At 61.4% G+C, this 56,586-nt stretch carries 54 protein-coding genes, 5 tRNA genes and 1 pseudogene (2 of these 60 running past the window's edge); 19 read left to right on the top strand and 41 right to left on the bottom strand.

The window, feature by feature from the left end:
* The 9 genes from mltG to NPS58_RS01075 form a co-directional block, all read right to left on the bottom strand.
* Positions 1-762, bottom strand: partial view of an endolytic transglycosylase MltG gene (mltG, locus tag NPS58_RS01115; RefSeq protein ID WP_274112878.1) — the 5' portion only. Its footprint begins 384 nt before the window's first position; the window shows 762 of its 1,146 coding nt (coding positions 1-762); the start codon lies at positions 760-762; the stop codon falls past the left edge of the window.
* A 3-nt stretch (positions 763-765) separates the two neighbouring features.
* The gene (gene pabC, locus NPS58_RS01110; RefSeq protein WP_274112876.1) at positions 766-1,581 is read right to left on the bottom strand and encodes an aminodeoxychorismate lyase; all 816 of its coding nucleotides are present in this window, start codon (positions 1,579-1,581) and stop codon (positions 766-768) included.
* On the bottom strand, positions 1,581-2,825 hold the full coding sequence (fabF, locus tag NPS58_RS01105; protein WP_274112874.1) for a beta-ketoacyl-ACP synthase II: 1,245 nt from the start codon (positions 2,823-2,825) through the stop codon (positions 1,581-1,583). The genes pabC and fabF overlap by 1 nt, the downstream gene beginning before the upstream one ends.
* 105 nt (positions 2,826-2,930) lie before the next feature.
* Entirely contained in the window at positions 2,931-3,167 is a 237-nt protein-coding gene (gene acpP / locus NPS58_RS01100) for an acyl carrier protein (RefSeq protein ID WP_025261008.1), read from the bottom strand.
* 195 nt (positions 3,168-3,362) lie between these two features.
* Positions 3,363-4,103 (bottom strand): 3-oxoacyl-ACP reductase FabG, encoded by a 741-nt coding sequence (fabG, locus tag NPS58_RS01095; RefSeq protein WP_274112872.1) that lies wholly within the window; start codon positions 4,101-4,103, stop codon positions 3,363-3,365.
* Positions 4,104-4,119: 16 nt separating this feature from the next.
* Complete coding sequence (gene fabD / locus NPS58_RS01090) at positions 4,120-5,058, bottom strand: ACP S-malonyltransferase (RefSeq protein WP_274112870.1); 939 nt, start codon at positions 5,056-5,058, stop codon at positions 4,120-4,122.
* A 129-nt stretch (positions 5,059-5,187) separates the two neighbouring features.
* Positions 5,188-6,198: a phosphate acyltransferase PlsX gene (plsX, locus tag NPS58_RS01085; RefSeq protein ID WP_274112868.1), complete on the bottom strand. Its 1,011-nt coding sequence runs from the start codon at positions 6,196-6,198 to the stop codon at positions 5,188-5,190.
* A gap of 3 nt (positions 6,199-6,201) precedes the next feature.
* Positions 6,202-6,384 carry a 50S ribosomal protein L32 gene (rpmF, locus tag NPS58_RS01080; RefSeq protein WP_010223221.1) on the bottom strand — a complete coding sequence of 61 codons (183 nt, stop codon included), beginning with the start codon at positions 6,382-6,384 and terminating at the stop codon, positions 6,202-6,204.
* Positions 6,385-6,397: 13 nt separating this feature from the next.
* Positions 6,398-6,925: a YceD family protein gene (locus NPS58_RS01075; protein WP_274112866.1), complete on the bottom strand. Its 528-nt coding sequence runs from the start codon at positions 6,923-6,925 to the stop codon at positions 6,398-6,400.
* A 95-nt stretch (positions 6,926-7,020) separates the two neighbouring features.
* Between NPS58_RS01075 and NPS58_RS01070 the strand changes: the two genes are divergently transcribed.
* Complete coding sequence (locus tag NPS58_RS01070) at positions 7,021-7,596, top strand: Maf family protein (RefSeq protein ID WP_274112864.1); 576 nt, start codon at positions 7,021-7,023, stop codon at positions 7,594-7,596.
* 50 nt (positions 7,597-7,646) lie between these two features.
* On the opposite strand, the gene NPS58_RS01065 is transcribed toward NPS58_RS01070, so the two are convergent.
* From NPS58_RS01065 to rluC, 3 genes are read right to left on the bottom strand one after another with little or no spacing between them, the layout of a single operon-like run.
* Positions 7,647-8,630: a S49 family peptidase gene (locus tag NPS58_RS01065; RefSeq protein ID WP_274112862.1), complete on the bottom strand. Its 984-nt coding sequence runs from the start codon at positions 8,628-8,630 to the stop codon at positions 7,647-7,649.
* Positions 8,631-8,636: 6 nt separating this feature from the next.
* A complete protein-coding gene (locus NPS58_RS01060) occupies positions 8,637-9,314 on the bottom strand; it encodes an HAD-IA family hydrolase (RefSeq protein ID WP_274112860.1) in 678 nt (225 codons plus the stop codon).
* Positions 9,304-10,260: a 23S rRNA pseudouridine(955/2504/2580) synthase RluC gene (gene rluC / locus NPS58_RS01055; protein WP_274112858.1), complete on the bottom strand. Its 957-nt coding sequence runs from the start codon at positions 10,258-10,260 to the stop codon at positions 9,304-9,306. The genes NPS58_RS01060 and rluC overlap by 11 nt, the downstream gene beginning before the upstream one ends.
* A gap of 746 nt (positions 10,261-11,006) precedes the next feature.
* On the opposite strand from rluC, the gene rne reads away from it, so the two are divergent.
* Positions 11,007-14,141, top strand: a complete 3,135-nt coding sequence (rne, locus tag NPS58_RS01050; protein WP_274112856.1) for a ribonuclease E — start codon at positions 11,007-11,009, stop codon at positions 14,139-14,141.
* A gap of 281 nt (positions 14,142-14,422) precedes the next feature.
* On the opposite strand, the gene murB is transcribed toward rne, so the two are convergent.
* From murB to NPS58_RS01010, 8 genes are all read right to left on the bottom strand, one after another.
* A complete protein-coding gene (gene murB, locus NPS58_RS01045) occupies positions 14,423-15,442 on the bottom strand; it encodes a UDP-N-acetylmuramate dehydrogenase (RefSeq protein ID WP_274112854.1) in 1,020 nt (339 codons plus the stop codon).
* Positions 15,439-15,903 carry a low molecular weight protein-tyrosine-phosphatase gene (locus tag NPS58_RS01040; protein WP_274112852.1) on the bottom strand — a complete coding sequence of 155 codons (465 nt, stop codon included), beginning with the start codon at positions 15,901-15,903 and terminating at the stop codon, positions 15,439-15,441. Before NPS58_RS01040 ends, murB begins: the two co-directional genes overlap by 4 nt.
* Positions 15,903-16,667, bottom strand: coding sequence for a 3-deoxy-manno-octulosonate cytidylyltransferase (gene kdsB / locus NPS58_RS01035; RefSeq protein ID WP_274112850.1), 765 nt, complete (start codon positions 16,665-16,667; stop codon positions 15,903-15,905). Before kdsB ends, NPS58_RS01040 begins: the two co-directional genes overlap by 1 nt.
* The gene (locus NPS58_RS01030; RefSeq protein ID WP_011532874.1) at positions 16,664-16,849 is read right to left on the bottom strand and encodes a Trm112 family protein; all 186 of its coding nucleotides are present in this window, start codon (positions 16,847-16,849) and stop codon (positions 16,664-16,666) included. Before NPS58_RS01030 ends, kdsB begins: the two co-directional genes overlap by 4 nt.
* A 38-nt stretch (positions 16,850-16,887) precedes the next feature.
* Positions 16,888-17,898 carry a tetraacyldisaccharide 4'-kinase gene (gene lpxK, locus NPS58_RS01025; protein ID WP_274112848.1) on the bottom strand — a complete coding sequence of 337 codons (1,011 nt, stop codon included), beginning with the start codon at positions 17,896-17,898 and terminating at the stop codon, positions 16,888-16,890.
* Complete coding sequence (locus tag NPS58_RS01020; protein ID WP_274112846.1) at positions 17,898-18,329, bottom strand: ExbD/TolR family protein; 432 nt, start codon at positions 18,327-18,329, stop codon at positions 17,898-17,900. Before NPS58_RS01020 ends, lpxK begins: the two co-directional genes overlap by 1 nt.
* Positions 18,326-18,961 carry a MotA/TolQ/ExbB proton channel family protein gene (locus tag NPS58_RS01015; RefSeq protein ID WP_045187134.1) on the bottom strand — a complete coding sequence of 212 codons (636 nt, stop codon included), beginning with the start codon at positions 18,959-18,961 and terminating at the stop codon, positions 18,326-18,328. Before NPS58_RS01015 ends, NPS58_RS01020 begins: the two co-directional genes overlap by 4 nt.
* Positions 18,962-19,031: 70 nt before the next feature.
* A complete protein-coding gene (locus NPS58_RS01010; RefSeq protein ID WP_274112845.1) occupies positions 19,032-21,254 on the bottom strand; it encodes a DNA internalization-related competence protein ComEC/Rec2 in 2,223 nt (740 codons plus the stop codon).
* A gap of 143 nt (positions 21,255-21,397) precedes the next feature.
* Between NPS58_RS01010 and NPS58_RS01005 the strand changes: the two genes are divergently transcribed.
* Entirely contained in the window at positions 21,398-21,940 is a 543-nt protein-coding gene (locus tag NPS58_RS01005) for a DUF2062 domain-containing protein (RefSeq protein WP_274112842.1), read from the top strand.
* Here NPS58_RS01005 and NPS58_RS01000 read toward each other — a convergent pair.
* The 3 genes from NPS58_RS01000 to NPS58_RS00990 all read right to left on the bottom strand — a co-directional run bounded on the left by NPS58_RS01000 (position 21,908) and on the right by NPS58_RS00990 (position 24,377).
* Positions 21,908-22,687: an ABC transporter permease gene (locus tag NPS58_RS01000; RefSeq protein WP_274112840.1), complete on the bottom strand. Its 780-nt coding sequence runs from the start codon at positions 22,685-22,687 to the stop codon at positions 21,908-21,910. The genes NPS58_RS01005 and NPS58_RS01000 overlap by 33 nt on opposite strands.
* Positions 22,684-23,616 carry an ABC transporter ATP-binding protein gene (locus NPS58_RS00995; protein ID WP_274112838.1) on the bottom strand — a complete coding sequence of 311 codons (933 nt, stop codon included), beginning with the start codon at positions 23,614-23,616 and terminating at the stop codon, positions 22,684-22,686. Before NPS58_RS00995 ends, NPS58_RS01000 begins: the two co-directional genes overlap by 4 nt.
* Positions 23,617-23,753: 137 nt before the next feature.
* Positions 23,754-24,377, bottom strand: a complete 624-nt coding sequence (locus tag NPS58_RS00990; RefSeq protein ID WP_274112836.1) for a glutathione S-transferase — start codon at positions 24,375-24,377, stop codon at positions 23,754-23,756.
* A 183-nt stretch (positions 24,378-24,560) separates the two neighbouring features.
* Between NPS58_RS00990 and NPS58_RS00985 the strand changes: the two genes are divergently transcribed.
* The 3 genes from NPS58_RS00985 (at position 24,561) to NPS58_RS00975 (ending at position 32,257) form a co-directional block, all read left to right on the top strand.
* A complete protein-coding gene (locus NPS58_RS00985) occupies positions 24,561-27,008 on the top strand; it encodes an acyl-CoA dehydrogenase (protein WP_274112834.1) in 2,448 nt (815 codons plus the stop codon).
* A 69-nt stretch (positions 27,009-27,077) separates the two neighbouring features.
* Positions 27,078-27,485 carry a PA2817 family protein gene (locus NPS58_RS00980; RefSeq protein WP_274112832.1) on the top strand — a complete coding sequence of 136 codons (408 nt, stop codon included), beginning with the start codon at positions 27,078-27,080 and terminating at the stop codon, positions 27,483-27,485.
* A 167-nt stretch (positions 27,486-27,652) separates the two neighbouring features.
* On the top strand, positions 27,653-32,257 hold the full coding sequence (locus tag NPS58_RS00975; protein ID WP_274112830.1) for a hypothetical protein: 4,605 nt from the start codon (positions 27,653-27,655) through the stop codon (positions 32,255-32,257).
* A gap of 60 nt (positions 32,258-32,317) precedes the next feature.
* Here NPS58_RS00975 and NPS58_RS00970 read toward each other — a convergent pair.
* From NPS58_RS00970 to NPS58_RS00950, 5 genes are all read right to left on the bottom strand, one after another.
* Positions 32,318-32,393 (bottom strand) — tRNA-Gly (locus NPS58_RS00970).
* A 91-nt stretch (positions 32,394-32,484) separates the two neighbouring features.
* A tRNA-Gly gene (locus tag NPS58_RS00965) sits at positions 32,485-32,560 on the bottom strand.
* Between the two features lie 4 nt (positions 32,561-32,564).
* Positions 32,565-32,640: transfer RNA gene (locus NPS58_RS00960), tRNA-Glu, on the bottom strand.
* A gap of 104 nt (positions 32,641-32,744) precedes the next feature.
* Positions 32,745-32,820: transfer RNA gene (locus tag NPS58_RS00955), tRNA-Gly, on the bottom strand.
* A 2-nt stretch (positions 32,821-32,822) separates the two neighbouring features.
* Positions 32,823-32,898 (bottom strand) — tRNA-Glu (locus NPS58_RS00950).
* 335 nt (positions 32,899-33,233) lie between these two features.
* On the opposite strand from NPS58_RS00950, the gene NPS58_RS00945 reads away from it, so the two are divergent.
* Positions 33,234-34,001, top strand: a complete 768-nt coding sequence (locus tag NPS58_RS00945) for a hypothetical protein (RefSeq protein ID WP_274112828.1) — start codon at positions 33,234-33,236, stop codon at positions 33,999-34,001.
* A gap of 81 nt (positions 34,002-34,082) precedes the next feature.
* On the opposite strand, the gene NPS58_RS00940 is transcribed toward NPS58_RS00945, so the two are convergent.
* Together NPS58_RS00940 and NPS58_RS00935 are read right to left on the bottom strand one after the other, a co-directional pair.
* The gene (locus NPS58_RS00940) at positions 34,083-34,565 is read right to left on the bottom strand and encodes a GAF domain-containing protein (protein ID WP_274112826.1); all 483 of its coding nucleotides are present in this window, start codon (positions 34,563-34,565) and stop codon (positions 34,083-34,085) included.
* Positions 34,562-35,452: an ATP-binding protein gene (locus tag NPS58_RS00935; protein ID WP_274112824.1), complete on the bottom strand. Its 891-nt coding sequence runs from the start codon at positions 35,450-35,452 to the stop codon at positions 34,562-34,564. Before NPS58_RS00935 ends, NPS58_RS00940 begins: the two co-directional genes overlap by 4 nt.
* Before the next feature lie 82 nt (positions 35,453-35,534).
* On the opposite strand from NPS58_RS00935, the gene NPS58_RS00930 reads away from it, so the two are divergent.
* Entirely contained in the window at positions 35,535-37,895 is a 2,361-nt protein-coding gene (locus NPS58_RS00930; protein ID WP_274112822.1) for a response regulator, read from the top strand.
* On the opposite strand, the gene NPS58_RS00925 is transcribed toward NPS58_RS00930, so the two are convergent.
* Together NPS58_RS00925 and msrB are read right to left on the bottom strand one after the other, a co-directional pair.
* Positions 37,888-38,373: a glutathione peroxidase gene (locus NPS58_RS00925; RefSeq protein WP_274112820.1), complete on the bottom strand. Its 486-nt coding sequence runs from the start codon at positions 38,371-38,373 to the stop codon at positions 37,888-37,890. The two genes, NPS58_RS00930 and NPS58_RS00925, sit on opposite strands and share 8 nt — an antisense overlap.
* A gap of 16 nt (positions 38,374-38,389) precedes the next feature.
* Positions 38,390-38,782, bottom strand: coding sequence for a peptide-methionine (R)-S-oxide reductase MsrB (gene msrB, locus NPS58_RS00920; protein ID WP_274112818.1), 393 nt, complete (start codon positions 38,780-38,782; stop codon positions 38,390-38,392).
* Between the two features lie 167 nt (positions 38,783-38,949).
* Between msrB and NPS58_RS00915 the strand changes: the two genes are divergently transcribed.
* The gene (locus NPS58_RS00915) at positions 38,950-40,161 is read left to right on the top strand and encodes a pyridoxal phosphate-dependent aminotransferase (RefSeq protein WP_274112816.1); all 1,212 of its coding nucleotides are present in this window, start codon (positions 38,950-38,952) and stop codon (positions 40,159-40,161) included.
* Between the two features lie 223 nt (positions 40,162-40,384).
* The gene (gene htpX, locus NPS58_RS00910; RefSeq protein ID WP_274112814.1) at positions 40,385-41,272 is read left to right on the top strand and encodes a protease HtpX; all 888 of its coding nucleotides are present in this window, start codon (positions 40,385-40,387) and stop codon (positions 41,270-41,272) included.
* Positions 41,273-41,316: 44 nt separating this feature from the next.
* Here the strand turns inward: htpX and NPS58_RS00905 are convergent, their stop codons facing one another.
* A complete protein-coding gene (locus tag NPS58_RS00905; RefSeq protein ID WP_274112812.1) occupies positions 41,317-41,967 on the bottom strand; it encodes a thiopurine S-methyltransferase in 651 nt (216 codons plus the stop codon).
* A 105-nt stretch (positions 41,968-42,072) separates the two neighbouring features.
* On the opposite strand from NPS58_RS00905, the gene NPS58_RS00900 reads away from it, so the two are divergent.
* On the top strand, positions 42,073-42,840 hold the full coding sequence (locus tag NPS58_RS00900) for a DODA-type extradiol aromatic ring-opening family dioxygenase (RefSeq protein WP_274112810.1): 768 nt from the start codon (positions 42,073-42,075) through the stop codon (positions 42,838-42,840).
* A gap of 62 nt (positions 42,841-42,902) precedes the next feature.
* Here NPS58_RS00900 and NPS58_RS00895 read toward each other — a convergent pair.
* Positions 42,903-44,598 (bottom strand): annotated as a pseudogene (locus NPS58_RS00895) (DEAD/DEAH box helicase).
* Between the two features lie 323 nt (positions 44,599-44,921).
* Entirely contained in the window at positions 44,922-45,677 is a 756-nt protein-coding gene (locus NPS58_RS00890) for a spermidine synthase (RefSeq protein ID WP_274112808.1), read from the bottom strand.
* A 129-nt stretch (positions 45,678-45,806) separates the two neighbouring features.
* Between NPS58_RS00890 and NPS58_RS00885 the strand changes: the two genes are divergently transcribed.
* A complete protein-coding gene (locus tag NPS58_RS00885; RefSeq protein ID WP_274112806.1) occupies positions 45,807-47,153 on the top strand; it encodes a class II 3-deoxy-7-phosphoheptulonate synthase in 1,347 nt (448 codons plus the stop codon).
* Here NPS58_RS00885 and NPS58_RS00880 read toward each other — a convergent pair.
* Positions 47,134-48,375: a winged helix-turn-helix domain-containing protein gene (locus tag NPS58_RS00880; RefSeq protein WP_274112804.1), complete on the bottom strand. Its 1,242-nt coding sequence runs from the start codon at positions 48,373-48,375 to the stop codon at positions 47,134-47,136. The two genes, NPS58_RS00885 and NPS58_RS00880, sit on opposite strands and share 20 nt — an antisense overlap.
* 58 nt (positions 48,376-48,433) lie before the next feature.
* The gene (locus NPS58_RS00875; RefSeq protein ID WP_425313006.1) at positions 48,434-48,664 is read right to left on the bottom strand and encodes a DUF1127 domain-containing protein; all 231 of its coding nucleotides are present in this window, start codon (positions 48,662-48,664) and stop codon (positions 48,434-48,436) included.
* 98 nt (positions 48,665-48,762) lie between these two features.
* Between NPS58_RS00875 and NPS58_RS00870 the strand changes: the two genes are divergently transcribed.
* A complete protein-coding gene (locus NPS58_RS00870) occupies positions 48,763-49,617 on the top strand; it encodes a LysR substrate-binding domain-containing protein (RefSeq protein ID WP_028943743.1) in 855 nt (284 codons plus the stop codon).
* Here NPS58_RS00870 and NPS58_RS00865 read toward each other — a convergent pair.
* Positions 49,607-50,356, bottom strand: coding sequence for a sulfite exporter TauE/SafE family protein (locus tag NPS58_RS00865; protein WP_274112802.1), 750 nt, complete (start codon positions 50,354-50,356; stop codon positions 49,607-49,609). The genes NPS58_RS00870 and NPS58_RS00865 overlap by 11 nt on opposite strands.
* A 111-nt stretch (positions 50,357-50,467) precedes the next feature.
* On the opposite strand from NPS58_RS00865, the gene NPS58_RS00860 reads away from it, so the two are divergent.
* The 3 genes from NPS58_RS00860 (at position 50,468) to NPS58_RS00850 (ending at position 52,494) form a co-directional block, all read left to right on the top strand.
* Positions 50,468-51,421 carry a LysR family transcriptional regulator gene (locus NPS58_RS00860; RefSeq protein ID WP_274112800.1) on the top strand — a complete coding sequence of 318 codons (954 nt, stop codon included), beginning with the start codon at positions 50,468-50,470 and terminating at the stop codon, positions 51,419-51,421.
* Between the two features lie 58 nt (positions 51,422-51,479).
* Positions 51,480-51,941 carry a MarR family winged helix-turn-helix transcriptional regulator gene (locus NPS58_RS00855; RefSeq protein ID WP_274112798.1) on the top strand — a complete coding sequence of 154 codons (462 nt, stop codon included), beginning with the start codon at positions 51,480-51,482 and terminating at the stop codon, positions 51,939-51,941.
* Positions 51,942-52,065: 124 nt separating this feature from the next.
* Positions 52,066-52,494: an organic hydroperoxide resistance protein gene (locus tag NPS58_RS00850; protein WP_274112796.1), complete on the top strand. Its 429-nt coding sequence runs from the start codon at positions 52,066-52,068 to the stop codon at positions 52,492-52,494.
* A 59-nt stretch (positions 52,495-52,553) separates the two neighbouring features.
* Here the strand turns inward: NPS58_RS00850 and efp are convergent, their stop codons facing one another.
* Together efp and earP are read right to left on the bottom strand one after the other, a co-directional pair.
* Positions 52,554-53,123, bottom strand: coding sequence for an elongation factor P (efp, locus tag NPS58_RS00845; RefSeq protein WP_274112794.1), 570 nt, complete (start codon positions 53,121-53,123; stop codon positions 52,554-52,556).
* 48 nt (positions 53,124-53,171) lie between these two features.
* The gene (gene earP, locus NPS58_RS00840; protein WP_274112792.1) at positions 53,172-54,305 is read right to left on the bottom strand and encodes an elongation factor P maturation arginine rhamnosyltransferase EarP; all 1,134 of its coding nucleotides are present in this window, start codon (positions 54,303-54,305) and stop codon (positions 53,172-53,174) included.
* Positions 54,306-54,427: 122 nt separating this feature from the next.
* On the opposite strand from earP, the gene NPS58_RS00835 reads away from it, so the two are divergent.
* On the top strand, positions 54,428-54,817 hold the full coding sequence (locus tag NPS58_RS00835) for a hypothetical protein (protein ID WP_274112790.1): 390 nt from the start codon (positions 54,428-54,430) through the stop codon (positions 54,815-54,817).
* Between the two features lie 7 nt (positions 54,818-54,824).
* Positions 54,825-55,307, top strand: coding sequence for a GreA/GreB family elongation factor (locus tag NPS58_RS00830; RefSeq protein ID WP_274112789.1), 483 nt, complete (start codon positions 54,825-54,827; stop codon positions 55,305-55,307).
* Between the two features lie 19 nt (positions 55,308-55,326).
* Here NPS58_RS00830 and NPS58_RS00825 read toward each other — a convergent pair whose 3' ends face one another.
* A complete protein-coding gene (locus NPS58_RS00825; RefSeq protein ID WP_274112787.1) occupies positions 55,327-56,259 on the bottom strand; it encodes a LysR family transcriptional regulator in 933 nt (310 codons plus the stop codon).
* Positions 56,260-56,382: 123 nt separating this feature from the next.
* On the opposite strand from NPS58_RS00825, the gene NPS58_RS00820 reads away from it, so the two are divergent.
* Positions 56,383-56,586, top strand: the 5' portion of a protein-coding gene (locus NPS58_RS00820; RefSeq protein ID WP_274112785.1) for a 3-oxoacyl-ACP reductase family protein. It continues 546 nt past the right edge of the window; the window shows 204 of its 750 coding nt (coding positions 1-204); the start codon lies at positions 56,383-56,385; the stop codon falls past the right edge of the window.

Below are 56,586 nucleotides of genomic sequence, written 5' to 3'. Positions count from 1 at the left end.
CTCGCCCATGCCGTAGATGACGGTCGGGTCGGTCTGCAACAGCATGCCTATACGCATGCGCCTCACGAATACGCCAGCAATCTCGCCACGCTCCTGGGGCACCCCCGTCTCTTTCTCGACCAGCGAGGCCATGATCAGCGCCTGGTACGGATCGCGGTACGGCAGGTCGGCGGGACGCGTCGCCCACTCCTTGGCCAGGACCTCCTCGAGACGAGCGTATGCCTGCTGGAGGAATTCCACATCGGTCATGCCACGAACAAAACGATAGGTATCCGGGAAGAATCGCCCTTCAGGGAACACACCAGGATGGCCAAGCTTGTCCATCACCTCGGCATCACTTAGGCCGTCGATGGTCTGCTTGATCTTTTCATGCTTGGCCAGCGCCGAGCGCACCTGGCGGAAGTTCCAGCCCTCGACCAGCGTCAGGCTGTATTGCACGACATCACCCCGACGCCAGACTTCGAACAGGTCGCGCACGGTCATGCCGGGCGTCATGCGGTACTCGCCCGTGTGCAAAGGCACGCCGGCCATATTGAAACGCCAGTACAGGCGCAACCAGAACGCATCGTCCAGCAGGCCTTCTTTTTCCATGCGGTAGAACATGCGATTGGGGTTGGTGCCGGTCGGCACGTCAAGCAGTTGCTCCTGGCTAACATGCAGGGTCTGCTCGAGTGCGGAGTTCACTTTCCAGGCCGAAAAACCCAGCATCAGGCCTGCCAGGATCAATCCAGCCTCCAGCAGCACCAAGAATTTACGTCTCACAAATCAGGTATCCAGTAACGTACGGGCAATGGCCTGCAGTTTACGGGTGAGTGGTCCCGGCGACCAGTTCAGCGATGCAAATGCTCGCACGGGCCAAATACCGTAAACACTGTTGCAGACGAAGACTTCATCGGCCTGCTCCAGGTCCTGCAGGGACAGATCGGCGACCCCCACCGGGATACCCGCGACACCAGCCTGGGCAATGAGCGCGGCACGCATGACCCCCGCCACGCCACAACGACTCAGGTCAGCCGTGAGCAACCGGCCCTTACTGACCAGGAACAGGTTGCTATAAACCCCTTCGACTACCCTGCCCGACGTGTCGCGCATCAAGCCCTCGGCGTGCTCGGTATCCTGCCACTCGGAGCGTGCCAGGACCTGCTCGAGCCGATTGAGATGTTTGAGCCCTGCCAGCAAGGGTTGTTCCGCAAGACGCGTGGCACAGGGGAACAGACGAACACCGTGCTCGGCATTCTGCGAGGGATAGGCGGGCAAAGGACTGCCCTGCAGGATACGTCGTGGTGCAGCACCAGCGGCGGGCGCATAGCCGCGCTGACTGTCGCCACGTACCAGAATCAGCTTGAGTACGCCGTCACCCAGCGCAGCGGCGTAACGGCACAGCTCGTCGCGGATCAGGCCATGATCGGCATCGATCGCCAGGCGCTGGCATCCCAGCGCCAGGCGATCGAGATGATACTCGAGCAACGATGGCCGCCCGGACCGCACAGCGATGGTCTCGAACAGACCATCGCCATAGGCCAGGCCGCGGCTTTGCAGGTTGACTGCATCTGCCGGCAGGCCATCGAGCCAACTGTGCATCAGCCGGCGAACCGGCGGAACACCAGCGAGCCATTGGTACCGCCAAACCCGAAGGAGTTGGACAGCACAACGTCGATCGACATGTTGCGCGCCTCGTGCGGCACGAAGTCCAGGTCGCAACCTTCGTCCGGCTCATCGAGGTTGATGGTCGGCGGCGCCACCTGGCTGTTGATCGACAGCACACTGAAGATCGCCTCTACGGCGCCGGCAGCGCCGAGCAGGTGCCCGGTCATCGACTTGGTCGAACTGACCGCCAGCTTGTAGGCATGCTCGCCAAACACCGACTTGATCGCCGACGCTTCGGCCAGGTCGCCTGCCGGCGTCGAGGTACCGTGGGCGTTGATGTAGCTTACCTGGTCGGCATCAAGACCGGCATCACGCAATGCGTTGACCATGCAACGCGCAGCGCCGCTACCGTCTTCTGGCGGAGAGGTCATGTGGTAGGCGTCGCCGCTCATGCCAAAACCAACCAGCTCGGCATAGATGGTCGCGCCACGGGCCTTCGCATGCTCGAGCTCTTCAAGCACCAGGGCGCCGGCGCCATCGGAGAGGACGAAACCGTCTCGACCCTTGTCCCAAGGGCGACTGGCTCGGGTAGGGTCGTCATTGCGGGTCGACAGCGCGCGCGAGGCACCAAAGCCACCCATGCCCAAGCCGCAGGCCGCCATTTCCGCACCACCGGCGATCATCACGTCGGCCTCGCCGAAGGCGATGTTGCGCGCAGCCATGCCGATACAGTGAGTACCGGTGGTGCAGGCGGTGGCGATGGCGTAGTTAGGTCCCTGTACACCCAGGTGGATCGACAGGAAACCGGAAATCATGTTGATGATCGAACCAGGCACGAAGAACGGCGAGATGCGTCGCGGGCCTTGATCATGCAGCGTGCGACTGGTTTCTTCGATATTGGTCAGGCCACCGATACCCGAGCCCATGGCCACGCCAATGCGCTCGCGGTTGGCATCGGTAACTTCCAGGCCGGCGTTGCGCACCGCTTGAAAACCGGCTGCCAGGCCGTACTGAATGAACAGATCGAGCTTGCGGGCTTCCTTGACCGACAGGTACTGCTCAACCTCGAAGCCCTTTACCGAGCCGCCAAAACGGGTGGAGTAGGCAGACAGGTCCGTATGTTCAATCAGACCTATGCCACTGCGGCCAGCCAGAATGCCCTGCCAACTGCTCGGCACATCCGTACCCAGTGGCGACAGCATACCCATACCGGTGACCACGACGCGTCTACGCGACACAGCACTCTCCTTATTCACATTGACTACATGTCTTGTAAAGAAAAAACCGCACGCCGGCGAAGGCAGTGCGGTTTTTCCATGACAAGAAGCGACGACTACAACGTCTTAGCCCTGGTGGCTGTTGACGTAGTCGATAGCAGCTTGAACAGTAGTGATCTTCTCAGCTTCTTCGTCAGGGATTTCGGTCTCGAATTCCTCTTCCAGAGCCATCACCAGCTCAACGGTGTCAAGGGAATCGGCACCCAGATCTTCGACGAAGGAAGCAGTGTTCACTACTTCTTCTTCTTTAACGCCCAGTTGCTCGGCGACGATTTTCTTGACGCGTTCTTCGATGGTGCTCATACCTTGTTTTCACTCCTAATGGACATATGTCAGGCAGCTGGCCGGTGTGTAAGTGTATAGAAAGACGTCTGCTTTTCAAGCGCAACTCGCCTCGCCAGACCACACCTGCCAACCGACTAGAATCTGGTTGCAGCTTTATAACGGATTTTAGACAGCTCGTATGACATTTTTTTGAAGCAATCCGTCACATTGAATTTACATATACATGCCGCCGTTGACCGGAATCGTAGCGCCAGTCACATAACCTGCACCTTCGGACGCCAGGAAAGCCACCACATTGGCGATTTCCTGAGCCTGGCCCAGACGCCCCAGCGGGATCTGGGTCTGCAGCGCTTCACGCTGTGCTTCCGGCAGTTCGCGGGTCATGTCGGTGTCGATAAAGCCCGGGGTCACCGAGTTGACGGTGATGGCACGGGAGCCGACTTCACGGGCCAGGGCACGGCTGAAACCTTCCAGACCGGCCTTGGCGGCAGCGTAGTTGACCTGGCCGACGTTACCCATCGCACCTACCACCGAACCGATGCTGATGATACGACCCCAGCGAGCCTTGGTCATGCCGCGCAACACGCCCTTGGACAGACGGTAGAGGCTGTTCAGGTTGGTGTCGATGACGTCGAACCACTCATCGTCCTTCATGCGCAGCATGAGGTTGTCGCGAGTAATGCCGGCGTTGTTGACCAGAATGGTCGGTGCACCGAACTGCTCCTGGATCGCGGCGAGCGTGGCGGTGACGGACTCGTCGCTGGTCACGTTCAGCTCCATGCCGGTACCGGTGATGCCGTGTTCCTTGAGGGTGGCGGCAATGCGCTCGGCACCCGAAGCGGAGGTCGCGGTACCGATCACGGTCGCGCCCAGACGGCCCAGCTCCAGGGCGATGGCCTGGCCAATACCGCGGCTGGCGCCGGTTACCAGTGCAACTTTACCTTGCAGGCTCATGCAAGCTTCTCCTAATTCAGGCCAGCGCCGCACGGGTGGCGGCGAAAGCATCCGGGGTATTGAGGTTAAAGGTGTTCACGCCGTCGGCACAGCGCTTGTTCAGGCCGGCCAGGACCTTGCCCGGGCCGCACTCGACCAGCTGCACCGCACCATTGGCGGCCAGGGTCTGTACGCACTCGACCCAACGAACCGGCTTGAACAGCTGCTCGAGCAAGTCGCGCTTGAGGGTATCCAGGTCGGCCGCCACGGCAGCGCTGACATTCTGGACCAGTGGAATCTGCGGAGCCTTCCAGTCGATGGCATTGACCGACTCGGCAAAGCGCTCGGCAGCAGGACGCATCAGCTCGCAGTGCGACGGCACGCTCACCGGCAACGGCAGCGCGCGCTTGGCGCCCTTGGCCTTGCAGGCCTCCATGGCACGCTCGACAGCTGCCTTGGCGCCGGCGATTACCACCTGGCCAGGCGAATTGAAGTTCACTGCGCTGACCACCTCACCCTGGGCGGCGTCGGCACACACGGCCACCACGTCGGCGTCGTCCAGGCCCAGGATGGCTGCCATGGCGCCCTGCCCGGCCGGAACGGCTTCCTGCATGAGCTGGCCACGACGCTCCACCAACTTGACCGCGTCGGCCAGGCTCAGGCTGCCGGCGGCGACCAGCGCGCTGTATTCGCCCAGGCTATGGCCGGAGACGAATGCAGGGCGTGCGCCCCCTTCCGCCAGCCACAGGCGCCACAGGGCGATGGAGGCAGTAAGGATGGCCGGCTGGGTTTTGTCGGTTTGATTGAGTTGCTCTTCCGGGCCGTTCTGGATCAGCGCCCAGAGGTCATAGCCCAGAGCCTCGGAGGCCTCGCGGAAGGTATCAATAACCAACGGATACTGAGCGCCCAGCTCGGCGAGCATGCCGAGGGACTGCGAACCTTGACCGGGAAAGACGAATGCGAGGGATGCAGACATTGAACAAGCCCCTAATGATCTTGTCGTCGGAAATGAAGCGCCCAGCACGCGACTGAGCACAAGAAACTGAAGACTTGGATGTTAACGCAGACCAAGCGGTCACATTTAACCACTTCCTGACGGATATGCCTAAAGCAACAGGTCTTCCAGCCGCCCGTGCAAACGCTGGGGCAGGTTCTCCTGAATTTCGATCAGGGCACGCTGGATGGCGCTCTGGAAGCCCTGCACGCCAGCAGAACCATGGCTCTTGATGACGATACCCTGGAGGCCGAGAAAGCTTGCACCGTTATGGCGTGCCGGCGCGAGATCGGCCTGCAGGCGCTTGAGCAGCGGCATGGCCACCGCTCCCGCCAGGCGCGCGCCGAAGCCACCCTTGAACAGGGCCTCAATGCGCGAGCCGATCATGGTCGCCAGGCCTTCGCTGGACTTGAGCAGGATGTTGCCAACGAAACCGTCGCACACCACCACATCCGCCTCGCCACGGTACAAGCCGTCGCCTTCGACGAAGCCAATGTAGTTGAGGCCGCGAGCGTTCTGCAGCAGGCTGGCCGCGAGCTTGACCTGCTGGTTACCCTTGATGTCTTCGGTGCCGACATTGAGCAGCGCTACCCGAGGCCGGGAGATACCCAGCGCCTGGGCGGCGACGGAGCCCATGACGGCGAACTGGAACAGGTTTTCGGCACTGCAATCGACATTTGCGCCCAGGTCAAGCAGCTGGCAGTAGCCGGTCTGGGTGGGAATAGCCGCGACCATGGCGGGCCGATCGATGCCCGGCAGCGTCTTGAGCACATAGCGCGACAGCGCCATGAGTGCGCCTGTATTGCCAGCACTCACACAGGCCTGGACCTTGCCATCGCGCAATAACTCCAGGGCTACGCGCATAGACGAATCGGGTTTGCCACGCAACGCCTGGGAGGGCCGCTCGTCCATGCCGATCACTTCGCTGGCAGCGACAATCTGCAGGCGAGCGCGATCTGCTGCCGACTGGCCAGCGATCAAATCTTCAAGGAGGGAGGGTTGACCGACGAGGGTCAGGTGCAGCGAGGGTGTAGCCGACAGGCAAGCAATACTCGCCTGAACAATGCTGCGGGGACCGAAGTCCCCGCCCATTGCGTCAATCGCGATGATCTGAGCGGACAAGGATTACTCGTCAGCGCCCTTGTCGATCACTTTACGACCACGGTATACGCCTTCTGGCGATACGTGGTGACGCAGGTGCACTTCACCAGTGGTTTTCTCTACGGACAGAGCGTTTTCCGAGAGGGCGTCGTGCGAACGGCGCATGTCACGGGCAGAGCGGGATTTTTTGTTCTGCTGAACAGCCATAATTGATTAACTCCTAAACGTTTGGGTCACGCTTTAACTGCGCCAATACACTGAACGGGTTGGACCGTGTTACCTCGTCCTTGCTCGGTTCGGGCTCATCGGCGCCCGCCGGCTGCTGGCATTCTTCCGGATGATGAGCAGGCACGATGGGCAAGGCGAGCAGAAGCTCTTCCTCGACCAAGGCCTGCAGATCCAAAGGATCTTCGCCCAGTTCCAGCACGTCATAACCTTTCGGTAACGACTGGGTATTCGCACCCTCCTTCACCACGGCGTAGGTACACTCGCTGTGGATCGGCAGGGTGACCAGCTCAAGACAACGCTGGCAAACCATTTTGACCTCGACGTCGAGTGCGGTGTGGACAACCACGGCCTTCTGCTCGTCTCGCTCAAAATCGAATTTAGCCTGCACCGTACCGACATTATCGGAAAGCGGGTCGCAGAGTCTCTCCAAATCGGCGAGCTGCAGCGTTCCTTCAATAGAAACACCACGATCGGCCAATTTGCGCGGGTCAACGTGAGGTGGAATCGGGTCATTCAACATAGGCGCAGCATTCTAGGGACGACCCCCGCCCCTGTCAAAGGAAATTCGGCTCCGTTCAGCATGTTAGAATCGTTTCACCTGCCCAGGAGTTCATCATGCTGCCTTTGTTACTGGCTTCCAGCTCACCGTATCGCCGCGAATTACTCGCCCGCCTGCACCTGCCGTTCAGCTGGGCAAGCCCCGACATAGACGAACAACGACACCCCGAAGAGCCAGCCCTGGACCTGGTAAAGCGCCTGGCCCGTGAAAAAGCCCAGGCACTTGCGGCAAGCCACCCCGCGCACCTGATCATCGGCTCCGACCAGGTCGCCGTACTTGGCGAACAGATCCTCGGCAAGCCGCACTCCTTCGAGCGCGCCTGCGAGCAACTGCTCGCCGCAAGCGGCAATCATGTCACCTTCCTCACCGGCCTTGCGCTGCTCAACACCCAGACCGGCCACTGCCAGGTCGATTGCGTGCCGTTCACGGTCAACATGCGGGAACTGGACCTGCCGCGCATCGAGCGCTACCTGCGCCTGGAGCAACCTTACGACTGCGCCGGCAGTTTCAAGGCCGAAGGCCTGGGTGTGAGCCTGTTCCAGAGCACCCACGGCGTCGACGCCACCAGCCTGATCGGCCTGCCACTGATCAGCCTGGTAGACATGCTCCAGCACGAAGGCATCAACCTGTAGCGCACGAAAAAGCCGGCCTCAACGAGCCGGCTTTTTATACCTCGGGACTACTAGCGCAACGAAGGCCCCTGAAAGCCCATCCACATCGCCAGACGCTCCGCAATACTGGTACCCAGGCGCTTGGAGAAGCGATCAAACGGCGACTCTTCGATGGTGAAGTCCACCAGTTCTTTCTCGCCGACCACCTCACGCGCCACGTAGCCGGCACTACCCAGGCCATCCACCAGACCAAGGGCCAGCGCCTGCTCGCCAGACCAGATCAGCCCACTGAACAGCTCAGGGTGCTCCTTGTCCTTCAGGCGCTCGCCACGACCCTGCTTGACACTTGCGATGAACTGCTTGTGGGTGGTTTCCAGCACACCTTGCCAGAACGCCGTCTCTTCAGGCTTTTGCGGCTGGAACGGATCGAGGAAGGCCTTGTGCTCGCCAGCGGTATAGGTGCGACGCTCGACACCAAGCTTCTCCATCGTGCCGACGAACCCATACCCTGCCGCCGTGACACCGATAGACCCAACCAGGCTGGCCTTGTCGGCATAGATTTCATCGGCGGCACTGGCAATGTAGTAGGCACCGGAGGCACCCAGGTCGCTGATCACCGCATACAGCTTGATCGCCGGATACTCCGCGCGCAGCCGGCGAATTTCATCGTAGATGTAGCCCGACTGTACAGGACTGCCACCCGGACTATTGATCCGCAGGATCACCGCCTTGGTTTTCGAGTCCTTGAAGGCCTCGCGAAGGCCCCCGACGATATTGTCGGCGCTGGCCGGCTCCTGGTCGGCAATCATCCCGCGCACTTCGACCAGTGCGGTATGCGTGACACTGCGCGATGCGGCCTTATCCATATTCATCAACGGCGAAAACAGGGCAAGGATGCCGAACAGGTACACAAAGGTCAGCAACTTGAAGAAAATCCCCCAGCGCCGGGCTCGACGCTGCTCCTGCACGCCCGCCAGGAGGGTTTTCTCCAACAACTTCCAGCTCTTTTGCTCTTCGTTGCCTTCGGCGCTTGGCGCCTTCCACTCGTCAGCCATGCTCACCTACCCTGGAAGTACTTCAGCAGGCGACCGGCTCAACCAGGCCTGCAAATGTGAAAAATGCTCAAGACAGACCTGAGGCCTGAAGGCGCCTAGCGCCTCGAGCGACATCGCCCCATAACCGACTGCCGCCGAATGCATGCCGGCATTGCTGGCCATCAGCAGGTCGAATGACGAGTCACCGACCATCAATGCACGCGATGGCTCGACCTGGCAATGGGCGAGAATCTCTTCAAGCATCTGCGGATGCGGCTTGCCACGGCTTTCGTCGGCAGCGCGGGTGATATCGAAGTAATCCTGCCAGCCATTGGCGTGCAGCACTCGATCCAGGCCACGACGCGCCTTGCCGGTAGCCACTGCCAGACGATAACCCTCGGCACGGAACGCCTCAAGCGACTCGACCACACCCTCGAACAATGGCGAGGGCTGCACATCCAGCGCCATGTAGACATCGGCATAGTGCTGGCGGAACGCCGCCACCTGCTCGACCCCCAAGTGCGGGTACAACGTCGAAATGGCTTCGGGTAGCGCCAGGCCAATAATGCCCTTGACCGCCGCATCATCGCAGGTCGACTCCCCCGCCCGATCCGCAGCCAGGTGCATGGCCTCGACGATACGCCCTATGGAATCAGCCAGGGTGCCGTCCCAATCGAAAATCAGCAGATCGTAATCACGACGCACTCAAGCGCTCCACCGTCTTGGCCCACATGTCGTCGACCGGCGCCTCGAGCTTGAGCTCGCCGCCATCGGGCAGCGGCACGGTCAGGGCATAGGCATGAAGGAACAGACGCTTGCCACCCAGGTCACGAATCTCGCGGGTGAAATCCTCATCCCCATACTTGCTGTCACCGGCAATACAATGCCCGGCATGCAGGGCATGCACACGGATCTGATGGGTACGCCCGGTGATCGGACGTGCCTCGACCATGGTCGCGAACTCACCAAAGCGGCGCAGGACGCGGAACATTGTCAGCGCCTCCTTGCCCTCATCGTTGACCTCGACCATGCGCTCACCGGAGCGCAGGTTGCTCTTGAGCAACGGGGCATTGACCTGCTTCTTGGCAGTCGCCCAATGGCCGCGCACCAGCGCCATGTAACGCTTGTCGACACCATCGCCGCGCAAAGCGGCATGCAGATGACGCAACATGCTGCGCTTCTTGGCAATCATCAACAAACCGGAGGTGTCGCGGTCCAGGCGGTGGACCAGCTCCAGCTCCTTGGCATCGGGACGCAACTGACGAAAGGCTTCGATCACGCCGAAATTCAGACCGCTACCACCATGAACGGCAATACCGGCTGGTTTGTTCAGGACGATCAAGGCCTTGTCTTCATAGACGATGGCGGCCTCAAGACGCTGAAGCAAGCCTTGGGCCACAGGCACAGGTTCGTCGCGCTCAGGCAGACGAACGGGTGGCACGCGGACAATATCGCCGGCCTGCAGCTTGTACTCAGGCTTGATCCGCCCTTTGTTCACGCGCACTTCGCCTTTACGCAAGATGCGGTAAATCAAGGTCTTGGGAACACCCTTGAGCGCAGTGATGAGGAAATTATCGATTCGTTGGCCGGCAAGTTCCGGCGCGACCTCAATCAGCTGGACGCCGGAGGTCGGAGGGGCATTAGTCGTCATTTGCCAATCATAACAATTTTTTATGGATTTGAAGCACTTAATGATTGCTGCTATAGTCGCGAACGCCGCCAAAAGCGGCAGGCCAGCGGACTCACGGCTTCTAGCCGGCCCTGACCGACGCAAATCTCGAGGACGCGAGGCCGTCCGACGGGGCTTTTGCCAGTTTACAGAAATGCCTGGAATCGCCACCAGCGCCGTGCAGAGAAGACCGATAAAAAACTACAAGAGCGGTGTTTCGCCCTCCCCCACGTTTTTTTCGATGCCACTCTGTCAGTGCCGTCAATTTCACGCAGTCATGGCGAAGGCTTCGGAAATACCAGCCTTGGACATAAAAGGCGCGGGCTCCCCAATCGGAGCTGGCGATAAATGCAACCCGTTGCGGATTCAGCGCGCGGCAGCACCCGAATTATCAGGGATACGTGTAGGGTGGAGATGCACAACCGTCGGACCGTGTAGTACTGCGTCCAGTCCAGCGGCCTTTAGGCCAGGCGACCGGACCCGGTCTTGATCAAGATGCCCCTGGGGCGTCCACGGCCGAAGGCTGATTCCTCCTCCTGACTGAGTGCATTTGACACCACAGCAAGCAGGACGCGTCGTCGCGACTTCGGCAGCACTGGGTTACCAGACTGGCTCGAATGTCGCTGGACACGGGGGTGGCCCGCCACCCCTTGCGCACCTGACACCGACCGTGAGAAGTCGTGTGTGCCGAACGCCGTTTCCGGCAGCCCGGAAACCGACGGTATTACATGAAAAGAATGCTGATTAACGCAACTCAACCCGAAGAGTTGCGTGTAGCTCTGGTGGACGGCCAACGTCTCTACGACCTGGACATCGAGTCCGGTGCGCGCGAGCAGAAGAAGGCCAACATCTACAAAGGCCGGATCACCCGGATCGAACCTAGCCTGGAAGCCGCATTCGTCGACTTCGGCTCCGAACGCCATGGCTTCCTCCCCCTCAAGGAAATCTCCCGCGAATACTTCAAGAAGTCCCCGGAAGGTCGGGTGAACATCAAGGAAGTACTCAGCGAAGGCCAGGAAGTCATCGTCCAGGTCGAGAAAGAAGAGCGTGGCAACAAGGGCGCCGCCCTGACCACCTTCATCAGCCTGGCCGGTCGTTACCTGGTCCTGATGCCAAACAACCCGCGTGCCGGCGGTATCTCCCGTCGCATCGAAGGCGAAGAGCGCAATGAGCTGCGCGAAGCGCTGAACGGCCTGGTCGCGCCTGCCGACATGGGCCTGATCGTACGCACTGCCGGCCTGGGCCGCAGCAGCGAAGAAATGCAGTGGGACCTGGATTACCTGCTGCAGCTCTGGACCGCGATCAAGGAAGCTTCCCTGGACCGCTCCGCCCCTTTCCTGATCTACCAGGAAAGCAACGTCATCATCCGCGCCATCCGCGACTACCTGCGCCAGGACATCGGCGAAGTGCTGATCGACAGCATCGATGCCCAGGAAGAAGCCCTGACCTTCATCCGCCAGGTAATGCCGCAGTACGCCAGCAAGATCAAGCTGTACGAAGACAGCGTCCCGCTGTTCAATCGCTTCCAGATCGAAAGCCAGATCGAAACCGCCTTCCAGCGTGTCGTCGACCTGCCGTCCGGCGGCTCGATCGTGATCGACCCGACCGAAGCCCTGGTGTCCATCGACATCAACTCGGCGCGCGCCACCAAAGGCAGCGACATCGAAGAAACTGCCCTGCAGACCAACCTGGAAGCGGCCGAAGAAATTGCTCGCCAGCTGCGCCTGCGTGACATCGGCGGCCTGATCGTCATCGACTTCATCGACATGACCCCGGCCAAGAACCAGCGTGCCGTCGAAGAAAAGGTCCGCGAGTGCCTCGAAGCCGACCGCGCCCGCGTACAGGTCGGCCGCATTTCGCGTTTCGGCCTGCTGGAAATGTCCCGTCAGCGCCTGCGTCCCTCCCTGGGCGAAAGCAGCGGCATTGTCTGCCCACGCTGCAGCGGCACCGGCATCATCCGTGACGTCGAATCCCTGTCGCTGGCCATCCTGCGCCTGATCGAAGAAGAAGCCCTGAAAGACCGCACCGCCGAAGTTCGCGCCCAAGTGCCGATTCCGGTCGCAGCTTTCCTGCTCAACGAAAAGCGCAACTCGATTACCAAGATCGAACTGCGTACCCGGGCCCGCATCGTCATCCTGCCGAACGACCACCTGGAAACCCCGCACTTCGAAGTCCAGCGCCTGCGCGACGACAGCCCGGAAGCCCTGAGCGGCCAGTCCAGCTACGAAATCGCCGCTGCCGAGACCGAGGAAGTCCAGCCGACTGCAGCCACTCGCACGCTGGTTCGCCAGGAAGCCGCGGTCAAGACCGCACCGGCCCGCGCCAACGCACCAGTTCCGACCGCCGTGGAACAACCGGCAGCCCCGGTCCACGTCGCGCCTGAGCCAAGCCTGTTCAAAGGCCTGGTGAAGTCGCTGGTCAGCCTGTTTGCCGGCAAGGAAGAGCCTGCCGCCGCACCAGTCGTTGCCGAAAAGCCAGCGACCGAGCGCCCACAGCGTAACGAAGAACGTCGCAACGGTCGCCAGCAGAGCCGCAATCGCAACGGCCGTCGCGAAGAAGATCGCAAGCCTCGCGAAGAGCGCGCACCGCGTGAAGAGCGCCAGCCTCGCGAAGCCCGTGAAGCCCGCGAAGAAACCCAGGCCCGCGAAGAACGCGCCCCACGCCAGCCACGCGAAGAGCGTCAGCCTCGCGCCCCTCGCGAAGAGCGTCGCTCCCGCGAAGAGCGTCCGGTTCGTGAACTGCGCGAGCCACTGGATGCCGGTACTCCGGCCGTACGTGAAGAGCGCCCTGAGCGTGCCCCACGCGAAGAACGCCAGCCTCGTGAAGAGCGTGCACCACGCGAAGAACGTGCCCCACGTGAAGAGCGCGCTCCTCGCGAAGAACGTGCGCCGCGTGAAGAGCGTCAACCACGCCCACCACGTGAAGAGCGCCAGCCACGTGCCGCTGAACAAGCTGCCGAAGCCGCTGAAGAGCAACTGCCGAACGAAGAACTGCTGCAGGACGACAACCAGGAAGGCACCGAAGGCGATCGTCCGCGTCGTCGCTCCCGTGGCCAGCGTCGCCGCAGCAACCGCCGCGAGCGTCAGCGTGATGCCAACGGCAACCTGGTAGAAGGCGCCGAGGAAGGCAACGAAGAACAGCCACAGCCAAGCGCGCTGGGTGCTGATCTGGGTGCTGATCTGGCTGCCGGCCTGGCCGTGACCGCTGCTGTTGCTACCAGCAACATCAGCGCCGATGCCGAGGCCCAGGCCAACCAGCAAGCAGAACGCGCAACCGCCGCCGTCGAAGAGCAGGCACCTGCTGCTGAAGCTGCCGTCGAGCCTGCGGTTGTCGAAGCAGCTCAGCCAGTGACTGAAGTGACCGAAGCCGTTGAAGCCGTTGAAATTGCCGAAGTCGCTGCTGCCCCGGTTGTCGAGCAACCCTTCCAGGCACCGGTAGAAGCTGCTGAAGTCAGCATCGCACCCGTGGTTGAAGAGGTGGTTGTCGCGGCAGTTGAAGTTGCCGAGCCAGTTGTCGCTGCCGAGCCTGAGTTCCAGGCGCCGGTGCAGGCGGAACCGGAAGTGGCTGCTGAAGCTGTCGTCGAACCTGCCCCGGCCACCGCTGAAGCACCAGTTGAAGCGCCGGTTGCAGCAAACGAGGCACCTGCCGAAGCGACAGCTGTAGTGGCTGAAACTCCGGTGGAAGCGCCTGCTCCGGCCAGCGCCTTGACCAGCAACGGCCGCGCCCCTAACGACCCGCGCGAAGTTCGTCGTCGCAAGCGTGAAGCCGAGGCCGCCGCCGCTGCAGCAGCAGAAGCCAAGGCAGCGACCGAGCAGCAACCCGAAGCCCGGGAAACCGCTGAAGAGCACAAACCGCTCGTCTGATCTTCCAGGCTGAAAAAAAGCCCCGCCAGGTAACTGGCGGGGCTTTTTTTATTGCTGTGTTCCGTCCTGAATAAGGTTTACACCTCCCACCCCGAATTTCTGGAGAGTCAGATGGAGCAAGGTGTAAAGCGCACACAGCGTGATTACTCGCTGTCTTTTAAATTGGCGGTGGTTGATCAGAGTGCTGCCTTAGCGGGCCTACCACAAGACAACACAAAGCTTTCATCGCTTCTACCGCCATCCCAACTTACTCAAGCCCGGCCCAAGCCCGCTCCTACAGGTCAGTACAGATTCGGCTCCATCTCAAGCGTGACACCAAAACGTTCGAGAATGTCCGCCTGGATTTTCTGTGCCAACTGATGCAACTGCAAACCCGTGGCATGGCCGTAATTGACCAGGACCAGCGACTGCAAGCGGTGCACGCCGGCATCGCCTTCACGATGCCCCTTCCACCCCGCCTGTTCGATCAGCCAGCCGGCCGCCAGCTTGAACTGCCCGTCAGCCTGTGGGTAAGCCACCAGCCCTGGATGCTGAACGCGGATCTTGTCCGCCAGTACGCCAGCCACAACGGGGTTCTTGAAGAAGCTCCCTGCATTGCCCAACTCAACCGGATCCGGCAGTTTTTCCCGGCGGATACTGCAAATCGCATCACTCACGTTCTGCGCTGTCGGGTTGCTGATGCCTTGCTCGCTCAAGCGCTGGCGAACCGGACCGTAGTCCAGGTGCGCATGCAGCACACGACTCAGGGCAAAGCGCACGCGCAAGATCAACCAGCGACCGGGATGGCGCTTGAACACACTGTCACGGTATGCAAACTGGCATTCCTCCAGGTCGAACTCGCGCAACGCGCCGGTCTGACGATCCAGCGCCGTCAGCCCGACGAAGACATCCTTGATCTCGACACCATAGGCACCAATGTTCTGCATTGGCGCCGCACCCACGGTGCCAGGAATCAAGCTGAGGTTCTCGAGGCCTGCCAGGCCCTGGGCCAGGGACCACTCTACAAAAGGATGCCACGGCTCCCCCGCCTCGGCCTCGACGACTACCCGCTGGCCGTCATCAGACACTATGCGCAGCCCGGAACTTGCCATGCGTAACACCAGCGCCTGCACATCTGCAGTGAGCAAAAGATTGCTGCCACCACCGATCACCAACACCGGAACCCCTTGCGCAGCTGCCTGCGCCAGTGCCCGGCGGACGTCTTCGTCGTTGTGGGCCTGAGTGAAGTAACGTGCCTTCACATCAATGCCGAAGGTGTTGTACGGCTTGAGCGATACCTGCTCCTGCCACTGCCCGCTCATAGACGTCCCTTGAGTTCGATGACCAGTTGGTGACAGGCCGCCTCGATCAAATCCAGGACCTGTTCAAAACCTTGTTCGCCGCCATAGTAAGGATCCGGTACTTCATCCAGAGCCCCTTCGTAGCGACGCAGGAACAGGTCAAGCTCGGCCTTCGCCCCGGCAGGTTGCATCGCCTGCAGATGGCCAAGGTTGCTCTTGTCCATGGCCAGGATCAGGTCGTAGTCATTGAAATCCGCGCGGCGAACCTGCTGCGCCCGCTGTTGCGACAGGTCGTAACCACGCAACTGAGCAGCACGCCGGGTGCGGCTGTCGGGCTGTTTGCCGACATGCCAGTCACCGGTACCGGCCGACGCTACTTCAATCAGCGCCCCCAGGCCTTCAGCCTGCAACTGATGACGCAATACGCCTTCAGCCGTGGGCGAGCGACAGATGTTGCCCAGGCACACAAACAGGACCCGCATCAGGCCTCCAGCAAGCGCCGTACGCGCTCCAGGTCTTCAGGGGTATCAACGCCCACGGGAGGGGCCTCGATGGCGTCGGCCACATGGATGCGCACACCATGCCAGAGCGCTCGCAACTGCTCCAGCGACTCGGTTTGCTCCAACCAGCAAGGACCCCAGCTGACGAAGTCATGCAGAAAACCCGCGCGGTAGGCGTACATGCCGATGTGACGGCGATAAGGCACGCTCTCCGGCAGGGTATCGCGACTGTTCGCAAAGACATCGCGCGCCCAGGGCAGCGGCGCCCGGCTGAAGCTCAAGGCCAAGCCGTTGCAATCGCTGACGACCTTCACTGCGTTAGGGTTGAACACGGCAGTGACGTCTTCGATCGGCTCGGCCAACGTAGCGATGCCGGCTTCAGGATGAGCCGCCAGGTTGGCGGCCACCTGGTCGATGATGATCGGCGGTATCAACGGCTCGTCACCCTGGACGTTGACGACGATGGCGTCGGGCGCCAGGCCCAACTGGGCAGCGACCTCGGCCAATCGGTCGGTACCCGACTCATGGTTTTCCCGGGTCATCAGCACTTCAGCGCCAAAGGCCTCGCACGCCTGGTAGATGCCGGCGTCATCCGTGGCAATGACCACGCGGCTGGCACCGCTCTTGCGGGCCTGCTCCCAGACATGCTGGATCATCGGCTTGCCAGCGATCAGCAACAATGGCTTACCCGGCAGGCGGGTGGAACGCAGCCTCGCGGGGATCACTACAGTAAACGGCTGGCTCATTTATCCAAACGCTCTTCATCGGTCAGGGTACGGGCTTCGCTCTCCAGCATAACCGGGATGCCATCGCGAATCGGGTAGGCCAGGCCAGCACCCTTGCTGATCAGCTCGGTCTTGTCGGCGCTGAGCTTGAGAGGGCCTTTGGTAATCGGGCAGGCCAGGATATCGAGCAGTTTGGTGTCCATGGGTATTCCTCAGGCCAACGGCCGGAAAAAGAAAAGAATCAGGGCTGTGATGCTGCCTGCAACAGCCGTTCGAGCTGCCCGTCGAACCAGGCCGCGAAGGACGGCGAAGGCGCGGCGTCGACGGCCAGGTACCACCAGTCGTCAGCCGCGAAGCCGCGGCACTTGACCGCATCCTTCTCGGTCATGATCAGCGGCAGCGCGGGTGTGAAGCTGAGAGCTTGGGCGCTATACACCGCATGATCGGCGAACGCATGCGCTACCGGCCGCCAGTTTAGCCCTTGCAGGGTATTGAAGAAACGTTGCGGGTTACCAATGCCGGCCACGGCATGTACGGCCTGGCCAGCAGGAAAGTGTTCAAGCCCCACGCGCTCACCACTGCGGACATTGACCAGGGCGGTGGGCTTGAGAACGAAGGCAAAGCCATCGTCGCGATCGCTCGTGGCGCCGTTGTAGAGCACCGCGTCGACGTCCCGCAGACGCTCCACAGGCTCGCGCAGGGGGCCTGCGGGCAGGCAGCGGCGATTGCCCAGGCCGCGGGCTGCATCGATCAGCACCAATTCCAGATCACGCGCCAGGCGATAATGCTGCAGGCCGTCGTCGCACAGGATCAGGTCCAGCGCTTCACTGGCCAGCAATGCTTGCACGGCGCGCGAGCGGTCCGGGTCGATCATCAGCGGCACACCGCTACGTTGCACGATCAGCAGAGGCTCATCGCCGGCTTGCGCTGCGCTCTGCTCGGCACTGACGCGCCAGGGCAATAGAGGGGGCTTGGCGCCATAGCCACGACTCACCACACCGACGCGCAGGCCTTGCTGGCGACAGTGTTCGATGAGCCAGAGAATCATCGGTGTTTTGCCGGTGCCGCCAATCGTGATGTTACCCACTACGACGACCGGCACCGGGGCCCGGTAGCTGCCGGCCTCCCCCGCCAGAAAGCGCGCACGCTTGCGCAACACCACCCGGCGATACAGCAACTCCAGCGGGCGCAACAGCGCCAAGGCCGGGTGCCCGGCATACCAGGCATTGAGCAGGCGATCGGCAAAGGCCATCAAGGTGTCCCCGAAGCCGCCTCGACCGTGGTCATGCGCAAGTGGCTGAAACCGAGCTTGCCGGCCGCATCCATGGCAGTCACCACCGCCTGGTGCGGGGTCTTGCCGTCGGCGCTGATCGACAACGGCAGTTTGGTATCACCTGCAGACTCTCTCTGCAGGGCTTCGATCAGGGTGGCCAGATCGCTCTTGGGCAACAGGTTGTTGTTGACCGAATAGACGCCATCGGCGCTGATGGTGATGTCCAGTTGCTTGGTTTGGGTGTCGGATGGCGGGGTACCGCTGACCGACTCCGGCAATTCGACCCGCAGTTGGGTTTCCCGGGTGAACGTGGTGGTCACCACGAAGAACAGCAGGAGGATGAACACCACATCAATCAGTGATGCCAGGTTGATGTCCACGGTCTCCCGTGGCTTGCGCCGGAATTTCACGCCTTGCCCTCGGCCAGGTCGACATCGCGATCGCCCTGCACCACCTCGACCAGCTTGATGGCTTCCTGCTCCATGCCGACCACCAGCTCATCGATGCGTCGCTGCAGGAAACGGTGGAAGAACACCGCCGGGATACCGACCATCAGGCCTGCCGCAGTCGTGATCAACGCCTTGGAGATACCACCGGCCAGCACCGAGGCGTTGGCGGTCATGCCGGAGCCCATGAACGAGCTGAAAATGTCGATCATGCCCAGAACGGTACCGAGCAAACCGAGCAGTGGCGCCATCGCGGCAATGGTGCCCAGGGCATTGATGTAGCGCTCCAGCTCATGGATGACCCGGGCCGCGGCTTCTTCGATGCACTCTTTCATGATCTCTCGACCATGACGCGAGTTGGCCAGACCGGCGGCGAGGATCTCGCCGAGCGGCGAATCGGCGCGCAAGGCCTTGAGCTTGTCACTGGTGAGTTGCTTGTCCTTGATCCACATCCACACCTGGCCGAGCAGGTGCGGTGGGGTGACCCGACTGGCGCGCAGGGTCCAGAGACGCTCGGCGACGATAGCCATGGCAGCGATGGAACTCAGAATGATCGGCAGCATCATCCAACCACCGGACTTGACCAATTCCCACACAGTTAGCATCCCCTTGAAAAAGTCCGCCACTTTACCATAGGACCCTTGGGCACTCATCTGCCGAAGGTCGTCAACTGGGGTCGCGCCAGAAGCGCGGTTGATCACGCATGCCCGACGGTTCGCGAAAGTCACCCAGGCGCAAGCGCAGTGCACCCCGTACAGCGCTGTCGAAGACTTCGATGCCATTTGTCCGGTAGCGCTCCATGACCTCGGCATGGGGGTGGCCGAACGCGTTGTGGCGCCCCCTGGAGATCAACACGCCGCGGGGAGCCGTGGCGCTCAACAAGGCCTGGCTCGAGGAACTGCGGCTGCCGTGGTGCGGAGACTGCAACCAGTCGACCCGGGTGGCCTGCCAGTCACGGGCCCAGGCCCGCTCGCCTGGGGCATCCAGGTCGCCGGTGAGCAACAACCGCTCACCGCTCGCCTCCACCAACAACACACAGGAGTCCTGGTTGCTATCCCGCGCACCCGCCCACCGCCAGACCGAAAAGCTCACCCCATCCCACTGCCAACGCTGGCCGCTGTCACAAGGTTGTGCCTGCAAGGCCGCTGGCAGCTTCGACGACTCGCCGGCCAATACCTTGAGCACCGGCAGACCGCGCAGCACCGCAGGGGCACCTCCGGCATGATCGGCGTCGCCATGGCTGAGCAGCATCAGCTCAAGCGAGCTCACACCCAGCTTGCGCAAGGTCGGCAGCACGATACGCGCTCCCAGGTCCTGATCACCCATCGCGGGCCCTGCGTCATACAGCATCGCGTGGTGTCGGGTACGCAGAACAAAGGCCAGCCCCTGGCCAACATCCAGCTGCCATACCTCCACCTGACCATGGGGCAGCCGCTCTCTGGGGGCAAACACCACCAGTAGCACCAGCGGCCAGCCCAGCACCCGCATCGGCATCCCCCGAGGCAACAGCAGCAATAGCGCTCCGATACCTAACAGTCCCCACACCGGCCAGGGCAAGGGCTCTGGCAGCCACGCCGGACGCCACAGCGCCAGCGCACCCAACAGCCGAAACAAGCCATCGAGCAAGCCACCAGCCAACCAGAGCATGGATTCGCCCACCAGCGGCACGGGTAACAACACCGTCCCTAGCAGTGCCAGCGGTAGCACCGCCAGGCTGATCCAGGGTACGGCAAACAGGTTGGCCACCGGTGCAGTGATACTGATCGGCAGCCCCAGCGCCAACAGCACCGGCAGCAGGCCCAGTGCAATCAACCACTGTGCCCGCCCCCAGGCCAGCCAACGGTTCCAGGCACCCAACCGGCCACTGAAGGTAAAGGTCAGTACCGCGACAGCGGCAAAGGACAACCAGAACCCCGGCAGCAGACTGGCCAGCGGTTCCCATAGCAACACTGCAACAAGCGCCAGCAATAACGGCAGGCCCACCCCCAGATGGCGAAAGCGCAAGCGCCACAGCAGCACCATTGCCAGCATCATGCAGGCGCGCTGGACCGGCACCTGAAAACCAGCCAGCAGCCCATACCCCAGCGCTGCGACAAACGCCAGGCCACACGCCCAGGGCAACCAGGACAGCGCCTGCGGCCACCAGCCCAAGCGGGCCAGCCCTGCAATCAGCCCATAGACCAGCCCGGCCAGCAAGCCGATGTGCTGCCCGGAAATCACCAGCAAGTGAACCGTGCCAGTCGCCTGCAACACCTCCCAGTTTTCCCGGGCAAGGCCCTTGCCGTCTCCCAGCACCAACGCCACCAACTCCGCCTCGCGCCCCTGGGCATCGACATTCAGCAAGCGCTGACGAACGCCATCGCGCCAGGCTGCTTCGGCAGGCGCCAGGCGCTCACCGGCCTTGACGCTACCCGTGGCGCCCACGCGTCGAGCCAGCAAGCTGGCTTCGCGGTCCGGGCCATGGGGGTTGAGCAAGCCGTAGGGACGCTTGAGGCTGACCGCCAGGCGCCAGCGCTCGCCACTGAACACCGGTGGCCCGCCAAACCAACTCAAATTCAGCCTTCGGGGCAGTTCGGCGCGTCGTGAGTGTGCATCTTCGAGTTCAAACCGCACCACGCGTCCACCCAGCTCCGGCAAGCCGACCACCCGTCCCTCCAGCCATACCGTGCGTCCATCGAGTGCTGGCACCAGGCGATCATCCAGCGCCTGTTGCGCCGACGCACACGCCCAACTCAATCCCAGCAGGAAAAATCCCAGTGGACGCGCCCTCCAAGGCAGGCAACACAACCCGACCAAGGCCATCATGGCCACCATTCCGACCGATGGCACAGTCGGTAGAACCCTCAGGCACAACAACCCAAGAGCAAGCGCTAATATCCCTGTGCGCATGGTTCGAAGCTCCAGTGCAAATCCACCCTCTGAGGCTTAGTTCACTGGAGTCGCGCTTCCGCTCAATAATTGTCACAAAGTCTGTAATGGGGCGTTTTTAGAATCCGTGCATACTGGCCCCCTTCATATAGCCGAGAGCCTACATGCCGCGTCGTCTCTTCAAACGCTACATGCCCGATCCGACCAGCATCAGGGAACACAAATCCTTACGCTTTCTCGGCCGGCTGTTGCACGACCCGAACCTCTGGCACCTGAACCGACATTCGGTTGCGCGGGCGATGGCGGTTGGCCTGTTCGCCGCGTTCATTCCCATTCCGATGCAGATGTTGCTGGCGGCGAGCCTGGCGATCATGATCCGTGGCAACCTGCCGATTGCCGTCAGCCTCGTCTGGCTGACCAATCCGATCACCATGCCGCCGGTGTTTTTCTGCACCTACCAGATGGGCGCCTGGCTGATGCAGATTCCGCCCAGGACCTTGCCTGAAGAGCTCACTTTCGAATGGATCACCGGCCAGCTCTCCACCCTGTGGCAACCCTTCCTGCTGGGGTCGGTGGTCTGCGGCCTGCTGCTCGGCGCCCTGGCCTATTGCCTCACCATGCTCTACTGGCGCTGGTGGGTAGGCCGACAATGGCGCCGGCGCAAGCAAAAGGTGTCAGGTACGCATTCCTCGCCCACTGACCAATAGACGGGCGCAGCCGAGATACAGCACGGCGGTGGCGATCAGCATGAAGGTGATGGCCACACCGATGCGAATATCCGAGACGCCGAGAATTCCGTAGCGGAACGAGTTGACCATGTGCAGTACCGGGTTGGCCATCGACACTGTCTGCCAGAACGGCGGCAGCAGGTTGATGGAGTAGAACACCCCACCCAGGTAAGTCAGCGGAGTCAGGACGAAGGTCGGAATGATCGAAATGTCGTCGAAGTTGCGCGCAAACACGGCGTTGATAAAGCCGAGCAACGAGAAGATCGTCGCGGTCAACACCACCACCAGAATGGTCACGCCCAGGTGATGCACCTGCAGGTCGGTGAAGAACAGCGACAACAGGGTCACAATCAACCCTACCGCCAAGCCACGTAAGACGCCACCCAGGGTGTAGCCGATGAGAATGGTATGCGGCGACACCGGCGAAACCATCAGCTCTTCAATGGAGCGCTGGAACTTGCTACCGAAAAAGCTCGACACTACGTTGCCGTAGGAGTTGGTGATCACCGACATCATGATCAACCCCGGCACGATGTATTCCATGTAGGTGAAGCCACCCATGTCACCGATCTGCCGGCCGATCAGGTTACCGAAGATCACGAAGTACAGGACCATGGTGATCGCTGGCGGCAGCAAGGTCTGCGGCCAGATGCGGGTGAAACGGCGCACTTCGCGATAGACGATGGTATTGAGGGCGACCAGGTTGGCGCTCAGCTCCGAACTCATACCGCCACCTTCGCCAGGTTCTTTTCAACCAGAGACACGAACAACTCCTCGAGACGATTGGTCTTGTTGCGCAGGCTTTGCACTTCGATATTCTGCAAGGCCAATTGGCTGAACAGCGCCGTAATGCCCACGTCCTTGTCCACTTGAACTTCCAGGGTATGCGGGCTCACCAGTCGGCACGGGTAACCGACCAGGTTGGGCGCCTGGGGCAAATCGTGCTTGAGGTCGAGCAGGAACGTCTCTACATGCAGCTTGCTCAACAGCGCGCGCATGCTGGTGTTCTCCACGATGGTGCCGTGGTCGATGATGCCGATATGGCGGCACAGTTGCTCGGCTTCTTCCAGGTAGTGCGTGGTCAGGATGATGGTGATGCCCTGCTGGTTCAGCTCGGTCAGGAAGCTCCACATCGAGCGACGCAGTTCGATATCCACGCCCGCCGTCGGCTCATCGAGAATCAGCAGGCGCGGCTCGTGCACCAGTGCCCGAGCGATCATCAGGCGGCGCTTCATGCCACCGGACAGTGAGCGCGACGGCACATCGCGCTTGTCCCAGAGCCCCAGCTGGGTGAGGTACTTCTCGGCGCGCTCCTTGGCCACCTTGGCCGGGATGCCGTAATAACCGGCCTGGGTCACGACAATGTCGAAGGTCTTCTCGAACTGATTGAAGTTGAATTCCTGCGGCACCACGCCAATGCAACGCTTGAGCGCAGCCGGCTGGCGATCCAGGTCGTTGCCGAAGATGTTCACGGTACCGCTGGTCTTGTTGACCAGCGTCGAGAGGATACCGATGGTGGTGGACTTGCCGGCGCCATTGGGGCCGAGCAAGGCAAAGAAGTCACCTTCGGCGACGTCCAGGTCGATGCCCTTGAGGGCCTGGAAGCCGTTGCCGTAGGTCTTGGTTAGCTGCCTTATGGACAGAGCAGAACTCATAGCGGGTCATGCACCAGAATGAAGGGGTCAGGACGCGACCGAACAGACCGGCCGCAGTGAATATGGCCATGGTGCTTGCCCAGGCCATACAAGTACAGTCATGTGTATCGATAATAACTATCAGGTCGACCGTTTGATCAGGTCAGTGCGGTCATCACTGCGCCCTGATAGGCCGAACGCTCCTGCAAACGCTCGTACCAGGCGCGCAGGTGGCGCATCTCGGGCCGTTCGATGGGCATTTCGAACCAGGCATAGGCAAAGCAGCCCAGGGGGATATCGCCCATGCCCAACTGCTCACCCGACAAGTACGCACGCGTGGCCAGCGCCTGGTCGGCAATCGACAGCAGGTGCGCACAGGTCTTGTGTGCGGCATTGATCGCCACCCAGTCCTGTTGCTCGGCCGGCGTGCGCAGGATGCCCCAGAATAAAGGCCGGAACGGCGTGGCCAAAGAAGAAGTGACCCAATCCATCCACTTGTCTGCCTCGGCGCGCTGACGAGGCTCATTGATATACCAGTCGGCGTCCTGGCCATATTGCGCGCACAGGTAGCGGACGATGGCATTGGATTCCCAGAGCACCAGGCCGTCGTCCTCGATCATCGGTACCAGGCCGTTGGGGTTTCGTGACCGATATTCGGGCTCGTTGACCAGGCCGAAGGCGCCACCGGCATCGATCGACTCGTACTCAAGCCCAAGCTCCTCGGCGCACCACAGCACTTTCCTGACATTGGTCGAATTCTTCCGGCCCCAGATCTTGAGCATGACGTCGTCCTGATGAATGTTCGGGCCGCCCAGTCTACTCCTGACATTTTTCGAGGCAATCGTTTGGGCATCGTGGCGAACTCTCGCAACCCCACCCTGTCACTGTTCAGACAAGCCGAATATTGGATGCCGACTAAGCTCTGAGGGGTCGCTTGATGCCCCGACGTTCACGGAGGAAGGACTATGTTGCTGTTGTGGTTGGTTGTTTTGGTGATCGGTGCGGCCTACCTGGCCCACCGACGCATTGGCGCCGTCCCGGCGCTGGCCATACTCGCAGCCTATGTGCTGCTGATGGGTATTTTCAGTCACGCGCCCGGATGGCTGCTGGCGATCTTCTGGCTGGTACTGGCGGCGAAAGCGGCCTTGGTGCTGCTGCCTGACCTGCGTCGCAAGGTCTTCAGCGGCCCGTTTTTCGGCTGGTTCCAGCGTACCCTGCCGCCCATGTCGCAGACCGAGCGCGAAGCCATCGACGCCGGCACCGTATGGTGGGATGGCGAGCTGTTCAGCGGGCGCCCTGACTGGAATACCTTGCTCGGTTACTCCCGGGCAGAACTGACCGAAGAAGAACAAGCCTTCATCGACGGCCCTACCGAGGAGCTCTGCGCCATGGTCAGCGACTGGCAGATTGGCCAGGACCTGGACCTGCGGCCTGCAGCCTGGGAGCACATCAAGTCCCATGGCTTCTTCGCCCTGATCATTCCCAAGGAGTACGGCGGCAAGGGCTTCTCGGCGTATGCCCACTCGCAAATCGCCATGAAACTCGCCACTCGCAGCGGCGACTTGGCCTCGACCGTCATGGTGCCCAACTCCTTGGGCCCGGCCGAACTGCTGTTGCACTACGGCACCGATGAGCAACGCAATCATTACCTGCCACGCCTGGCCCTAGGCGACGAGATCCCCTGCTTTGCCCTCACCGGCCCGCTGGCCGGCTCGGACGCAGGTGCCATGCCCGATACCGGCGTCATCTGCAAAGGCCAATGGCAAGGCGAAGAAGTGATCGGCCTGCGCCTGAACTGGGAAAAGCGCTACATCACGCTCGGCCCGGTTGCGACATTACTCGGCCTGGCCTTCAAGGCCTACGACCCGGAACATCTCTTGGGCGAGGAAGAGGAGCTGGGTATCAGCCTGGCGCTTGTCCCGACCGATACCCCGGGCGTCGAGATCGGCCAACGCCACTTGCCCTTGGGGGCGGCCTTCATGAACGGCCCCAACAGCGGCAAGGACGTGTTCGTGCCGCTGGACTTTCTGATCGGGGGCCAGGCAATGCTCGGCAAAGGCTGGATGATGCTGATGAACTGCCTGTCGGTGGGGCGTTCGATCTCCTTGCCTGCGGTGGGTACCGGCGCAGCCAAGTACACCAGCCTGGTCACCGGCCAGTACGCGCGGATCCGTGAGCAGTTCAATGTGCCGCTGGCGGCCTTCGAAGGTATCCAGGAATCCCTGGCGCGGATCGGTGGCAATGCCTTCCTGATGGACAGCGCCCGCCTGCTCACGGCCAAGGCCGTCGACCTGGGAGAAAAACCGTCGGTGCTGTCGGCGATTCTCAAGTACCACCTGACCGAACGGGGCCGCGAGTGCATCCAGCACGCCATGGACGTGCATGGTGGCAAGGGCATCATCATGGGCCCGAACAACTACCTGGGGCGAAACTGGCAAGGGGCGCCGATCTTCATCACGGTAGAAGGCGCCAACATTCTCTCGCGCAACCTGATGATCTTTGGCCAGGGTGCAATTCGTTGCCACCCCTTCGTGCTCAAGGAAATGGCCCTGGCCGGACGTGAAGACCATGATCAGGCACTCAAAGAGTTTGACCACCTGCTGATGCAGCATATCGGCTTCGCCGTCGGCAATGCCGCCAGCACCCTCATCCTCGGCCTTGGCCTGGGGCACTTCGAAAAAGTTCCCGGCGACGCCCTGAGTCAAGGCTATTTCCGGGCCCTCAATCGCCAGGCGGCGGCGTTCGCCCTGCTGGCCGACCTGTGCATGATGCTGCTCGGCGGCGAGCTCAAGCGCCGCGAGCGGCTGTCGGCGCGCCTGGGCGATGTGTTGAGCAACCTCTACTTGAGCTCGGCCGCGCTCAAGCGCTACCACGACCTTGGCTCGCCAGCGCACCTGCAACCGTTGCTGCGCTGGGCGCTGGAAGAAAGCCTGGGCCAGGCAGAAAAAGCACTGGACCGCCTGCTCGACAACTTCCCCAATCGCTGGCTCGGCTGCGGTTTGCGGCTGGTGGTTTTCCCGTTCGGGCGCCGGCATACCGGCCCGAGCGATGCGCTGGACGCCGAGGTGGCCTCACTGATCGGCCGCGCCAAGGGCGACCCGGCACTGGAGGAACTGCTTGCCGGGTGCTACCGCCCTCAAGACCCCAACGACCCGGTCGGCGCCTTGCAACACGCCAGCACCCTGCTGGATGCGAGTATGTCCTTGCAGAAAAAACTGCATCAGGCGCTCAAGAACGGGCAGGTCAACCCGACACCAGGAGAGTCGAACATCGACGCCGCTGTGCGAGCTGGCGCGCTCGAGACTGACGAAGCGCAGACCCTGCACGCCGCTGAGGCGGCTCGACGCGCGGTCATAGATGTCGATGCATTCAGCAAGGAGGCACTGCTGCCCACGCCCGGTAAAATTCGATAAGGGCCGGGACATCGGGCGCCGGGAGCCGTATACTCCCGCGCCCGTTTTTTGCTCATGAGGACCGCCAGCATGGCTACCGATCGCCTGGAATATCATCTCGCCCTGCTCTCCCACCTGCGCACCATCCTGGCAGCCCTGGGTGAGGCCGAGCAGGTGCCGGAAGAAAGCCACGCGCTGTTCCTGGAGCGCTTCGACGACCTGATGCTGCAGCTGCCGGTCGACCCGGAAAGCACCTATCTGGGCCAGGACCTGATGTGCCAGGTTATCCAACGCTACCCGCAAATCGCCCACCTGGTACCACGGGACCTGCTGTGGTTCTTCGGTGGCGACTGCCTGCACTACATGCCCGACGAGGAACTGCAGGTGTACCAGACCCTTGAAGAGCGTCGCTATGAGGCCGAGCAGAACGACGAGCCTTTCGACTGGAACCAGGAAAAGCAACTGCTGAGCATGTCCGACGACGACAGCAAGCACTGACCACAAACGCTGGCAATACCGACATCGGCACTGCCAGCTTTCCCCCGGCAACACTATCCTCGTAGTACATATCTAGGCTCCCGCAGCCTGCACAATACGTTTCCATTGCTCCTGCAACTGTAATCAACCACGGGCCCGACCAGGCTCGATTACCGCAGGAAGCAATCATGCCCGAGCACGCACAATCTCTCGTTGTCGATCACCCAGACACCGCGCTGCACACTGCGCGCAGCTACATGGACCAGCGTGTCCTGGCGTACATCGAACAGAACCTGAAGCAGCATTTCGGCCCGCTCGATAGCGCCAGGCAACACCGTTACCTCAAGCTGAGCGAGCACCTCACCGCTCAACAGAGCACGTTGACCCAGTCACTTGCCGCGTGCATGCAGTCATTCGAGCGCGAGGGCGTCCACCGCCTTCAACAGACCCTGGCCCCGCTTGCCCGGGAGCACATCGATCCGCGAACGTGGTACTTCCATACCCGTATTGTCGAAATGCCCATTCGCGATCGTAGAGACCTCTCGGGCAACACCCCAAGGCAACGCGTCCAGTCCTTCACGCTGTGGGACGCTGCCAGGCTGGACCTGTCGAACACTTATCCACCGTCCTATCAGAACAATTACCTGGAGCACAGCTACATCAGCCGGCACCCCCACGGCGCGAAAGAGCACCCGGATGTTCTCAGTGCAGCCACCTTCGAGCAGCACGCCCACCGACTTGATCTTGGCGCAGACCTTGATACGCGACTCGACGGGGTCATGAACGCAGACTTTCACGCACAACTTATCGACTATCACGCGTCCTTGTTCGAGATCGCAGGGTTCGATGCCGTACGTCAACCGCAAGAAAACGGCATCGCCTTGCCCGACCTGCCAACCATCAGCCAGACCTTCAACGATGCCGCCCAGCCCTGGATCCGCTGCAACCTGACCTTTTCCGGCAATTCGATCCCCCTGCCGTTTTTCATCCGCCAGTTTGCGACACTGGGCAACCACCGGACTGTGAGCTACTTCCCCAATCGTCCAGGGGGAGCCTTGCGCCGACATTTCAGCAACCACGACGCCATTGATTCAATCATCGAGCAAATCCGGGCGAATCCTACAGACGGCTGGCTGCTGGCCTCATTGAAGGAAAAAGACCAAGCCACATTGCGCAAACACCTGAACACCCCCGCCGTTGACCGTAACGACTTGAACTGGGCTGCCAGTCTGCTATTCGCCGCCTTTGGCGACAGCAAGACCCCTCGACAGAAACTGACGATCAGCACTGGCACCCAACATGGCTCGCTAGGCGAAAACCTGGTCGCCTTGCAAACCTCCAACCTGCGCAGCGACCTGTCGTCGATGGCTGCAACACTGAACGAACGACGCTACAAATCACTCGCCGATGCCGCCAGTATCGTGCTCAGGGAGACATTGGAACTGCTCACGCTTCCCGTACCGGGCGGGGTGACCGGATTGAATCGGCTGATGCTGGCCTCAACCCTGGGCAGCCTGGCCTACCAGACCATCAACGCCAGCATTGCATTGGGTCACGAGGAACGCACTGCATTCATACAAGCGCTGGGAGACCTCTCGGACCTGGCGATCAGCGCTCGCCTACAAGGCCTGGGCGCCACGCTTTCACGCCGTCGAACGCGGCAATTGATCAAGTCGCTGGGCAACCCCACCGTGACCCGCCAGGTTAATGGCCAGCTGAATCTGAATTGGTCTGACAGCGGCCCGGTCAGTGACGGGCTTACTCCCAACGACCAGCAAACCAGTGACCTGTCAGATGCCCAGATGCTGCAACGACTGCTCCCTGAAGGGTTGGCAGGTGTCGACGCCCACCGGGCGCAATGGCTTCTCAACCTGGCCGGCATACAACGCTCCCAGCTGGAGGCCATCTGGCACGCAGAGTCCACACCTCCATGGCAACTTCTGGAAGTCCTGCAACAGGAGCTGAGTGATTTCAAACCTGAGTTTCCTGCCGACACAGGGGCCTTGAGCAGACGCTTCTCCGAATTGTCGCCCGCTGCACGCGAACATCTGTTGGTGCAACACCCTGCATTGCGCGTACTCAGCGATGAAAACCTGATAGCGCCTGACGCCATGGCCTCCATTCTTCAAGTGCAAGCAGAACAACGGGTGATACAAAGCGTCCACAGGTTTGCAGCGCCCTCGAGCGTACCGCCCCATGCAGACAGTGAAGCACTGCTCTGTGACCTACTGGTTAGCCGGCCTGACTGGCCGCAATCCCTGGGTATACGCATCTTTTCCGGGATCACGGACTTCGGCGGTCAAATCACTGCCACATCAACACGGCTTGCCCATTACGGCCTGGAGTCGGCGCAGACGTTCATCGATCTGTATCGTGCGCCAACGGGGTACGCGGGAACCTTCCACACGGGAGACCTGATCCAGGTCGATCCTGGCCAGAGCGGCCTGGCCCAGGCAATTCTTCGAACACTCGACGACGAACAGCGCAGGACGATCGGCTTCGACATCTTTGCCAGCAGTACGCTGATCGCAGCCCTTGAGCGCCAGGCGCTAGACTCACGCCCGGATCTGGCCGAGCTGCTGCCGCAAGCCAATACGTATTCGCTGAGCGCGTCACGCCTCTCGGCTTTTCGCCAACCACTTCCATTGACGGATGTTGCGCGCAATGAGGAAGGCATCGTTCCTTTCGACGGCAAATGCTACGCACTGATTGAAGGAAGCGCTTACCAGGTACTTCGCGACCCGCAGGCTTCGTCCCCCGACCAGACCGTGTGGCGCATCGTGCGCCCTGAAGACCCGGTGGCCGCTGCGCCAGACAATCAATACCACGCATCCCGTCCGGGCCGAAGCGAACCTGTCACCCTCGATGCACAGGGTCAATGGCAAGGTGTCCTGGTTGGCGGCCTGGGAGGATCGGGCCGAGGCAGGGGCCGCAAGCTGGCGCAAATGCGGGCGCAAAACGAGAGAATCGCCAAAGACCTGGACGCGTTGGCCGACAAGATCGACCGCTTTACCACGCTCATGCCGATGATCATCACAGTCTCGTCCCGGCCTGGCGCCAAGCGCGACACGGCCAGGCAAAAGTACAACGAATTCATCGATCACCTGAACCAATACAAAGCCTTGCTGGAACAGCATCGCGAGCATGTCATCGGCCTGCGCTCCCAAGCGGTCTACAAGGCCAGCTACCATATGACCTTGGCCAAACTGATCATTGCCCTCAATCACCTGGGCTTGTTTTTCAATCTCGACATGCATGATCAACTCGATGCAAACTCGCTGGACATAGAACGAGGCCTGGATATTGTCGAAGCGTTGTCCGCCCCGCACCTGTTCAGTGACTACCGCAGGGCCCGGCACATTGTCCTTCAGGGCTATATCAACAGGCTGGCACCGCAGATCCGCCGCGATCACCTCCTGGAACAGCTTGATCAATCCGTGCTCCCCGCCATCGAGCAACAACAGGTCGCTGAAATAGCTCAATCGCACACCCATTACCAGGTGCGTATCGGCATGGTGAGTCTGCGCTGCCAACTGCTCAGCGTCAGCGACACGCATGCCCCCTTGGCGCCGGCCCAACTCAACCCCCATGTGATGCACCTGGCGAACAGCTTCGTCCAGGCAGCCGTGTTGCTGATCGACGTGGCCCAGTCCCCGACGGACAAGCAATTCGCATTGCTTGCCCATGTGCAGGAGCGCCTTGATGGAGTTATCCACGGCCTCACCCACCTCAAGGAGGGGCACCCTGTCAGTGAACTCAATCGCGATGCGCAGCACCTCGAGGAATGCATCCAGGGGGTGGAGTTCTTCCGCGACTACAGTCTTGAGCGATTGCAGGCCCTGTTGAATAAAAACGAAGGTGAAATCGTGCCGTCCACCGACCTGGATGGCATCGATATCGAATACCTGCCACAACAACCCTCGAATCCATCGCGCCCACAGCCGCCTGCTCGACGCAAACGCATCATTGCCATCAAGCATCACGGCAATTACCGATTGGCGCTGGCAGAGCAACATGGAGACGATGCCGACAAGTTGGTGCTGGTGGACCCCAGCAAAGGTGCCGCACCTCGCCATGTCGAGCGCATGCGAGAAGGCGGCTGGCAGGAAACGGTGGCCTCGCCGGAACGGACTCTCGGCCAACTGGGCAATGCCTCAGTACAAAGCCTGCGGGACATCGAACAATTGATCCAACAGGCCAAGGCCCTCGCCGTCGGCAACGATGCGGTCGCGGCCAACGTCTATGAGCCATTGCTCAATCGTGCAGACAGGCTGGATGCGCTGATCACAGGTTTCGACAAACAAGCGACCAGCGCCCCACTTGAAGAGAAATGGCTCACGCAACGCCAAGCCCTGGCCGACCAGAGCAATCGGCTCCGTGGCCTGGCCAACGAGCTGACCCTGCAAATCTATAAAAACCTGAACAAGCCCAATGCCAGCTACCTCACCAACCTGATACGCCTGCAGCAGGTCAAGGTCAGGAAAGTAAACAATGCCAGGATTTTGCTGGGCAAAGGCAGCAAGCGCCACTTCCTGGACAATTACCTCATCATGGATCTGCAGAACCAGCCGTTGTGGGAAGCGCACTTCCACTACCCTGATGCCAACACCCCGCGTGAGCGTTTCGCCCATGGCAGCGGCCATCTGAAGACACTCGAAGATGCACGAAAGGGTATCGAGTACCAACGCCGACAAGCACAACAGGGCCTGGAAGTACGCAGCATCCTGCGTGCAGAGGTCTCGACCTCGCTCGCAAGCGCACTGTTCGGCCTTGCAGACAAGCATGGTGACTGATTCGGGTTGAAACCTGAGGGCAAAAAAAAACGCCGTTCAACCGAACGGCGTTTTTTGATTTGGAGCGGGAAACGAGACTCGAACTCGCGACCCCGACCTTGGCAAGGTCGTGCTCTACCAACTGAGCTATTCCCGCATTTTGAAACATCCGGTTTTGCCGGACAGAAAAAAAGGGCTACTGCCCTTTCTTCCCGATCTGCAGCGTGCCAACGCTACAGAAAGAAATTTGGAGCGGGAAACGAGACTCGAACTCGCGACCCCGACCTTGGCAAGGTCGTGCTCTACCAACTGAGCTATTCCCGCAAAATGGCGTCCCCTAGGGGACTCGAACCCCTGTTACCGCCGTGAAAGGGCGGTGTCCTAGGCCACTAGACGAAGGGGACGACGCCCAAAACATGCAACGCATGTTTCAGTTACCAGATTCAAACCCTTAAGGTTGGCACCTGGATTTTTACAAGCCCTGCCGTTAAGCAAAGCCTTTGTAAACTGGAGCGGGAAACGAGACTCGAACTCGCGACCCCGACCTTGGCAAGGTCGTGCTCTACCAACTGAGCTATTCCCGCATTGGCGTCCCCTAGGGGACTCGAACCCCTGTTACCGCCGTGAAAGGGCGGTGTCCTAGGCCACTAGACGAAGGGGACACACTACAACATTCACTCCCTGCCGCGTTTCGCTGTGTGCTTTACGCTGCAAGTGGCGCGCATTCTAGGGATGCTTTGAGAAGCCGTCAACCCCTCTGTATAAATTTATTTAAATCAATGACTTCCCCGTGCTTTGCGGTGTTGTAGCCGATAGCGGTGCGCCTGACGCCTGGCGTTTATTTTCTGACTCGCGCCCTTGGTGCAAACCCTCACCACTGCGGCAACCCCGAGGCAAAACGCCATCAAGGGGCCCGGCAACCGCCAAACAACTCTATCCGCCTAAATGCTTAGCCACTACACTCAAATGGTAAATCATCCTGTATGAGGCGTTAACGGTGACACCACTTATGATCACCCTGCTTATTGTGGCGGGGATCGCGTTACTGATCGTGATCGGCTACCTCAACAACGTGGTCGAGAGCAACAAGCTCGAGCGTGCCCGGCTGAAGATCGAGCTGACAGAACGCCTGCGCCGTTGCGGCGAGATCACCGAAACCTTCCCCGGCCAGCTGATGACGCCGGCCCTGAAGCTGCTGCTGACCCGCCTTGAACTCAACCTCAACCAGCGCCGACTCGCCCTCGACAAGCACAACGGCGAAATCCGCGCACGCATCGCCGAACTTGAAGCCCTGATCGCCCAGGGCGAAGCACTGCCAGTGAACAACCCACCCGCGCCGATCCAGACCGAAGCACGGGCCAAGGACGTACGGTTTCTGCTCGAAGGCCTGCATAACCAGATCACCCGCGCTGCCCAGGAAGGCTTTCTGCCCACAAGCGAAGCCAAGGCCTGGATCAAGGAAATCCGCCACATCCTGGTACTGCTGCACATCGAGTTTTTCAACAATCTGGGCCAACAGGCGCTGCAACAGAATCAGCCGGGGCATGCACGCCTGGCTTTCGAACGGGGTGTCCAGTACCTGCGAAAGCAACCAGACCCTGCGCTGTACCGAGAACAGCTCGAGTACCTGGAAAAGCTCCTGGCCCGCGCCAACGCCCAGGTGCTGAGCCAGCTCGAGCCTGCCGCAGATGAAGTCAACGAGCTGACCGAAGGCCTGAAGACCGATGGCAGCGATGACTGGAAGAAAAAAGTGATCTACGACTGATCCGTGTAGGAACGGGCTTGCCCCGCGATGCGATACATCAATCGGATCGCAATTGCGGGACAAGCCCGCCCCCACCCGGCTTCAGCAGTCTGTCAATCGCAGGAATATCGCCGCCAACGCCTCAAGTCCCGCCTGGTCCTCGACGCTGAAGCGCCCAGGCCTGGGGCTGTCCAGATCCAGCACAGCTATCAAACGCCCTTCCTTCACCAGCGGGATTACCAGCTCGCTGTTCGATGCGCTGTCGCAGGCAATATGCCCTGGGAAGGCATGCACATCGTCAACCCGTTGAGTCTCGCGACTGGCTGCGGCCGCCCCACAAACACCCCGCCCGAACGGGATACGTACACAGGCGACCTGGCCCTGGAATGGCCCCAGCACCAGCTCGTCATTGCGATTCAGGTAAAAACCCGCCCAGTTCAGCTCTTCAACCTGGCTATAAAGAAAGGCCGAAAACTGCGCCGCATTGGCGATGAAATCACGCTCATCGGCAAACAAGGCTTCCAGTTGCGCCGCCAACAGGCCGTAGCCTTCCAGCCCGACCCCGGAAGCGTTCAGGTCAATCATTGCTTTTGCTCCAACAGTTGCAGTCCAACCCAATAACGAGCGAACTGATAGGCACAACGGCCATTTCGGTTGCCGCGACCGGTTGCCCAGCGTACGGCGGCTTTTTCCAGTTCTTCGTCGCGCTGCCAGACCAGACCCGGCCCCTTGGCCAGCTCGGTGATCCAGTGCTCGACCACGTTGAGGAAGTGTTCCTGAGTAAAGGGGTAGAACGACAGCCACAGTCCAAAACGGTCCGACAAGGCAATCTTGTCTTCCACCGCCTCGTTGGGGTGGAGCTCGCCGTCAACCATCTTCCAGTTCTCATTGTCGCTCTGCTTCTCCGGCACCAGGTGCCGGCGGTTCGAAGTGGCGTACAACAGCACGTTGTCCGGCGCCTGCTCGAGCGAGCCGTCGAGCACGCTCTTGAGCACCCGATAATCACCCTCCCCGGCTTCGAACGACAGGTCATCGCAAAACAGCACGAAACGCTGCGGCAACTTGCTCAGTTGCTCGACCACCCGCGGCAGGTCGGCCAGGTGATCACGCTCGATCTCGATCAGGCGCAAGCCTGCCTTGGCATGCTCGGCCAGCAAGGCACGCACCAGCGAAGACTTGCCCGTACCGCGCGAGCCCCACAACAACGCATGGTTGGCGGGCATGCCGTCGAGGAACTGACGCGTATTGCGCCCCAGTTGGTCGCGTTGCAAGTCGACGCCAATCAGGTCTGACAGGCGCATATCCAGGCTGACCTCAAGCGGCAACAAGTAGCCGGTGCGACCGTCGCGCTGCCAACGGGCGGCCAGGCAGTGGCTCCAGTCGATGTCCGGACGTGGCGCGGGCAGCAGGGGTTCGAGGCGAGCGAGCACGGTTTCGGCGCGCTCCAGAAAAGCATTCAAACGAGAGTCCACAACAGCTCCTCAAGACAAATTCAAGGACAACGACACAACGGAATGCGTGACAGGGCATGCCAGCAGCCGGGGCTGATCGGCTATGCTTGCGCAGCGCACGGAACGTGAAACTGGCTCGGGGCTCATGGATATAAAGTTCACCAATCGCCTGTCCTACAAGCAAGCCCGGCTGACGGTCCTGGTCGGGTTCATCCTGGGGACCTTGCTCAGTCTCATCCAGATCGGTATGGATTATGCCAGTGAAGATGCCTCCATCAACCGTGAGGTGCAGGCTCTACTGAAAATCAGTCATAACCCGGCCTCGCGCATTGCCTACAACATTGATGCGGAACTTGCCCAGGAGTTGACGGGTGGCCTGCTGCAATCCCCGGCAATTACCCGGGCCTGGCTAATCGATAACAATGAAACCGTACTGGCCGACGTGGAGCGCACCCGCCAGGAAAGCAACTATCGCTTCATCAGTGACTTTCTGTTCGGCGAGAGCCGGCAGTTCCAGGACCCGTTGTTCTTCAGCCACATGCCAGACGAGTACCTGGGCACCCTGTACCTTGAGGTCGATACGTTCGCCTTCGGCAACCGCTTTCTCGAGCGGGCCGAAATCACCCTGCTCAATGGGTTCGTGCGCAGCCTGGTACTGACCGGCATTCTCCTCGCCCTGTTCTATTTCATGCTGACCCAACCCCTGGTGCGAGTGATCAGCGCCCTGGCCAAGAGCAATACCCGCCACCCCGCCAAATCGAAACTGTCGTTCCCGCCAGGTCACGAACACGATGAGATCGGCGTACTGGTCAAGGTGGCCAACCAGCAATTCGTCAGCATGAGCACTGAAATCCAGCAGCGACGCAATGCCGAGAATCGTCTGACCGAGTATCTCAATGAGCTGGAAAACATCGTCTCGGCGCGCACCATCGAGCTCAAGGCCAGTAATACCCGTTTGAGCCAGTCCAACGAAGAGCTTGAACAGGCCAGGCGCCAGGCCCTGGACATGGCGCAGGCCCGGGCGGCGTTCCTGGCGAACATGAGCCATGAGATCCGCACTCCGCTCAACGGCCTGCTGGGCATGATCGCCCTGTGCCTGGACAGCCCGCTCAACGCCGAACAACGCCAGCAGTTATCCATCGCCCACGACTCGGGAAAAGTGCTGGTGGAGTTGCTCAACGATATCCTCGACCTGTCCAAGTTCGATGCCGGCCAGTTGGAGCTTGAGCGCATTCCGTTCGACATGGGCGCCCTGGTCGAAGACACCGCAAACCTGCTGTCACAGAACGCAGCTCCCAACGTCGAACTCACCTGCCTGATCGACCCACAGTTTCCCGCCATGGTCCTGGGCGACCCTACCCGCGTGCGGCAGATTGTCAGCAACCTGCTGTCCAACGCGCTCAAGTTCACCCGATTCGGTCGTGTCGACGTGCGCCTGGGCGCCTATACCGGCGGCGTCCGCCTGGAGGTCTGCGATACGGGCATCGGCATCCCACGGGAAGCCCAGGTGCGTATTTTCCAGCCATTCACCCAGGCCGGTGCCGGCATCACTCGCCAGTACGGCGGCACAGGCCTTGGCCTGGCACTGACCAACAACCTGTGTGAAGCCATGCAAGGCCGCCTGAGCATCAGCTCGGAAGCCGGCTTTGGTAGCCAGTTCTGCGCCGAACTGCCACTACCCACCCATAGCCCGGCTGTGCCCGCCGAGCGCTTGCGCGGCCGTGTTGCCGCCATCAGCAATGCCGCCAGCGGCCTTGCCGAGCTGCTGGAAACCGTATTGCCCGACTGGGGACTGGATTATCAACGCTATGACAATCTCGACGAACTGAGCGATGCCCTACCCGACCTGCTGATCACCGACAACCTGGACTGCCTGTTCAACCTGCGCCCGCACATCAAGACACCTATCCTGCTGGTGACCGCCTACGGCAACTTCCTCCCCGGCGAACAGGCCGCGCAGCTGGCGCCGCTACAACAACAAGCCCGCCCATTGGCACGCAACGCCCTGTACCAGACACTGCGGCGCACCTTGCTTGGCAATGACAGCACCTTCCTGTCGGCACACGACGGCCCCCTGCTCAGCGAACGCCGTGCACGCATCCTGTTGGTGGAAGACAACCCGGTGAATCAGCTGGTGGCCAAGGGCATGCTGGCCAAGCTGGGGTGCGAAGTGAATATCGCAGCCCATGGCGCCGAAGCCCTGGAGCAGCTGCACGCCACACCTTTCGATCTTGTCTTGATGGATTGCAACATGCCGGTCATGGACGGCTATGAGGCCAGTCGCAGAATCCGCCAGAGCGGACACTGGCCCGACCTCCCCATCGTCGCCCTCACCGCGAACGCCTTGCCCGAAGAGCGCGAGCGCTGCCGGGCGGCAGGCATGAACGACTACCTGGCCAAGCCCTTTCGGCGAGAGGAGCTACTGGCCCTGATCGATCACTGGGTACCCTTGACCGCTACGTGAGCAGCCTCTCTATAGAGGTGGTCAAGGCCTCGGGCTTGGTGCTGGGCGCATAGCGCGTGACGCGACCGCTGGCCGGGTCGACGAGGAACTTGGTGAAATTCCATTTGATCCGTTCGGAGCCGAGCAGCCCCGGTGCGCGTTTTTTCAGTTCGACGAACAAGGGATGCGCATTGGCGCCGTTGACCTCGATCTTGCGAAACAGCGGAAAGCTCACACCGAAATTCATCTCGCAGAACTGGGCGATTTCCCGGGCATCGCCTGGCTCTTGCTTGCCAAACTGATTGCACGGGAAACCCAGCACCACCAGGCCGCGGTCGCGATAACGCTGCCAGAGCTGCTCAAGCCCTTTGTATTGCGGAGTAAAGCCGCACTGGCTGGCGGTATTGACCACCAGCAGCGCCTTGCCCTGGAAATCCCCCAGGACCTTCTGCTCACCCGCCAGGGTGACGCAGGGAACGTTCAGCAACCCGTCGGCCATGGCCGTTTCTCCTCAGTTAGCGTGGAACCAGGTCCAGGCAGACCGAGTTGATGCAATAGCGTAGCCCGGTCGGCGGCGGACCGTCGGGGAATACATGACCCAGGTGGGCATCGCACTGGGCGCAGGTCACTTCGGTGCGAATCATGCCGTGGGAGGTGTCGCGAATCTCGATCATCGCGCTGTCCTGGATGGGCGCGTAGAAGCTCGGCCAGCCACAACCGGAGTCGAACTTGGTCTTCGAATCGAACAACGGGGCATTGCAGCAGATGCAGTGGTAGACGCCGTCGGTCTTGGTCCCGTTGTACTTGCCGCTGAACGGACGCTCCGTACCTTTCAGGCGACAGACGTTGTATTGCTCGGGGTCGAGCATTGCACGCCATTCATCCAGGGTTTTCTCGATCTTATCCATTTGCAGGCCTCGGCAGACTAAAAACCCCGCGTTGCGTCTTTTCCCCAACGCGGGCGGCACGTATATTATTGCGCCTCATCAGACATCAGTCTGGCACCCGCGTTACACGCATTTCAAACGTTTTCACAGCGCAATGCGCGGCGATCTTTTCTAATCGGGATCACATCATGCAGGTCAGCAAATCGAACAAGCTCGCCAATGTCTGCTATGACATTCGCGGCCCAGTGCTCAAGCACGCCAAACGCCTGGAAGAGGAAGGCCATCGCATCCTCAAGCTGAATATCGGCAACCCGGCGCCCTTTGGTTTCGAGGCGCCGGATGAAATCCTCCAGGATGTCATCCGCAACCTGCCGACAGCCCAGGGCTACAGCGACTCCAAGGGCCTGTTCAGCGCGCGCAAGGCGGTGATGCAGTATTACCAGCAAAAGCAGGTCGAAGGTGTCGGCATCGAAGACATCTACCTGGGCAACGGCGTTTCCGAGTTGATCGTGATGTCGATGCAGGCCCTGCTCAACAACGGCGATGAAGTGCTGATCCCGGCCCCCGACTACCCGCTGTGGACCGCCGCCGTGAGCCTGGCGGGCGGCAACCCGGTGCACTACCTGTGCGACGAGCAGGCCGACTGGTTCCCCGACCTTGACGACATCAAGGCCAAGATCACCTCCAACACCAAGGCACTGGTGATCATCAACCCGAACAACCCGACCGGCGCCGTATACTCGCGCGAACTGCTGCTGGGCATGCTGGAGCTGGCGCGCCAGCACAACCTGGTGGTGTTCTCGGACGAAATCTACGACAAGATCCTCTACGACGAAGCCGTGCACATCAGCACCGCTTCGCTGGCCCCAGACCTGCTCTGCCTGACCTTCAACGGCCTGTCCAAGTCCTACCGGGTGGCGGGCTTCCGTTCCGGCTGGCTGGCCATCTCCGGGCCCAAGCAGCATGCCCAGAGCTACATCGAAGGCATCGACATGCTGGCCAACATGCGCCTGTGCGCCAACGTGCCGAGCCAGCATGCCATCCAGACCGCGCTGGGCGGCTACCAGAGCATCAATGACCTGGTCCTGCCACCAGGCCGCCTGCTCGAACAGCGCAACCGCACCTGGGAACTGCTCAACGACATTCCCGGCGTCAGCTGCGTCAAGCCGATGGGCGCACTCTACGCCTTCCCGCGGATCGATCCGAAGGTCTGCCCTATCCACAACGATGAAAAGTTCGTTCTTGACCTGCTGCTCTCGGAAAAACTGCTGATCGTCCAGGGTACGGCGTTCAACTGGCCATGGCCGGATCACTTCCGCGTGGTCACCCTGCCAAGGGTCGACGACCTGGAACAAGCCATTGGCCGAATCGGAAACTTCCTAAAGACATATCAGCAGTAACCTGCAGGTAAATCGAAAGGGCCCGCGCCTTGCTAGGCGGGCCTTTCAGAACATGTCCCCACCTATTGCAGGACTCGGCGCTCTGGCGTGCGGGAAAGCGGAATTCGGCTGTAATACAGGAAAGTACACAGTTTGAAATAGTCGCCCGGTTGAATCACCGGAGCCCGCACCTTATATACCCCGCATACGTGACATTTTTATCCGTCAGGAGAACGTAACAACCATGATGCGCATCTTACTGTTTGTAGCCACCAACCTTGCGGTTGTGCTGATTGCCAGCATTACCCTGAGCCTGTTCGGCTTCAATGGGTTCATGGCGGCAAACGGGGTTGACCTCAAGCTCGACCAGCTGCTGGTCTTCTGCGCCGTGTTCGGCTTTGCCGGCTCGTTGATCTCGCTGTTCATCTCCAAGTGGATGGCGAAGATGAGCACCGGCACCCAGATCATCAGCCAGCCGCGCACCCGCCACGAACAATGGCTCTTGCAGACCGTCGAAGAACTGTCCCGCGAAGCCGGCATCAAGATGCCGGAAGTGGGTATCTTCCCGGCCTACGAGGCTAACGCCTTTGCCACCGGCTGGAACCGCAACGACGCGCTGGTTGCCGTCAGCCAGGGCCTGCTGGAGCGGTTCTCGCCCGATGAAGTGCGCGCCGTACTGGCCCACGAGATCGGCCACGTGGCCAACGGCGACATGGTGACCCTCGCGCTGATCCAGGGCGTGGTCAACACCTTCGTCATGTTCTTCGCCCGCATCATCGGCAACTTCGTCGACAAGGTGATCTTCAAGAACGAAGAAGGCCAGGGTATCGCCTACTACATCGCAACCATCGTTGCCGAACTGATCCTGGGTATCCTGGCCAGCACCATCGTCATGTGGTTCTCGCGCAAGCGCGAGTACCGTGCCGACGAAGCCGGTGCCCGCCTGGCCGGCACCAGCGCAATGATCGGCGCCCTGCAGCGCCTGCGTTCGGAACAAGGCGTGCCGGTGCACATGCCCGACACCCTGAATGCCTTCGGCATCAATGGCGGCCTCAAGCAGGGCCTGGCCGGCCTGCTGATGAGCCACCCACCGCTGGAAGATCGTATCGAGGCCCTGCGCCGTCGCGGCTGATCGACACAGCAATAAAAAGGGCGACTTCGGTCGCCCTTTTTTTGTCAGCGCTGCAAGCGGTACACCCGCTCGAACAAACTTGTCACACCCGCCTGGACAAACTTCGGACTCTGCTCGATCACATCCCACGCCTCCAGCATCGTAGGCTGCCACGCCGAAAACGATTGCAGCACTTCCTGATCGGGCACCGAGAAGGGCGGCCCGTCCAGGTATTGCTGCTCGTAATCCAGAGTGATCATCAGGCCTTTGCAGCCCTGGGGCATGCAATCGCTCAGCAGCGCGGCATAGCGCTCGCGCATGGCCGGCGGCAGGGCAATCACGGCAGCCCGATCATAAAGCCCTGCACAGGCGCCCAGGTCTTCCGCGCGCAAGGCAAAAAAGTCTCCACACCAAAGCTCCAGGCCCTCGTGCCGGTAAACCCTGAATGCTCCCTGCTGACTGATTTCAGGCTGCAGCTGCTGCTCGGTAAAAAAGTCTTCGATGGCAAGCTGGGACAGTTCGATACCCAGTACCTGGTGCCCCTGCCCTGCGAGCCAGGCCAAGTCCAGGCTTTTGCCACACAAAGGCACTAGCACCTTGCTGCCCGCCTCCAGGTTGAGCGCCGACCAGTGCTTTTGCAGGTAGGCGTTGACCTGCCCCTGATGAAACCCGATCTGATTGTCGGCCCAACGCTTGTGCCAGAACTCCGCCTGCATGCGCACACCTCGAATTTTTCGATCAAATAATGCTAAAACTTATATTAGATTTAGATTAATGACCTGATTGAAGATAGTGCCATCTTAACCTTCAGGACCTTCTCCATGCTGCCCAGCCTGTTTATTTCACATGGATCGCCCATGCTGGCCCTGGAACCCGGCGCCAGTGGCCCTGCCCTCGCCCGGTTGGCCGCCGAACTGCCCAGGCCCAAGGCCATCGTGGTGGTGTCGGCGCACTGGGAAAGCCGTGAGCTGCTGGTCAGCAGCAGCCCGCAGCCTGACACCTGGCACGACTTCGGCGGCTTCCCTGCCGCGCTGTATGCCGTCCAGTACCCGGCCCCGGGCGAACCTGCCCTGGCCCAGCGCGTGAGCCAACTGCTGTGCACTGCAGGCCTGCCTGCCCGCCTCGACCCACAGCGCCCGTTCGACCATGGCACCTGGGTGCCGCTGTCGCTGATGTACCCCAGTGCGGACATCCCGGTAGTGCAGGTTTCCCTGCCCACCCAGCTCGGACCGAAACTGCAGGAAATGGTCGGCCGCGCACTGGCCGGCCTGCGTGAAGAGAACATCCTGCTGATCGGCTCGGGCAGCATCACCCACAACCTGGGCGAACTGGACTGGCGCGCCGGCCCGGACAGCATCGAACCCTGGGCCAAGGCGTTTCGCGACTGGATGATCGAGAAGCTTGCTGCCGACGACACCCAGGCACTGCACGACTACCGTCACCAGGCACCCTTTGCCGTGCGCAGCCACCCCAGCGACGAGCACCTGTTGCCGCTGTATTTTGCCCGGGGTGCGGGTGGTCGGTTCGGCATTGCCCACCAGGGCTTCACCCTCGGTGCATTGGGCATGGATATCTATAGATTCGAGTAGGAACTTTCCACCAGGCAAAAAAAATCCCCGATCAAGTCGGGGATTTTTTTATGCCTCGCGGATCAATCTTCGCGGTAGCGGCGCAGCTTCAGCTGCTTACCGGCAACGCGAGTGTCCTTGAGCTTGGCCAGCAGGCGCTCCAGGCCCTCTTCCGGCAGCTCGACCAGGCTGAAGCTGTCGCGCACCTGGATGCGGCCGATCGCTTCGCGGGCCAGGCCGCCTTCATTGAGGATCGCGCCCAGCAGGTTCTTGGCAGCGATACCATCACGCGCACCCAGCGCGGTACGGCAACGAGCACGACCTTCGCCCAGCGGCATCGGCGCACGACGCTCACGCTCGCCACGCTCTGGACGTTCGCCAGTGCGCTCACGCGGGGTGTAGGTCGGCACCAGCGGCTGCTCTTTCTCGACCGCTTCCAGGGTCAGGGCCTGACCGTTGGTAGCCTTGCGCAGCAGCGCAGCAGCCAGCGCACGCGGGCTGCAACCGATGTCGGCAGTCAGGCGATCGAGCAGATCACCGTGGGTCGACTCGGCTTCGGCAACCAGCGGCGCCAGGCTGTTGGTCAGCTTCTTGATGCGAGCATCGAGAACGGCCTGAGCGTTCGGCAGGCGAACTTCGGCAACCTTCTGACCGGTAACACGCTCGATCACCTGCAGCATGCGGCGCTCGCGCGGGGTAACCAGCAGCAGCGCACGGCCTTCGCGACCGGCACGGCCGGTACGGCCGATACGGTGAACGTAGGACTCCGGGTCGTACGGCATGTCAACGTTGAACACGTGAGTGATGCGCGGTACGTCCAGACCACGGGCAGCAACGTCGGTCGCGACAACGATGTCCAGACGGCCATCCTTGAGCGAGTCGATGACGCGCTCACGCTGGTTCTGGGCAATGTCGCCGTTCAGCGCAGCGGCTTTGTAGCCTTTGGCTTCCAGGGCGCTGGCCAGGTCCAGGGTCGCTTGCTTGGTGCGCACGAAGGCGATCAGCGCGTCGAACTCTTCCACTTCCAGCAGGCGCAGGACAGCGGAAACCTTCTGGTCGGCATGGACCATCAGGTGGGCTTGTTCGATTGCAGTAACGGTCTGGGTCTTGCTCTGGATCTTGACGTGCTTGGGGTCACGCAGGTGACGTTCGGCAATCGCGCGGATCGAGGCTGGCAGGGTGGCCGAGAACAGAACGGTCTGGCGGGTTTCCGGCATGGCCTTGAAGATGACTTCCAGGTCGTCCATGAAGCCCAGCTTGAGCATTTCGTCAGCTTCGTCGAGCACCAGGTGGTTGACGGTCGCCAGGACTTTCTCGTCGCGACGCAGGTGGTCGCACAGACGGCCAGGGGTAGCAACGACGATTTGCGCGCCATTGCGGATTGCTTTGAGTTGTGGGCCCATTGGGGCACCACCGTATACGGCCACCACGGTTACGCCCGGCATCTGCTTGGCGTAGGTTTCGAATGCAGTGGCTACTTGCAGCGCCAACTCACGGGTTGGCGCCAGGATCAGGGCTTGCGGCTCGCGCTTGCTCGGGTCGATGCGGTTCAGGATAGGCAGTGCGAAGGCAGCGGTTTTACCGGTACCTGTCTGCGCCTGACCGATCATGTCGTGACCGGCGAGAATAATCGGGATCGATTGCTGCTGAATGGCGGATGGCTCTTCGTAGCCGGTAGCCAGTACAGCAGCAACAATGCTCGGATGAAGATCGAGAGCGGCGAAGCCGCCGGTTTCCTGGGTCATGGGTCTGCCTCTAAGTGCATCCGCAAAGACCCATGCTCCAAAGCTGCACATGCCTTGTAAGACCCGAAGGTCACCCTGGCAGCTTTGTCGGCGGGGATTTGCGAAAACGATTGAAGAAAAATAGGAACGTCTAAGGAGAGTCCGCGGTGCGGACGCGCAGCCGAAGCTGGCTTCGGGGAATTGCACTACCTAAACGAGGTCCGGTAAAAGACCGGCGCGTACTATACCTGAATTCGGAATTTACGGGAGATTTTTTTATTGCAACACGCCAGCGCCAGACCCCGTTCGAACGGTGTCTGGGGTGGTACCACTGCTGGCGGCTGAATCGTTTTTCTGCCGACAGCTCAACGGCGCGCCTCAGGAGGCCGGTCGGATCGCTGCGATGAGCGGTTGCAACGAATAGCCCAGGCGTGGCGCCAGGGCGTCGGCGCGGGCGTTGAGCCCGGCCAGGTCCAGCTCCTGATCAAGATCGGCCGGCACCATGAGGATCACATTGCCCTCCTTGACCGGCAGTTCCCAGTAGTGACGATGGTACAACCCGCGCAGCAAGGCGGCGCCCAGCGGCTTGCCATCATCGCCGGCCCACTGGTTGATCACCAGCCAGCCACCGGGATTGAGGCGCTTCTGGCAGTTTTCCAGAAAACGCCAGGCCAGGTGGGCAACCCCCGGGCCATGATCGGTGTAGAGGTCGACGAAAATCAGATCGGCAGGCTCGGCGCTGTCGAGCAGCTCCACCGCATCACCAATGCGGATATACAGCCGCGGGTCATCGTCCAGGCCCAGGTACTCGATGGCCAGGCGCGGCACATCGGGGCGCAGTTCGATGGCCTCGATATCTTCCAGCGGCAGGAATTTCATGCAGGCCTGGGTCAGCGTCCCCGCCCCCAGGCCGAGAAACAGTGCGCTCTCCGGCTCGGCATGGCAAAGCGCACCGATCAGCATGGCGCGGGTGTAGTCGTACTCCAGCCAGCTCGGGTCGGCGGTGAACACGCAGCTCTGCTCGATGGCCTCGCCAAACTCGAGAAACCGATAGTCATCGACTTCCAGCACGCTGATGGTGCCGTAGTCATCCTGCACCTGGGCCAGCAGCCGCTCCACCCGTTCCACTGTCATGCTGTCTCCCGGCACACGCCGCTACCCCAGGCAAAAACCGCCATTGTCCGTCAATGGCGCCAGTGCAACAAGGCATGCGGCAACTGTTAACATGGCACACAGCCCATTTACGACAAGATCGAGCCCGTGATGAACCAACCCTGGAGTCCTGACAGCTGGCGCGCCCTGCCGATCCAGCAGCAACCGACCTACCCCGACGCAGCCCATCTGCTCAGAGTCGAGCAGACCCTGGCCAGCTACCCGCCGCTGGTCTTTGCCGGCGAGGCACGGGAACTGCGTCGACAGTTCGCCGAGGTGACCCAGGGCCGGGCGTTCCTCCTGCAAGGCGGCGATTGTGCCGAGAGTTTTGCCGAATTCTCGGCAGCGAAAATCCGCGACACCTTCAAGGTCCTGCTGCAGATGGCCATTGTCATGACCTTTGCCGCGGGCTGCCCCGTAGTCAAGGTCGGGCGCATGGCCGGGCAGTTCGCCAAGCCTCGCTCGGCGGGCGATGAGACCATTGCCGGGGTGACGCTACCGGCCTATCGCGGCGACATCGTCAATGGCATCGGCTTCGACCAAAAGAGCCGGGTGCCGGACCCCGAGCGCCTGCTGCAGGCCTATCACCAGTCCACCGCCAGCCTCAACCTGCTGCGCGCCTTCGCTCAGGGCGGCTTCGCCGACCTGCATCAAGTCCATAAGTGGAACCTGGACTTCATCGCCAACTCGGCCCTGGCCGAGAAGTACAGCCAACTGGCCGATCGCATTGATGAAACCCTGGCCTTCATGCGTGCCTGCGGCATGGACAGCTCTCCGCAACTGCGCGAAACCAGCTTCTTCACGGCCCACGAAGCCCTGCTGCTGAACTACGAAGAAGCGTTTGTGCGTCGCGACAGCCTGACCAACGACTACTACGACTGCTCGGCGCACATGCTCTGGATCGGGGATCGCACCCGCCAGCTGGACGGCGCCCATGTCGAGTTCCTGCGCGGGGTGAACAACCCGATCGGGGTCAAGGTCGGCCCGAGCATGAACACCGAAGAGCTTATTCGCCTGATCGATGTGCTAAACCCGGACAACGACCCCGGCCGCCTCAACCTGATCGTACGCATGGGCGCCGAGAAGGTCGGTGACCACCTGCCAGCGCTCATCCGCAGTGTCGAACACGAGGGTCGCCAGGTGCTGTGGAGCTCCGACCCGATGCATGGCAACACCATCAAGGCCAGCAGCGGTTACAAGACGCGCGACTTCGCCCAGATTCTCAGCGAGGTCAAACAGTTCTTCCAGGTGCACCAGGCCGAGGGCAGCCATGCTGGTGGCATCCACATCGAAATGACCGGGCAGAACGTTACCGAATGCATCGGTGGTGCCCGCCCGATCACTGAGGACGCCCTGTCCGACCGTTACCACACCCACTGCGACCCGCGCATGAACGCCGATCAGTCGCTGGAGCTGGCCTTCCTGATCGCCGAGACCCTCAAGCAGGTCCGGCGCTGAACGCACTGCGGGCCAGTGCCGGGCGCAATCGCTCGGCACTGGCCCGCGGGCAGTTCAACTGGACCTGCGCCAGCCCCAGCCAGCCGGCCATGCGCCACAAGTGCTCGGCCAGGGCCTGCATGCCGGCTTCGTCGAGCCCTCGTTCCTCTTCATGCAGCGCATGGATCGCCAAGCGATCGTTGGCGCGTTCGGCGCGCAGATCGACTCGTGCAACAATCCGCTCATTGTGCAGAAACGGTAGAACGTAATAGCCGTACACGCGCTTGTGCGCCGGCGTGTAGATTTCCAGCCGATAGCGGAAATCGAACAAACGCTCGGTACGCTCACGCTCCCATACCAGCGAATCGAAGGGCGACAGCAGGGCACTGGCGACCACCTTGCGCGGCAGACGCACATCGCTCAGGCAGTAACCCGGTTGCGACCAACCCTGCACCGCACACACCTGCACCAGCCCCTCCTCCACCAGCTCGGCCAGGCGCGCGCGACTGTCAACGGGGCTCAGGCGATAGTAATCCCGCAGGTCTTTCTCCGTCCCCACGCCCAATGCATTGACTGCCTGCAATAACAGGCCCCGCTGGGCCTCGTCCTCACCTACAGGCGGTTGTTGCAGCAGCGCCCGCGGCAGCACTCGCTCGGGCAAATCGTACAAGCGTTCGAAGCCACGACGGCCCGCCACGGTGACCAGGCCAGCAGCAAACAACCACTCCAGCGCATGTTTTTCCGCACTCCAGTCCCACCAGGGGCCGGCGCGCACTTCTCGCGTCGACAGGCTGCCCGCGCCCAGCGCGCCCTGCTCCGTCACGGCCGCCAGCACCCGGGCGATGGTCGGTTGTTGCTCGCGGCCAAAGCGCGCCAGTTGCTGGTAAATACCCTGGCCCTGGCGCGCCCGGTCCATGCGCCAACGCAGCAGGGGATAGAGCGCCAGCGGCAACAGCGAGGCTTCGTGCCCCCAATACTCGAACACTTTGCGCTGGCGGTTGCGCCCCCAGGCGAGCTGATCGAGCAACGCTTGTGGATAACTGCCCAGGCGGGAAAACAGCGGCAGGTAATGGGAGCGCACCAGCGCATTGACCGAATCGATCTGCACCACGCCCAGTTGTTCGATCACCCGCGACAGGTGAGCAACCCCCACCTGCGTGCGCGGTGGCCGCGCAGCGAAGCCCTGGGCCGATAACGACAGGCGTCGCGCCTGCAGCAGGGAAAAGGATTGAGTGGTGGGCATGCCCGGCTCCTTCTGAACAAGCCCACTCAAGGTAGTCGCGACCTTCGGGTGGCGCGACTCATTTTTTCAGCGGGTCATCCCAGAATGGGCGCTCCACTTCCTGCAGCACATCGGCACGGCTCATGCCGATATCATGCAGCGCCGCATCGCTCAGGCGCGCCAGTTCCATGCGCTGGCGATGCAGCTGCCGCCAGCGCGCCAACTGCTGGACCACACCCTGGACCCAGTGGGGGAACCCGTCCTGCCGGGACTGGGGATACATCAACACAAGCGACTTCTGACCTTTCATCGTCGTACCCTCCGTGTTGGGATGACGTCAGTGTCTGCTCGGGTCTAAGATCAATCCAACGAATGTTCCTGATGCAATACATCTAGGAGATTGATGCCTTGTCCCAGTACCAGAGTATCGATTCCGAAGTCCTGCGCACCTTCGTGGCCATTGCTGAACATGGCGGCTTTACCCGCGCCGGCGAAGTGGTCAACCGCACCCAGTCGGCGGTCAGCATGCAGATGAAGCGCCTGGAAGAGGACATCATCCAGCGCCAGCTGTTCGAGCGCGACGGCCGCCAGGTCCGCCTGACTGCCGAGGGCCAGGTGCTGCTCGGCTATGCCCGGCGCATCCTCAAGCTGCATGGCGAAGTGTTCAACACCTTACGCATGCCGCATATGGTCGGGACCGTGCGCATCGGTACCCCCGACGACTACGCCATGCGTTTTTTGCCGGGCATTCTGTCCAGCTTCGCCCAGGCCTATCCGCTGATCCAGGTCGAAGTGCATTGCGAAAGCTCCCGCCAGCTGATGCAGCGCCAGGACCTGGACATGACCATCATCACCTGCGAGCCCGGCCATGAGGTCGGCCAACTGCTACGCCGCGAGCGCGCGGTCTGGGTGCAGGCGCAAGGGTTCTGTCCGCACGAACACACGCCCTTGCCGCTGGCGGTATTCAACACCGACTGCTGCTGCCGCACCTGGGCCTGCAATGCCCTGGATGCACTGGGGAAGGAATATCGAATCGCCTACACCAGTGCCAGTACCCCCGCGATCATGGCTGTGGTCAGCGCAGGCCTGGCCGTCACGGCGCAGCTGCAGAGCCTGATTACCAGCGACCTGCGGATCATCGGCGAGGCAGAAGGCCTGCCCGAATTACCGACCGCAAGCATCATGCTGCTGCGCAACGGGCCCCATCAATCGCAGATGATTGACTGCATGGCCGATTACATCGTGGAAGGCTTCAGATCTTGAAGGCCAGCATCACCGCGCAGACCACCAGAAAACCGCAAAACAGCGAACGCAGGACTTTTTCGGGCAAGGCGTGAGCAAGCTTCACGCCCCAACTGATGCTCAACAGGCCGCCGATCGCCAGCGCAATGCCCATGCTCCACAGCACATGCTGGTGGATGCCATAGGTGAACAGCGTCACAGCGGTGCTCGGTGCGGCCAGCGCCAGGGACAGCCCCTGGGCGACCACCTGGGTGGTACCGAAAACACTGGTCAGCACCGGTGTTGCCACCACGGCGCCCCCTACACCGAACAGACCGCCGAGCACGCCGGCGCCGCTGCCCAGCACCCCGAGCCACGGCCAGGCGTAGCGCATCTCGCTGCTGGGTTGGGCCTTGGGCATGAACATCCGCGCCAGGTTCCACAGCGCCAGCGCGACCAGGAACAGGACGAAGCCCAATCGCATGGCCTGGGCATCGACACCCACGGCCCAGATCGAGCCGAGCCAGGCAAACACGAAACTGGCCGCCGCCAACGGCAAGGCATGGCGCAGCTCGATGCGATTGCGCTGGTGATAACGCCACAGCGCCAGCAACACGTTGGGCACCACCATCACCAGGGCTGTGCCTTGGGCCAGTTGCTGGTCAAGACCGAACAGCACACCGAGCGCGGGGATCGCGATCAATCCCCCACCGATGCCGAACAGCCCGCCGACTGTCCCCAGTGCAGCGCCCAGCGCTATGTACATCACCCACTCGATCATTGCTGTCTCTCTAAGATTTCAATCGGTGCATGCTACCGACCCGATGCTAGCGGGGAAACGCACAGCAACGCACAATGGCTGTGCCATTTACGCAAAAGCAGATTACGCGAAATGAATCCTGACGCCCTCACCGAACAACTGAGCCTGTTCCTGGATGTGCTGGAAACCGGCAGTTTTTCCGCCACGGCTCGCCGCCACCCGCTGACTCCATCGGCCGTCGCTCGGCGCATCGACACCCTGGAAAGCGCCGTTGGCAGCCGCCTGTTCGTACGCAGCACCCATGCCGTACGCCCCACACCGGCTGGCAATGCCTTTGCCGAACGCGCGCAGCGTATCGTAGAGGAACTGCGCCTGGCCCGTGCCGAAGCGGTGTCGTTGAGCAATGCCCCGGAAGGCCTGATCCGCATCGACGCGCCCGCAGCGTTCGGCCGTCGTCACCTGGCGCCAGCCATTGCCGACTTTCTGGTGGCCTATCCCGGGCTCGATGTACAGCTGCGCCTGATCGACAGCTTCGTCGACCTGCACGGCTCGCACCTGGGCGAAGTCGACCTGGTGCTGCGTGCAGGCCCGCTGGCAGACACGCGCCTGGTGGCCACCTCCCTGGCCAAGATGGTGCGTATCGCCTGTGCCAGCCCCGCCTACCTGGCCGCACGCGGCATCCCTGCCTCACCGGCCGAGCTGCCCGAACACGACGGCCTGGACTGGGACGGCCTGGCCCCGCCCTTCGCCTGGCGCTTCGCCGTGGACGACCAGTTGCGCCTGTACCGCCCGACGCGGATGCGCATGAGCGCCAACAACGCCGAGACCCTGCTGTTCGGCGCCCTTGCCGGCCTCGGGATCGCCCACTTGCCTACCTGGCTGATCAGCGAGTACCTGTTACGCGGCGAGCTCTTGCCCCTGTTTTGCGAGAACGGCCTGCCAGCGACCGAGTCCAGCGGTATCTATGCCCTGCGCCTGGAACATGAAACGAACTCTCGCAGTCGTTTGCTGCTCGAATTCCTCAAGAGCCGCTTCAGCCCGGTGCCCCCTTGGGACCTGGCGTTGCAAAGCGAGCTGCGCTGGTAGTAAGTGCGCTAATGAACAGCGTGCTAAATTCAAAGGATCAACCGATCAAAGGATCTGCATGAACGCCGATACCCACGCCCCAGGCCCTTGCGACGAACTGCTCCTGAACAACCAGGTGTGCTTCGCCCTGCACTCCACTTCGCTGCTCATGACCAAGGTCTACAAGCCCCTGCTGCAAGCACTTGGCCTGACTTATCCACAGTACCTGGCGATGCTCGTGCTCTGGGAACAGGATGGCTTGACCGTGGGTGAGATCAGCCACCGCCTGCTGACCGACCCGGGTTCCCTGACGCCACTGCTAAAACGCCTGGAAGCCGAGGGACTGCTCAAGCGTACCCGCAGTCGCGACGATGAACGGGTCGTGCTGGTGCAACTGACCGAACAGGGTCGGGACCTGCAGGAACAGGCCAAGCGCGTGCCACCGTGCATCCTCAGTGCCAGTGGGCAGAGCCTGGAGCGCTTGCAGCAACTACAGGCCGAACTGCTGGAGCTGCGGGCCAACCTGCAAAAAAGCCTTTGAGGTCTATGCTGTGAATGACCGTTCGTAGCAAGGTCGAAAAATTAACTTGCGCACTAAATAACTGCGCGCTAAGTTAATTCCCGTACCCACTCAGCGCCACGGCGCATTCCATGCGAGGCTCAAGATGCAAAAGGTCACTCCGCTGTACATTGCAGAAGCTACCTCCACCGGCGGTCGCGATGGTCGGTCCAAATCCAGCGACGGCATTCTCGATATCGCCCTGGCCACGCCCAAAGAGCTGGGTGGTGCAGGCGGTGCGGCTACCAACCCTGAGCAACTGTTTGCCGCCGGCTACTCGGCCTGCTTCATCGGCGCACTGAAGTTCGTGGCTGGCCAGCAGAAAAAGGCGATTCCGGCCGACAGCTCGATCAAGGCCCGCGTCGGCATCGGCCAGATCCCTGGCGGTTTCGGCCTGGACATCGACCTGCATGTGAACCTACCCGGCCTGGATCAAGCCGATGCCCAGGCCCTGGTCGACGCGGCGCACCAGGTATGCCCGTACTCCAACGCCACCCGCGGCAACGTTGATGTACGCCTGCACGTCACGGTGTGAGGGTAAATCCCAGGCATAAAAAAACCCGGCCAAGGCCGGGTTTTTAGTGGGCGCAAGAATTACTTCTTGGAACGGCCCTTGAAGCTGCCATCGCGAGTGTCGATGTCGATCATCTCGTCGATTTCGATGAAGTCGGCAACCTGGATCTCAGTACCGTTGCTCAGCTTCGCTGGCTTCATGACCTTGCCCGAAGTGTCGCCGCGAGCAGCGTTTTCGGTGTAGGTGACTTTACGGCTGATGGTGGTCGGCAGTTCTACCGATACCAGGCGGTCTTCGAAGAAAACGGCTTCGCAAACGTCGGTCATGCCTTCTTCGATGTACGGCAGAACGGCCTCGATGTCTTCGGCGTTCAGTTCGTACATGGTGTAGTCGGTGGTGTCCATGAAGGTGAAGGTGTCACCGCTGATGAACGACAGGGTCGCTTCTTTGCGATCCAGGATCACGTCGTCCAGCTTGTCGTCCGCACCGTAAACGGTTTCGGTCTTGTAGCCGGTCAGCAGGTTCTTCAGCTTGGTCTTCATGATCGCGCTGTTACGGCCCGACTTGGTGAATTCAGCTTTCTGGACCAGCCACGGGTCGTTATCGATCCGCAGTACGGTACCAGGTTTCAGTTCTTTACCAGTTTTCATTGCGAGATATCCGAATTTGGATGGATTTACAAAAATCGAGGCCGCATATCATAGCCAATTTCGATAAAACTGTACCAGCGCTGCGGCAAGGTCCGGCTGAGCGGCCTGTGTGGAGCTCCAGCGGCGGGCATGCTGGTCGAGCTCGGTCCAGTGCTCCAGCACCTGTTGCCAGGCCTGGCCCATGTCGCGGTCCATGTTCCATGCACGCCATAGGTCGACAATGGCCGCCTTGGCCGGCTGCGACAGCCCCACCACGTAATGGTCGAGAAACGCTTCGAGCTTTTCCCAGTGGGCGTACGCTTCCTGCACATAGATATGCCAGAGCAACGGGCGCCCCGCCCATTGCGCGCGAACAAACGAGTCTTCGCCGCGCACGGCATTGAAGTCGCAGCACCACAAAAGTCGGTCGTATTCATTCTGGCTGACGAAAGGCAGGATCTGCACGGTCAGAGCGCCGCGCGTCGCCACGCTGCCCGCCGCCAGGGCACCTTCGCCCAGCCAGGACTGCACATCCCCGAGTATGCGACCTTCCGGCACCAGCAGGTGGTTGGCACGGCTGTCGGCGGCCAGGGCATCGAGCCAACTGCCCAGGCCCGAGTTCTCGTAGGCGAACAATGAAATCATTCGGGCGTCGCTGAGCGGTGTCACGCCCAGGCCCTGAAGAAACGCCCGGCGCGCCGCCGGGTCCTGCTCGAAGGCCTCGCGACGCGCCAACAGGTGTGCCTCGCGCAGCAAGCCGCCGGTCCTGGGGGTAAAACCCGGAAAGAAAAACACCTTGCGCAAGCCATTGGGCTGGGGTGACGGCAAGCCATGGCAGCCTTCGACCCAGTCTTCGGCGCTGAGATATTCAAGGTTCAGCCACAACGGGGCACGGGGGCACTCGAGCATGGCCTGCACATAGGAGCTCGGCAGCTGGCAGGCAAAGGCGCCGATCACCACGTCGGCCACGGGCGTGTCCTGCCACAGGGACGTCCAATGACACACTTCGACGCCCTGCTGCCATTGCCGGGACGCCTGGGCGTCGGCCTGCGGACAGATGCGCGCAAAAGCCGTCAGGTCATCCACCCAAAGGCGCACCGCGACATCCTGCTCGGCCACCAGTTGCCGGGCCAGGCGCCAGGTCACACCGATATCGCCGTAGTTGTCGACGACACAACAGAAGATATCCCAGTGCGCTTTCATCGCGGGCCCCTTGGCAAAAGCGCCGATTGTCCGGGTAAATCATCGCAGACAAAAGCCTGGGACGAAAAAAACCTGTCGCGCCGTGCGAGAATGGCCGCCTGTGTCCTGGCCAGGAGGCCATCATGCCCCGTCCTCGCGAACTGAAGATCACCCTCAAGCCCGTGCAGTTGATTCTGTGTGTCGCACTGGGCCTGTGGCTTGGCGCGGTTGCCATTGCCTTGAGCCTCTGGCTGGCCTGGCGCCTGCTACCTGAAACCGTACAACCCCTGGCCCAGAAACTCGTACCGCCAGCCGCCGCACCGGCAAGCGTCGCACCGCAAGTCGACCAGCAGATCGAGATGTTCGAACAGTACAAGCGGATCCTGCGCAATCAGGAAACACAGCAAGCAGAGGAACAGGCTGAAAGCAGCCTGCGTAACTTGTCCAATCCCAAGTGCCAGTTCTGGCTGCAGCAGAACCGTACCGCGCCCACCGAAAAGAGCCGCGCACTCGTCCTGGAATTGTGTAACTAACGCCATCATGAACAAAGCCGACCTGCTCAAGAGCATCATCGACACCCTGGGCTTGGACCTCGACGTAGCTCAACGGGCGGCACAGACCGCCTACGAAACGGCCACTGCCGAAGAGAACATCGCCGAGAACAAATACGACACCCTGGGGCTGGAAGCGTCTTACCTGGCGACCGGGCAAGCCCGACGCATGGAGGAGATCCGTCAGGCGCGCACCGCCTACCTGCAACTGGTGCTGCGCGACTACGACCCGTCGTGCGGCATTCAGGTCAGCAATCTGGTCACCCTGGAAACCGAGGACGGCACTTGCCAGCGCTTGTTTCTCGGGCCTGAAGGCGCCGGGATGAAAATTGGCCAGGGCGACCAACTGGTGACGGTGATTACCCCGCGCTCACCCTTGGGGCAGGGGTTGATCGGCAAGGCAGTGGATGAGGAAGTCAGCCTGGTGCTGGGGGGAAGGCAGCAGCATTTTTGGGTGGCAGAAGTTTGCTGATCGCGGGGCAAGCCTGCACCTACTGAGCGATGCTCCCGTCGAACCGCTGCGCCAACCCCTGGGCCGCAAACTGCTCGAGGATGAAATCCACGAAGGCCCGCGTCTTGCCCGGCAACAACTTGTGCTCGGCGTAATAGAGCGAAATGTTGCCGTCATCCACGTACCAGTCCGGCAACACCCGCAGCAGACTCCCCGCCTCCAGGTAAGGCACTGCGAACGGCATGCTCACCAGCGCCACGCCCAGCCCCTGCTGCGCCGCCCCGCACGCGGCTTCCGAATCACTCATGGTCATTCGCAGGCGAATGTCCAGCGGGCATTGCTCCTGCTGGCGATTGGTCAATGGCCACGAGCGGACCCGGCCGGTCTGCGGCGAACGAATCAGGATTCCGTCCACTGCGTGCAGGTCGGCAGGCCGATGAATCGGCGGGTGGTGCGCAATGAAGGCCGGTGCCGCCACCAGGATGCGGTGCGCCGGGGTCAGCTTGCGCGCCACTACGCCCTGGGGCAGGTCGAAACCGCCGCCGATGGCGGCATCGAAACCCTGGCCGATCAGGTCGACCTGGCGGTTATCGAAGTGCCAGTCGGGGTTGATGGCCGGATAACGCCGCAGAAACTCGCCCAGCAGCGGCACGATGTACAGGCGCCCGAACACCGTTCCCATGCTCACTTTCAAGGTGCCGGCCGGCTGCCCCTCGGCACTGGCCAGGTTGGCCACGGCGTACTGGATGGTCTGGAAACTGCTGGCCACCTCCCCCAGAAATCGCTGCCCAGCCTCGGTCAGGGTCAAGCGCCGGGTGCTGCGCTGGAACAGTCGCACGCCCAGGTTCGCCTCCAGGCGCGCGACGTTCTTACCCACTGCCGCCGGTGTCAGGCTCAGGCGCCTGGCGGCTTCGGCGAAGCTGCCGACCTCGGCGCTGCGCACAAAGCATTCGATACTGCTGAAGGTTTCCAAGGAGCCGATTCCATACTTGTGGTTTACACAGACTATAGCGATTACCGGCTATTCAGAGGGTAATACGACGCCGATACTGGGCCCCATCCAAGGCATTCGGCCTTGTTCTTTCGGGAGCACACTATGTCGACCCAAACCCGCCTCAACGGTAAAGTGGCCCTGGTCCAGGGCGGATCACGCGGTATCGGTGCAGCCATCGTCAAACGCCTGGCCGCCGAAGGCGCCAGTGTCGCGTTCACCTACGCCAACGCCACCGAACAGGCCAATGCCCTGCAAGCCAGCATCAACGCCAGCGGCGGCAAGGCCCTGGCCATCCAGGCCGACAGC

The sequence above is a fragment of the Pseudomonas putida genome (assembly GCF_028682455.1).
GTDB lineage: Bacteria > Pseudomonadota > Gammaproteobacteria > Pseudomonadales > Pseudomonadaceae > Aquipseudomonas > Aquipseudomonas putida_AA.
Note: the sequence above shows the minus strand (reverse complement) of the source record. Positions and strands in the feature narration are given on the sequence as shown.

Coding starts and splice junctions, on each gene's coding strand:
- NPS58_RS01070 (WP_274112864.1), top strand. CDS start 7,021: ATGCTGCCTTTGTTACTGGCTTCCAGCTCACCGTATCGCCGCGAATTA.
- lpxK (WP_274112848.1), bottom strand. CDS start 17,898: ATGGCCTTTGCCGATCGCCTGCTCAATGCCTGGTATGCCGGGCACCCG.
- NPS58_RS00940 (WP_274112826.1), bottom strand. CDS start 34,565: ATGATTGACCTGAACGCTTCCGGGGTCGGGCTGGAAGGCTACGGCCTG.
- NPS58_RS00985 (WP_274112834.1), top strand. CDS start 24,561: ATGTTGCTGTTGTGGTTGGTTGTTTTGGTGATCGGTGCGGCCTACCTG.
- NPS58_RS00850 (WP_274112796.1), top strand. CDS start 52,066: ATGCAAAAGGTCACTCCGCTGTACATTGCAGAAGCTACCTCCACCGGC.
- rpmF (WP_010223221.1), bottom strand. CDS start 6,384: ATGGCTGTTCAGCAGAACAAAAAATCCCGCTCTGCCCGTGACATGCGC.
- NPS58_RS00900 (WP_274112810.1), top strand. CDS start 42,073: ATGCTGCCCAGCCTGTTTATTTCACATGGATCGCCCATGCTGGCCCTG.
- NPS58_RS01040 (WP_274112852.1), bottom strand. CDS start 15,903: ATGCGGGTCCTGTTTGTGTGCCTGGGCAACATCTGTCGCTCGCCCACG.
- rluC (WP_274112858.1), bottom strand. CDS start 10,260: ATGACGACTAATGCCCCTCCGACCTCCGGCGTCCAGCTGATTGAGGTC.
- NPS58_RS01030 (WP_011532874.1), bottom strand. CDS start 16,849: ATGGACACCAAACTGCTCGATATCCTGGCCTGCCCGATTACCAAAGGC.
- efp (WP_274112794.1), bottom strand. CDS start 53,123: ATGAAAACTGGTAAAGAACTGAAACCTGGTACCGTACTGCGGATCGAT.
- NPS58_RS00980 (WP_274112832.1), top strand. CDS start 27,078: ATGGCTACCGATCGCCTGGAATATCATCTCGCCCTGCTCTCCCACCTG.
- NPS58_RS00995 (WP_274112838.1), bottom strand. CDS start 23,616: ATGAGTTCTGCTCTGTCCATAAGGCAGCTAACCAAGACCTACGGCAAC.
- NPS58_RS00880 (WP_274112804.1), bottom strand. CDS start 48,375: ATGCCCACCACTCAATCCTTTTCCCTGCTGCAGGCGCGACGCCTGTCG.
- rne (WP_274112856.1), top strand. CDS start 11,007: ATGAAAAGAATGCTGATTAACGCAACTCAACCCGAAGAGTTGCGTGTA.
- NPS58_RS01065 (WP_274112862.1), bottom strand. CDS start 8,630: ATGGCTGACGAGTGGAAGGCGCCAAGCGCCGAAGGCAACGAAGAGCAA.
- NPS58_RS00905 (WP_274112812.1), bottom strand. CDS start 41,967: ATGCAGGCGGAGTTCTGGCACAAGCGTTGGGCCGACAATCAGATCGGG.
- NPS58_RS01075 (WP_274112866.1), bottom strand. CDS start 6,925: ATGTTGAATGACCCGATTCCACCTCACGTTGACCCGCGCAAATTGGCC.
- fabG (WP_274112872.1), bottom strand. CDS start 4,103: ATGAGCCTGCAAGGTAAAGTTGCACTGGTAACCGGCGCCAGCCGCGGT.
- NPS58_RS00865 (WP_274112802.1), bottom strand. CDS start 50,356: ATGATCGAGTGGGTGATGTACATAGCGCTGGGCGCTGCACTGGGGACA.
- msrB (WP_274112818.1), bottom strand. CDS start 38,782: ATGGATAAGATCGAGAAAACCCTGGATGAATGGCGTGCAATGCTCGAC.
- NPS58_RS01010 (WP_274112845.1), bottom strand. CDS start 21,254: ATGCGCACAGGGATATTAGCGCTTGCTCTTGGGTTGTTGTGCCTGAGG.
- NPS58_RS00975 (WP_274112830.1), top strand. CDS start 27,653: ATGCCCGAGCACGCACAATCTCTCGTTGTCGATCACCCAGACACCGCG.
- NPS58_RS00860 (WP_274112800.1), top strand. CDS start 50,468: ATGAATCCTGACGCCCTCACCGAACAACTGAGCCTGTTCCTGGATGTG.
- NPS58_RS00990 (WP_274112836.1), bottom strand. CDS start 24,377: ATGCTCAAGATCTGGGGCCGGAAGAATTCGACCAATGTCAGGAAAGTG.
- NPS58_RS00885 (WP_274112806.1), top strand. CDS start 45,807: ATGAACCAACCCTGGAGTCCTGACAGCTGGCGCGCCCTGCCGATCCAG.
- NPS58_RS00875 (WP_425313006.1), bottom strand. CDS start 48,664: ATGAAAGGTCAGAAGTCGCTTGTGTTGATGTATCCCCAGTCCCGGCAG.
- NPS58_RS00890 (WP_274112808.1), bottom strand. CDS start 45,677: ATGACAGTGGAACGGGTGGAGCGGCTGCTGGCCCAGGTGCAGGATGAC.
- NPS58_RS01005 (WP_274112842.1), top strand. CDS start 21,398: ATGCCGCGTCGTCTCTTCAAACGCTACATGCCCGATCCGACCAGCATC.
- NPS58_RS00835 (WP_274112790.1), top strand. CDS start 54,428: ATGCCCCGTCCTCGCGAACTGAAGATCACCCTCAAGCCCGTGCAGTTG.
- NPS58_RS01000 (WP_274112840.1), bottom strand. CDS start 22,687: ATGAGTTCGGAGCTGAGCGCCAACCTGGTCGCCCTCAATACCATCGTC.
- NPS58_RS00930 (WP_274112822.1), top strand. CDS start 35,535: ATGCTTGCGCAGCGCACGGAACGTGAAACTGGCTCGGGGCTCATGGAT.
- NPS58_RS00855 (WP_274112798.1), top strand. CDS start 51,480: ATGAACGCCGATACCCACGCCCCAGGCCCTTGCGACGAACTGCTCCTG.
- acpP (WP_025261008.1), bottom strand. CDS start 3,167: ATGAGCACCATCGAAGAACGCGTCAAGAAAATCGTCGCCGAGCAACTG.
- murB (WP_274112854.1), bottom strand. CDS start 15,442: ATGAGCGGGCAGTGGCAGGAGCAGGTATCGCTCAAGCCGTACAACACC.
- NPS58_RS00830 (WP_274112789.1), top strand. CDS start 54,825: ATGAACAAAGCCGACCTGCTCAAGAGCATCATCGACACCCTGGGCTTG.
- pabC (WP_274112876.1), bottom strand. CDS start 1,581: ATGCACAGTTGGCTCGATGGCCTGCCGGCAGATGCAGTCAACCTGCAA.
- fabD (WP_274112870.1), bottom strand. CDS start 5,058: ATGTCTGCATCCCTCGCATTCGTCTTTCCCGGTCAAGGTTCGCAGTCC.
- kdsB (WP_274112850.1), bottom strand. CDS start 16,667: ATGAGCCAGCCGTTTACTGTAGTGATCCCCGCGAGGCTGCGTTCCACC.
- NPS58_RS00915 (WP_274112816.1), top strand. CDS start 38,950: ATGCAGGTCAGCAAATCGAACAAGCTCGCCAATGTCTGCTATGACATT.
- earP (WP_274112792.1), bottom strand. CDS start 54,305: ATGAAAGCGCACTGGGATATCTTCTGTTGTGTCGTCGACAACTACGGC.
- NPS58_RS00925 (WP_274112820.1), bottom strand. CDS start 38,373: ATGGCCGACGGGTTGCTGAACGTTCCCTGCGTCACCCTGGCGGGTGAG.
- htpX (WP_274112814.1), top strand. CDS start 40,385: ATGATGCGCATCTTACTGTTTGTAGCCACCAACCTTGCGGTTGTGCTG.